Origin of the sequence: Coleofasciculus sp. F4-SAH-05, from assembly GCF_040222985.1 — a bacterium.
GTDB lineage: Bacteria > Cyanobacteriota > Cyanobacteriia > Cyanobacteriales > Coleofasciculaceae > Coleofasciculus > Coleofasciculus chthonoplastes.
On record NZ_JAVKBY010000246.1, the window covers coordinates 1 to 57,671 of the forward strand.

At 45.3% G+C, this 57,671-nt stretch carries 54 protein-coding genes, 2 pseudogenes, 1 CRISPR repeat array and 1 riboswitch (1 of these 58 running past the window's edge); of the genes and pseudogenes, 27 read left to right on the plus strand and 29 right to left on the minus strand.

All coding sequences use genetic code 11. From position 1 onward, the window contains the following. Positions 1-272: 272 nt before the first annotated feature. Positions 273-416: riboswitch (guanidine-I (ykkC/yxkD leader) on the plus strand. Positions 417-490: 74 nt separating this feature from the next. The 10 genes and pseudogenes from RIG27_RS29820 (at position 491) to RIG27_RS29865 (ending at position 11,722) form a co-directional block, all read left to right on the plus strand. Continuing rightward, the gene (locus RIG27_RS29820; protein WP_446350731.1) at positions 491-1,684 is read left to right on the plus strand and encodes an agmatinase family protein; all 1,194 of its coding nucleotides are present in this window, start codon (positions 491-493) and stop codon (positions 1,682-1,684) included. Positions 1,685-1,737: 53 nt separating this feature from the next. Next, positions 1,738-2,103 (plus strand): hydrogenase maturation nickel metallochaperone HypA, encoded by a 366-nt coding sequence (gene hypA, locus RIG27_RS29825; protein WP_446350732.1) that lies wholly within the window; start codon positions 1,738-1,740, stop codon positions 2,101-2,103. Positions 2,104-2,234: 131 nt separating this feature from the next. Next, complete coding sequence (gene hypB, locus RIG27_RS29830) at positions 2,235-2,927, plus strand: hydrogenase nickel incorporation protein HypB (protein ID WP_446350733.1); 693 nt, start codon at positions 2,235-2,237, stop codon at positions 2,925-2,927. Positions 2,928-3,052: 125 nt separating this feature from the next. Beyond that, positions 3,053-3,283: a hypothetical protein gene (locus tag RIG27_RS29835; protein ID WP_446350734.1), complete on the plus strand. Its 231-nt coding sequence runs from the start codon at positions 3,053-3,055 to the stop codon at positions 3,281-3,283. A gap of 1,272 nt (positions 3,284-4,555) precedes the next feature. Further along, positions 4,556-6,934 carry a heavy metal translocating P-type ATPase gene (locus tag RIG27_RS29840; RefSeq protein WP_446350735.1) on the plus strand — a complete coding sequence of 793 codons (2,379 nt, stop codon included), beginning with the start codon at positions 4,556-4,558 and terminating at the stop codon, positions 6,932-6,934. Positions 6,935-7,021: 87 nt separating this feature from the next. Then, positions 7,022-7,255, plus strand: coding sequence for a hypothetical protein (locus RIG27_RS29845; RefSeq protein WP_446350736.1), 234 nt, complete (start codon positions 7,022-7,024; stop codon positions 7,253-7,255). 481 nt (positions 7,256-7,736) lie between these two features. Beyond that, positions 7,737-7,982, plus strand: a pseudogene (locus RIG27_RS29850) (type II toxin-antitoxin system VapC family toxin); the annotation flags it as partial. 176 nt (positions 7,983-8,158) lie between these two features. Continuing rightward, the gene (locus RIG27_RS29855) at positions 8,159-10,156 is read left to right on the plus strand and encodes a glycoside hydrolase family 10 protein (protein ID WP_446350737.1); all 1,998 of its coding nucleotides are present in this window, start codon (positions 8,159-8,161) and stop codon (positions 10,154-10,156) included. 372 nt (positions 10,157-10,528) lie between these two features. Further along, positions 10,529-11,101: a Uma2 family endonuclease gene (locus RIG27_RS29860; protein WP_446350738.1), complete on the plus strand. Its 573-nt coding sequence runs from the start codon at positions 10,529-10,531 to the stop codon at positions 11,099-11,101. A 48-nt stretch (positions 11,102-11,149) separates the two neighbouring features. Further along, the gene (locus RIG27_RS29865) at positions 11,150-11,722 is read left to right on the plus strand and encodes a Uma2 family endonuclease (RefSeq protein WP_446350739.1); all 573 of its coding nucleotides are present in this window, start codon (positions 11,150-11,152) and stop codon (positions 11,720-11,722) included. A gap of 289 nt (positions 11,723-12,011) precedes the next feature. Here RIG27_RS29865 and RIG27_RS29870 read toward each other — a convergent pair whose 3' ends face one another. The 5 genes from RIG27_RS29870 to RIG27_RS29890 form a co-directional block, all read right to left on the minus strand. Beyond that, the gene (locus tag RIG27_RS29870; RefSeq protein ID WP_446350740.1) at positions 12,012-13,121 is read right to left on the minus strand and encodes a hypothetical protein; all 1,110 of its coding nucleotides are present in this window, start codon (positions 13,119-13,121) and stop codon (positions 12,012-12,014) included. 194 nt (positions 13,122-13,315) lie between these two features. After that, on the minus strand, positions 13,316-14,929 hold the full coding sequence (cobA, locus tag RIG27_RS29875) for a uroporphyrinogen-III C-methyltransferase (protein WP_446350741.1): 1,614 nt from the start codon (positions 14,927-14,929) through the stop codon (positions 13,316-13,318). A 395-nt stretch (positions 14,930-15,324) separates the two neighbouring features. Next, positions 15,325-16,395, minus strand: a complete 1,071-nt coding sequence (gene thiL / locus RIG27_RS29880) for a thiamine-phosphate kinase (RefSeq protein WP_446350742.1) — start codon at positions 16,393-16,395, stop codon at positions 15,325-15,327. Between the two features lie 20 nt (positions 16,396-16,415). Next, complete coding sequence (locus RIG27_RS29885; protein WP_446350743.1) at positions 16,416-16,709, minus strand: hypothetical protein; 294 nt, start codon at positions 16,707-16,709, stop codon at positions 16,416-16,418. Between the two features lie 258 nt (positions 16,710-16,967). After that, positions 16,968-18,116 carry a peptidylprolyl isomerase gene (locus RIG27_RS29890; RefSeq protein WP_446350744.1) on the minus strand — a complete coding sequence of 383 codons (1,149 nt, stop codon included), beginning with the start codon at positions 18,114-18,116 and terminating at the stop codon, positions 16,968-16,970. A 764-nt stretch (positions 18,117-18,880) separates the two neighbouring features. Here RIG27_RS29890 and RIG27_RS29895 point away from each other — a divergent pair. The 4 genes from RIG27_RS29895 (at position 18,881) to RIG27_RS29910 (ending at position 21,881) form a co-directional block, all read left to right on the plus strand. Beyond that, the gene (locus RIG27_RS29895; protein ID WP_446350745.1) at positions 18,881-20,125 is read left to right on the plus strand and encodes an RNA-guided endonuclease InsQ/TnpB family protein; all 1,245 of its coding nucleotides are present in this window, start codon (positions 18,881-18,883) and stop codon (positions 20,123-20,125) included. An 81-nt stretch (positions 20,126-20,206) separates the two neighbouring features. Beyond that, entirely contained in the window at positions 20,207-20,764 is a 558-nt protein-coding gene (gene efp / locus RIG27_RS29900) for an elongation factor P (protein WP_446342885.1), read from the plus strand. 147 nt (positions 20,765-20,911) lie between these two features. Further along, complete coding sequence (gene accB / locus RIG27_RS29905; RefSeq protein ID WP_446350746.1) at positions 20,912-21,445, plus strand: acetyl-CoA carboxylase biotin carboxyl carrier protein; 534 nt, start codon at positions 20,912-20,914, stop codon at positions 21,443-21,445. Between the two features lie 94 nt (positions 21,446-21,539). Continuing rightward, positions 21,540-21,881, plus strand: a complete 342-nt coding sequence (locus tag RIG27_RS29910; RefSeq protein WP_446350747.1) for an ArsR/SmtB family transcription factor — start codon at positions 21,540-21,542, stop codon at positions 21,879-21,881. Between the two features lie 247 nt (positions 21,882-22,128). Here RIG27_RS29910 and RIG27_RS29915 read toward each other — a convergent pair whose 3' ends face one another. After that, entirely contained in the window at positions 22,129-22,737 is a 609-nt protein-coding gene (locus RIG27_RS29915; RefSeq protein ID WP_446350748.1) for a GerMN domain-containing protein, read from the minus strand. A gap of 166 nt (positions 22,738-22,903) precedes the next feature. Beyond that, positions 22,904-23,692 (minus strand): LmeA family phospholipid-binding protein, encoded by a 789-nt coding sequence (locus RIG27_RS29920; RefSeq protein ID WP_446350749.1) that lies wholly within the window; start codon positions 23,690-23,692, stop codon positions 22,904-22,906. A gap of 154 nt (positions 23,693-23,846) precedes the next feature. On the opposite strand from RIG27_RS29920, the gene RIG27_RS29925 reads away from it, so the two are divergent. Next, the gene (locus RIG27_RS29925) at positions 23,847-24,047 is read left to right on the plus strand and encodes a hypothetical protein (RefSeq protein WP_006103978.1); all 201 of its coding nucleotides are present in this window, start codon (positions 23,847-23,849) and stop codon (positions 24,045-24,047) included. 85 nt (positions 24,048-24,132) lie between these two features. Here the strand turns inward: RIG27_RS29925 and RIG27_RS29930 are convergent, their stop codons facing one another. Continuing rightward, positions 24,133-25,122, minus strand: a complete 990-nt coding sequence (locus RIG27_RS29930) for a GDSL-type esterase/lipase family protein (RefSeq protein WP_446350750.1) — start codon at positions 25,120-25,122, stop codon at positions 24,133-24,135. Between the two features lie 361 nt (positions 25,123-25,483). Here RIG27_RS29930 and RIG27_RS29935 point away from each other — a divergent pair, with 361 nt between their 5' ends. After that, entirely contained in the window at positions 25,484-25,672 is a 189-nt protein-coding gene (locus RIG27_RS29935; protein WP_446342926.1) for a heavy-metal-associated domain-containing protein, read from the plus strand. A gap of 88 nt (positions 25,673-25,760) precedes the next feature. Here the strand turns inward: RIG27_RS29935 and mnmG are convergent, their stop codons facing one another. Further along, complete coding sequence (mnmG, locus tag RIG27_RS29940; RefSeq protein WP_446350751.1) at positions 25,761-27,707, minus strand: tRNA uridine-5-carboxymethylaminomethyl(34) synthesis enzyme MnmG; 1,947 nt, start codon at positions 27,705-27,707, stop codon at positions 25,761-25,763. Positions 27,708-28,105: 398 nt separating this feature from the next. On the opposite strand from mnmG, the gene RIG27_RS29945 reads away from it, so the two are divergent. Together RIG27_RS29945 and RIG27_RS29950 are read left to right on the plus strand one after the other, a co-directional pair. Then, entirely contained in the window at positions 28,106-29,095 is a 990-nt protein-coding gene (locus RIG27_RS29945; protein WP_446350752.1) for a transposase, read from the plus strand. A gap of 188 nt (positions 29,096-29,283) precedes the next feature. Next, positions 29,284-29,820 carry a hypothetical protein gene (locus RIG27_RS29950; protein WP_446350753.1) on the plus strand — a complete coding sequence of 179 codons (537 nt, stop codon included), beginning with the start codon at positions 29,284-29,286 and terminating at the stop codon, positions 29,818-29,820. A 262-nt stretch (positions 29,821-30,082) separates the two neighbouring features. Here the strand turns inward: RIG27_RS29950 and psb34 are convergent, their stop codons facing one another. Then, entirely contained in the window at positions 30,083-30,253 is a 171-nt protein-coding gene (gene psb34, locus RIG27_RS29955; RefSeq protein ID WP_446350754.1) for a photosystem II assembly protein Psb34, read from the minus strand. Between the two features lie 279 nt (positions 30,254-30,532). Between psb34 and RIG27_RS29960 the strand changes: the two genes are divergently transcribed. Then, positions 30,533-31,393, plus strand: a complete 861-nt coding sequence (locus RIG27_RS29960; RefSeq protein ID WP_446350755.1) for a hypothetical protein — start codon at positions 30,533-30,535, stop codon at positions 31,391-31,393. 635 nt (positions 31,394-32,028) lie between these two features. Here the strand turns inward: RIG27_RS29960 and RIG27_RS29965 are convergent. The 3 genes and pseudogenes from RIG27_RS29965 to psbU all read right to left on the minus strand — a co-directional run bounded on the left by RIG27_RS29965 (position 32,029) and on the right by psbU (position 34,978). Then, positions 32,029-32,513: pseudogene (locus RIG27_RS29965) on the minus strand (NAD(P)-binding domain-containing protein). 126 nt (positions 32,514-32,639) lie between these two features. Continuing rightward, positions 32,640-34,316, minus strand: a complete 1,677-nt coding sequence (gene nadB, locus RIG27_RS29970) for an L-aspartate oxidase (protein WP_446350756.1) — start codon at positions 34,314-34,316, stop codon at positions 32,640-32,642. Between the two features lie 206 nt (positions 34,317-34,522). Beyond that, positions 34,523-34,978, minus strand: coding sequence for a photosystem II complex extrinsic protein PsbU (gene psbU / locus RIG27_RS29975; protein ID WP_446350757.1), 456 nt, complete (start codon positions 34,976-34,978; stop codon positions 34,523-34,525). A 312-nt stretch (positions 34,979-35,290) separates the two neighbouring features. On the opposite strand from psbU, the gene RIG27_RS29980 reads away from it, so the two are divergent. Both RIG27_RS29980 and RIG27_RS29985 read left to right on the plus strand, forming a co-directional pair. Next, positions 35,291-35,929, plus strand: coding sequence for a peroxiredoxin (locus RIG27_RS29980; RefSeq protein ID WP_446342849.1), 639 nt, complete (start codon positions 35,291-35,293; stop codon positions 35,927-35,929). A 263-nt stretch (positions 35,930-36,192) separates the two neighbouring features. Further along, on the plus strand, positions 36,193-37,170 hold the full coding sequence (locus RIG27_RS29985) for a cysteine synthase A (protein WP_446350758.1): 978 nt from the start codon (positions 36,193-36,195) through the stop codon (positions 37,168-37,170). 131 nt (positions 37,171-37,301) lie between these two features. On the opposite strand, the gene RIG27_RS29990 is transcribed toward RIG27_RS29985, so the two are convergent. Both RIG27_RS29990 and RIG27_RS29995 read right to left on the minus strand, forming a co-directional pair. After that, positions 37,302-37,619 carry a DUF3082 domain-containing protein gene (locus tag RIG27_RS29990; RefSeq protein WP_006104000.1) on the minus strand — a complete coding sequence of 106 codons (318 nt, stop codon included), beginning with the start codon at positions 37,617-37,619 and terminating at the stop codon, positions 37,302-37,304. 82 nt (positions 37,620-37,701) lie between these two features. After that, positions 37,702-38,277, minus strand: a complete 576-nt coding sequence (locus RIG27_RS29995; RefSeq protein ID WP_446342845.1) for a Uma2 family endonuclease — start codon at positions 38,275-38,277, stop codon at positions 37,702-37,704. A 512-nt stretch (positions 38,278-38,789) separates the two neighbouring features. Here RIG27_RS29995 and RIG27_RS30000 point away from each other — a divergent pair. Next, entirely contained in the window at positions 38,790-39,734 is a 945-nt protein-coding gene (locus tag RIG27_RS30000) for an NAD(+) kinase (RefSeq protein WP_446350759.1), read from the plus strand. Positions 39,735-39,945: 211 nt separating this feature from the next. Here RIG27_RS30000 and RIG27_RS30005 read toward each other — a convergent pair whose 3' ends face one another. Then, the gene (locus RIG27_RS30005; protein WP_446350760.1) at positions 39,946-40,125 is read right to left on the minus strand and encodes a hypothetical protein; all 180 of its coding nucleotides are present in this window, start codon (positions 40,123-40,125) and stop codon (positions 39,946-39,948) included. A 35-nt stretch (positions 40,126-40,160) separates the two neighbouring features. Between RIG27_RS30005 and RIG27_RS30010 the strand changes: the two genes are divergently transcribed. Next, entirely contained in the window at positions 40,161-40,298 is a 138-nt protein-coding gene (locus tag RIG27_RS30010; RefSeq protein WP_446350761.1) for a hypothetical protein, read from the plus strand. Positions 40,299-40,437: 139 nt separating this feature from the next. Continuing rightward, on the plus strand, positions 40,438-41,754 hold the full coding sequence (locus RIG27_RS30015; protein WP_446350777.1) for an aminopeptidase P N-terminal domain-containing protein: 1,317 nt from the start codon (positions 40,438-40,440) through the stop codon (positions 41,752-41,754). Positions 41,755-42,041: 287 nt separating this feature from the next. On the opposite strand, the gene RIG27_RS30020 is transcribed toward RIG27_RS30015, so the two are convergent. Then, entirely contained in the window at positions 42,042-42,185 is a 144-nt protein-coding gene (locus tag RIG27_RS30020) for a hypothetical protein (RefSeq protein ID WP_446350762.1), read from the minus strand. Positions 42,186-42,223: 38 nt separating this feature from the next. Here RIG27_RS30020 and RIG27_RS30025 point away from each other — a divergent pair, with 38 nt between their 5' ends. Both RIG27_RS30025 and RIG27_RS30030 read left to right on the plus strand, forming a co-directional pair. Beyond that, positions 42,224-42,820, plus strand: coding sequence for a Panacea domain-containing protein (locus RIG27_RS30025; protein WP_446342833.1), 597 nt, complete (start codon positions 42,224-42,226; stop codon positions 42,818-42,820). Further along, positions 42,813-43,214: a hypothetical protein gene (locus tag RIG27_RS30030; RefSeq protein ID WP_446350763.1), complete on the plus strand. Its 402-nt coding sequence runs from the start codon at positions 42,813-42,815 to the stop codon at positions 43,212-43,214. The genes RIG27_RS30025 and RIG27_RS30030 overlap by 8 nt, the downstream gene beginning before the upstream one ends. A 461-nt stretch (positions 43,215-43,675) precedes the next feature. Here RIG27_RS30030 and RIG27_RS30035 read toward each other — a convergent pair whose 3' ends face one another. From RIG27_RS30035 to crn3, 12 genes are all read right to left on the minus strand, one after another. Continuing rightward, positions 43,676-44,077: a hypothetical protein gene (locus RIG27_RS30035; protein ID WP_446350764.1), complete on the minus strand. Its 402-nt coding sequence runs from the start codon at positions 44,075-44,077 to the stop codon at positions 43,676-43,678. 187 nt (positions 44,078-44,264) lie between these two features. Further along, positions 44,265-44,882: a hypothetical protein gene (locus RIG27_RS30040; RefSeq protein WP_446350765.1), complete on the minus strand. Its 618-nt coding sequence runs from the start codon at positions 44,880-44,882 to the stop codon at positions 44,265-44,267. 64 nt (positions 44,883-44,946) lie between these two features. Further along, positions 44,947-45,999, minus strand: a complete 1,053-nt coding sequence (locus RIG27_RS30045) for an RAMP superfamily CRISPR-associated protein (RefSeq protein WP_446350766.1) — start codon at positions 45,997-45,999, stop codon at positions 44,947-44,949. Then, complete coding sequence (locus RIG27_RS30050; protein WP_446350767.1) at positions 45,996-46,505, minus strand: hypothetical protein; 510 nt, start codon at positions 46,503-46,505, stop codon at positions 45,996-45,998. Before RIG27_RS30050 ends, RIG27_RS30045 begins: the two co-directional genes overlap by 4 nt. 124 nt (positions 46,506-46,629) lie before the next feature. Further along, on the minus strand, positions 46,630-47,592 hold the full coding sequence (locus tag RIG27_RS30055) for an RAMP superfamily CRISPR-associated protein (protein ID WP_446350768.1): 963 nt from the start codon (positions 47,590-47,592) through the stop codon (positions 46,630-46,632). A gap of 252 nt (positions 47,593-47,844) precedes the next feature. Further along, positions 47,845-48,720, minus strand: a complete 876-nt coding sequence (gene csx7 / locus RIG27_RS30060; RefSeq protein WP_446350769.1) for a type III CRISPR-associated RAMP protein Csx7 — start codon at positions 48,718-48,720, stop codon at positions 47,845-47,847. A 359-nt stretch (positions 48,721-49,079) separates the two neighbouring features. Further along, complete coding sequence (locus RIG27_RS30065; protein WP_446350770.1) at positions 49,080-50,201, minus strand: putative CRISPR-associated protein; 1,122 nt, start codon at positions 50,199-50,201, stop codon at positions 49,080-49,082. Positions 50,202-50,323: 122 nt separating this feature from the next. Further along, entirely contained in the window at positions 50,324-50,725 is a 402-nt protein-coding gene (locus tag RIG27_RS30070) for a hypothetical protein (RefSeq protein ID WP_446350771.1), read from the minus strand. Further along, the gene (gene csx10, locus RIG27_RS30075; protein WP_446350772.1) at positions 50,722-51,939 is read right to left on the minus strand and encodes a type III-D CRISPR-associated RAMP protein Csx10; all 1,218 of its coding nucleotides are present in this window, start codon (positions 51,937-51,939) and stop codon (positions 50,722-50,724) included. The genes RIG27_RS30070 and csx10 overlap by 4 nt, the downstream gene beginning before the upstream one ends. Then, positions 51,914-52,666 (minus strand): RAMP superfamily CRISPR-associated protein, encoded by a 753-nt coding sequence (locus RIG27_RS30080; protein WP_446350773.1) that lies wholly within the window; start codon positions 52,664-52,666, stop codon positions 51,914-51,916. Before RIG27_RS30080 ends, csx10 begins: the two co-directional genes overlap by 26 nt. After that, positions 52,663-55,026 carry a type III-B CRISPR-associated protein Cas10/Cmr2 gene (cas10, locus tag RIG27_RS30085; protein ID WP_446350774.1) on the minus strand — a complete coding sequence of 788 codons (2,364 nt, stop codon included), beginning with the start codon at positions 55,024-55,026 and terminating at the stop codon, positions 52,663-52,665. The genes RIG27_RS30080 and cas10 overlap by 4 nt, the downstream gene beginning before the upstream one ends. 315 nt (positions 55,027-55,341) lie before the next feature. Continuing rightward, a complete protein-coding gene (gene crn3, locus RIG27_RS30090) occupies positions 55,342-55,680 on the minus strand; it encodes a CRISPR-associated ring nuclease Crn3/Csx3 (protein WP_446350775.1) in 339 nt (112 codons plus the stop codon). Between the two features lie 353 nt (positions 55,681-56,033). Then, a CRISPR array of direct repeats spans positions 56,034-56,656; the repeat unit is 36 nt; unit sequence CTTGACAAACTCACTTCCCCGAAAGGGGATGGAAAC. Positions 56,657-56,732: 76 nt separating this feature from the next. On the opposite strand from crn3, the gene cas6 reads away from it, so the two are divergent. Continuing rightward, positions 56,733-57,671, plus strand: partial view of a CRISPR-associated endoribonuclease Cas6 gene (cas6, locus tag RIG27_RS30095; protein ID WP_446350776.1) — the 5' portion only. The gene runs 186 nt beyond the window's last position; the window shows 939 of its 1,125 coding nt (coding positions 1-939); its start codon is at positions 56,733-56,735; the stop codon falls past the right edge of the window.

Genomic DNA, 57,671 nt, shown 5'->3' on the forward strand with positions numbered 1-57,671 from the left:
ACATGATAAGGTCACGTCCTCCTACACCGACCCTACGGGTACGGTTGTAGGCTTCCTTTGGGGTTCCGTTTCAGAACGACGCTTCCGGCGTTTTATAGTGGGGAATACGCAAGAGCCCACTTCTTGCTTATCGCCAGAGAATTAATATTAGCTTACAACAAGCAAATTGTCAATAATAAACTGGCGATTCATCAGAAAATTTAAATATTTTTTTGTAACTTTTTATACATTTTCATCCAATCAAATAATAGTAATTATAAATAAAGCGAAATAGAATTAGCTTCTAGGGTTCCGATTTCAGATTCAACCGCTGAAATGACTGGTCCGAGAGAAGCAGGTTACCCCAAAAAGATTTTCCTCCATCCTCATGGAGCATAAAATCGGTAGCCCCACGGCGGGAGAAAAGCCCGGGAGATGTTGGCGAAGGTAAAAGTCGTCAGTCTCCTGGGTATTTTTTCTGTTTTTTGGTGACATTAATCTGGAGAAATTTATGAGTGAGTCATTTCCATTTCAACGCCAGAATCACAACCCCGATGGATACCCCAGCGAAGCTCAACGTGCTTTAGAACGAGAACAACAGCTCCCTTTAACCGGCTGGCAACAAGAAGTAAACCAAGGGTTAGACTACGGTTTAGAAGCCGCTGAAAGTATCCGCGATCGCACAATTCCTACGTTTTCGCGAGGTGAATTGCCCCACTATGCTGGGATTAATACCTTTATGAAAGCGCCCTATTTAGAAGACGTGCGTCAAGTTGGTAATTATGACGTAGCGATTATCGGAGTTCCCCATGATTCCGGTACAACCTATCGCCCAGGTACGCGGTTTGGTCCCCAAGGGATTCGTCGGATTAGCGCCTTGTATACGCCTTATAATTTTGAATTAGGTGTTGATCTACGCGAACAAATTACCCTCTGTGATGTGGGCGATATTTTTACAATCCCAGCGAATAATGAAAAATCTTTTGACCAAATCTCCAAGGGAATTGCTCACGTTTTTAGTTCCGGTTCATTCCCAATTATTTTAGGCGGCGATCATTCCATTGGATTTGCCACGGTGCGGGGAATTTGTCGGCATCTGGGGGATAAAAAAGTGGGCATTATTCACTTTGATCGCCATGTCGATACCCAAGAAACCGATCTCGATGAACGGATGCATACCTGTCCCTGGTTTCACGCCACTAATATCAAAAATGCTCCGGCTAAAAACCTAGTTCAACTGGGAATTGGTGGCTGGCAAGTTCCGCGTCAAGGGGTTAAAGTTTGTCGAGAACGAGCTACGAATATTCTCACCGTTACTGATATTACAGAAATGGGATTAGATGCGGCAGCCGATTTTGCGATAAAGCGAGCCACTGATGGGACAGATTGTGTCTGGATTAGTTTTGATATTGATTGTATTGATGCTGGATTTGTTCCCGGAACCGGGTGGCCCGAACCGGGTGGGTTGCTGCCCCGTGAAGCTCTCTATCTGCTGAAGAAAATTGTCCAAAATGTTCCGGTTTGTGGGTTAGAAGTGGTCGAAGTTTCACCACCCTATGATATTAGTGATATGACCTCGCTCATGGCAACCCGGGTGATTTGTGATACGATGGGTCATTTAGTCGTATCGGGTCAGCTTCCTCGCCAGGAAAAGCCTGATTACATTCAAATGAATTGTCAAGCTGAAATGGTGGAATGGGTTTAATTTCTTTGAGTAGAAAATGGCAGAAATTGAGAAAGTTGGGGGAGGGATAAAGCGTGCATGAAACCGATATGACCAAAGCATTAATTTTGACAGTCCGCCAATGGTGGGAGGAACAACCCTCTCGTCCGCAAATTGATACCATTAACCTGACAGTGGGGCAATTCACTTGTGTGGAACCTGCTAGTTTGCAATTTGCGTTTGCGGCACAGACTCAAACTGGTTTTTTAGAGGGGGTAAAATTAGCCATTCACGAGACGCCTTTGGTCGCATTCTGTCACGCTTGTCAAGAGGAATACAAACCCAAAATCGGATTGCACTATTCTTGTCCTAGTTGTCAATCTCCGATGGAGGATATTCGTTCGGGACGAGAACTAAAAATCGATCGCATTGAATATGCTCAATCTTGTGTTGAAATGTAAGCAGGTGGGCAAACTTAAAGTTGACGGCAGAAATGTCATTTGTCATTCGTCATTTGTCATTTGTCATTTGTCATTTGTCATTTGTCATTTGTCATTTGTCATTTGTTATTACTTATTCAGCCTAACTAACAATGCACCAAACCGTTGAAGCTGCTTTAGAAATTAACTTACTCCACGCTAACCAAGCGGGAGCCAATCACAATCGCGCCCATTTTGATCAGTGGGGAATTACCTGCCTGAATATCATGAGTAGCCCCGGTGCGGGGAAAACAGTACTGTTGGAGCGTACCCTAGCCGCCCTGAATCATGACTTAAAAATGGCAGTCATTGAAGGGGATATGACAACTGAATTAGACGCCGAACGGCTGCGTCAATACGGCGTTCCTGTGATTGCGATTAATACTGGACGTTCCTGTCATCTTGACTCAAAAATGGTATCAGGAGGACTTCACACGTTAGCAGCGGAATACAATCCAGCGGAATTTGATCTGGTTTTTGTCGAGAATGTCGGTAATCTGGTTTGTCCGGCTGAATTTGAAGTGGGAGAACATGGGAAAGTGGCACTTCTAAGTGTTACTGAGGGAGAGGATAAACCCTTGAAATATCCAATTATGTTTCAAGCAGCAGACTGCTTATTAATTAGCAAAATCGACTTAGCCCCTTACCTGGATATTGATCTCAACCGTCTGGAATCTAACGTGCGTCAAATCAATCCCCAGGTTAGGATTATTCGGCTCTCGGCTAAAACAGGTGAAGGATTAGAAACCTGGTTGACTTGGTTGCGAAATCAGGTCAACTCATCAAAATGTCTATCTAAGGGATGAATCCTGAACAGGGTTGAATGGGTTATAGTTATGGAGTTCAAGTTCTAAATTCTCAATTAAGTATGTTCAGGATAATCAATAAAATTTCAATTTCGGGCAATTCTCAACGATACTGCGCTAAAAAGATGCTGTCAGTTCTTTTGTCGATAGCATTAGTGGCATTGACTTGGACAGGCACATTATTTAATCCCATGCCTACAGCCCAGGCGGTAACTGTGAAAACGACACCGTTTATCGTTGCTGATAGTAACCCCGTTGACAAAGTATTCGGTTCGGGAACCAGCGACCAAATTCAAGGGAAAGCCAAAGAAGATATTGGCACAATGGAACGAAATATGGGCAAAGTTAGAAATTAGAGAAGTAGGGCGGTTCAAACCGCAGCTACACAAACTAAACCCGCCTGCGCGGGTTTCACAAATTCCATTCGCCAGGGTTTGTTTGAGGTTCTTAATGAGTGTACTATTTCTCTTATGCTGCTGATTATGGGAATTATTATCTGGTTTCAGACGCGATCGCATTCCCGGCGCTAATTTTAATCCCTCATAGGAATTCACGGAAATTCCAACATTTCAATAAAATAATTGTAGGGGCACGGCATTGCCGTGCCCTTTCAATTCCTGATAGGGATTCAGGGGAATTTAGACTTGCTTCACATTCTTTAATTTCTTCATCCACATGTTTCAATCCCTGATAGGGATTCAGGGCAATTTAGACCGGAGGACATCGAAGCCGAATCCTTTGTGAGTGAGGTTTCAATCCCTGATAGGGATTCAGGGGAATTTAGACAGTAGATCTTGAATTATTAAATAAAACTTTGAAAGTTTCAATCCCGGATAGGGATTCAGGGGAATTTAGACACGATAAGTCTTATCAAACGTCAGATTGGTCAGGTTTCAATCCCTGATAGGGATTCAGGGGAATTTAGACCTATTTATTATTAACGGAAGATGCTTAAATGTTGTTTCAATCCCTGATAGGGATTCAGGGGAATTTAGACCAAATTGGGAGGAACACGGCAAACGCCAAAATCATCGTTTCAATCCCTGATAGGGATTCAGGGGAATTTAGACTGCCGACCTCTGAAACGCTTACTGTATTTAGTTTTCAAGGTACAAATCCGAGAACCTCCACTTAATATATCATTTCCAGCTTCAGCCGACAAGAGGTATCCAAAAACCAACCCATTCAAACCCAGTCCCAGTAATGCTTTCAGCGTTTCCGAGAACCTCACGCTGAGGCAAAATCCCTCAAACCCAGATGAGACAAGAAATACAGCCCAAAACTCAGACTCGCGAAAAAAAACACCTACCCCCTCTCGGATTTCATCGAAAATTGGGGTTGGTAAGGGGGCGAATGGAAACCCCTGTCATTTATGTATGGGGCGGGTTTAGTCACATCTAGGTGCAACCGAAAAGATAGTTGTAAAACCCGCCCCTACACAATCTCCCTTGACTCTCCCTTCGACTGGAGACTTTATCCTATAAACATACACCATTCAGACGTGCCATTGCTCCCCTGTATCCACTTCAGCCACAACCCTCACCCATCCTAGTTTTCAGCTATGAGAACCCAGAGCCCCAGACGCCCCATGGCGCGTCTCTACAAACTGCTACTACCAGGAGTCAACCATGGAAACCAGCCATCTACGACTACAAGGAATGAGTTGCGCCTCTTGCGCCGCCACCATTGAACAAGCCATACAAGGTGTTTCTGGCGTTGTTGACTGTAATGTTAACTTTGCCATGGAACAAGGTTCTGTAACCTATAATCCCAAAGCGACAAATTTAGACAGCATCCAAAAAGCCGTCGCCGATGCTGGATATGGGGCGCAACCCTTAGATACCACCCGAATGGGTGAAGACACCGACGCCGAAAAATCCGCACGAGAAGCCCATCAACGGGATCTCAAACGTAAAGTTATCGTCGGCGGCGTTATCAGTCTCCTCCTCGTTGTCGGTTCACTTCCCGCCATGACAGGATTACACATTCCCTATTTTCCCTCCTGGCTACATAATGCTTGGGTGCAACTGGCTTTAAGTACACCTGTACTCTTTTGGTGCGGTCAATCCTTCTTTGTCGGCGCGTGGAAAGCCTTTAAACGCCATGGCGCGGATATGAATACACTGGTAGCGCTGGGGACAGGTTCCGCTTATTTCTATTCTCTGTTTGTTACATTTTTCCCTGGCTTTTTAATCGCCCAAGGCTTGTCACCGGATGTCTACTACGAACCCGCCGCCATGATTATTACCCTCATTTTATTAGGGCGACTCTTAGAAAATCGGGCAAAAGGTCAAACCTCAGAAGCGATTCGTAAGTTAATGGGATTACAAGCAAAAACCGCGCGGGTAATTCGGAAAGGTGAAGAGGTTGATATTCCCATTGAACAGGTAATCGTCGATGATATTATTGTTGTGCGCCCTGGGGAAAAGATTCCTGTGGATGGAGAAGTGGTTGATGGTGCATCCACGATTGATGAATCCATGGTAACGGGTGAACCTATCCCGGTGAAAAAACAAGCGGGGGATGAAGTGATTGGCGCTACGATTAATAAAACCGGGAGTTTTAAATTCCGCGCATCACGAGTGGGGAAAGATACCGTATTGGCGCAAATTGTCAAATTAGTGCAAGAAGCGCAAGGGTCAAAAGCCCCAATTCAGAAACTCGCGGATCAAGTCACGGGCTGGTTTGTACCCGTTGTGATTGCGGTTGCGATCGCGACCTTTTTGATCTGGTTTAATGTGATGGGTAATATTACCCTTGCCACGATTACCACGGTTGGCGTTTTAATTATTGCTTGTCCCTGTGCCTTAGGATTAGCTACTCCGACATCGATTATGGTTGGTACGGGTTTAGGCGCAGAAAATGGCATTTTAATTAAAGGGGGAGATAGTTTAGAAATTGCCCATAAACTCCAGGCAATTGTTCTGGATAAAACGGGTACGATTACCGAAGGAAAACCCAGTGTAACTGACTATGTAACCGTCAAAGGAACCGCAGATAGTTATGAAATTAAACTCCTGCGATTAGCCGCCGCTGTAGAACGGCTTTCAGAACATCCCTTAGCCGAAGCCATTGTTAACTATGCCAAATCTCAAGGCGTAGAATTCCCCTTACCCGACGTACAAAACTTTGAAGCCGTAGCCGGAATGGGCGTACAAGGTGAAGTGGAGAATCACCGGATTCAAATTGGCACTCAACGCTGGATGGATGCATTAGAAATTGATACCCAATCCCTACAATCCCAGAAACAAACCTGGGAAGCGGCGACAAAAACAACGGCTTGGATTGCTGTGGATGGTAAGATGGAGGGATTAGTCGGTATTGCTGACGCCTTAAAACCCTCCTCCGTCGAGGCGGTAAAGAAACTGCAACGCCTGGGGTTGCAAGTAGTGATGTTAACAGGGGATAATCAACAAACAGCAGACGCGATCGCACGAGAAATTGGTATCCAGCACGTCTTTGCCGAAGTGCGCCCCGATCAGAAATCGGATGTCATCCGTTCCCTACAAAGTCAAGCGATTAAGAAGACTCCACAATCAACAAATAGCCAGGGCGGGTTTAGTAAAATTAGTGGTTTTTTCCTAAACCTTATCGGTAAAACCCGCCCCTACACTATCAACAATCAACATTCAAATCGTATTGTTGCTATGGTAGGCGATGGCATTAATGACGCCCCAGCCTTAGCCCAAGCGGATGTGGGAATAGCTATTGGTACGGGTACGGATGTGGCTATGGCAGCCAGTGATATTACCCTAATTTCCGGGGATTTAAACGGGGTGGTTACGGCAATTCAACTCAGCCAAGCCACGATGCAAAATATTCGCCAAAATCTGTTTTTTGCCTTTATTTATAACACCGCAGGAATTCCGATTGCGGCGGGAATTCTTTATCCGTTTTTGGGTGTATTGTTGAATCCAATTATCGCCGGGGGAGCCATGGCACTGAGTTCAATTTCTGTGGTCACAAATGCATTACGATTACGGAATTTTAAGCCCAAAATTCTGTAGGGGCGACCCGCTGAAATCAATGAACAACTCAAATCTATTCAATTTTATCGGGTCGCCCTTTACTACCCTTGAGGAGGAATCAAACCAATGGCAACTAAACCTAAAATCTTAGCCTATCTGATTAGTTTAGGACTTGTATTCGGAGTTGCTGTTAATCCGGCTACGGCTAAACTATCAGAACATCCGTCCCAGAAAACGAGTCAATTTAGCAAAATTGAGCAACCGTTACTCCTGAAAGTGAGTGTTACTTTAGGGGGAGTTGTATTAATTGGTGCAGAACTTTGGTGGTTTTTATTGAGCAAACATCAATCCAATATGTAGAGACGCGCCATGGCGCGTCTCTACAATGGTGACTAAATGGATACAAAAGCGTCTTCAGTCAGCGTTGACGTATTAATTCCACTCAACATGGCTAAGGTTTGACCGTTGTACCGAATCTCGTTCCCTTGGAAGAACAAATCGTTAAAGGTGACACCGTTGGTTAAACCCAGTTTGTCTCCTTGACCTAAACTAAAGTCAGTGATCCATTACGGGCAAATAATAAATGGCAACTTAATTAACGGTCAACTGATGAAATATTATGTCTTGACAAGATGACACAAGTATGGATTTAATGAAATTTGCTTGAGTTTTTATGGAAGTTCGCTTTTGTTCTCCTTTTTATTGGCTTAAGGCTGGTGGGTTTCGACTTCGCTCAACCCACCCTACGATATATCAAGGGTTTTGATGCTCCCCAAATGCTTAAGTGGGAAAAGTGCGTTACGCTACGCTAACACACCCTACACATAGGGGCTTTGTGTAAGTCCTATATCAGCTAGGCAAGCTAACTCTGCCGCAGTCCCCCGAAATCTATTTACCACAACAGCGGGTTCGCCATCAAATTGCTAGCCTTAGTCTCGATGAGGATAGTGTTGCTCAACTTATCAAGCTGCCTTTATTACACCGTGATCCCTTTGATAGAATGCTTATCTGTCAGGCTTTGCACCATCGTTTAACCATTGCCACCGTCGATCAAAATATTCGTGCCTACTCAATCAGTGTTATTTAACTAGGTTAGTGGAAATAAACTCAACTAAATTAAGTTTGGTAAACCCGCCTTAAATCCTTACAAATGACAAATGACGTAGCTTGCTTCTCGCTTGCGCGAGTATGACGAATGACAATGATGATCCCTACCGTTAACTTTAATGAAAGTCCAACTACTTAGCTAGGTGACGAATCTTTATGGCAGCATCAACTCCCCGTTTCCCCGATATCCAAAACCACTGGGCGCGTTCATTTATTGAAGGGTTAGCCCAGGCGGGTATGATTAGTGGCTTTCCCGATGGGCGTTTTCGTCCTAATGATCCCATGAGTCGGGCGCAGTTTGCGGCGTTGTTACAAAATGCTTTTTCTAAACCCAGTAAACGCCCGAATGTTCCGTTTGTGGATGTTCCTGTCAAACATTGGGCAACTGGGGCGATTGCTAAGGCGTATCAAACCGGGTTTATGTCGGGGTATCCGGGAAATCGGTTTCGCCCAGAGGCGAGTATTGCCAGAGTGGAAGTGTTGGTGTCTCTGATAACGGGATTGGAGATAACCACTGCTGGATTAACGGAGGTGAAAGCCGCCCTACCGGAACTCTATCAAGATTTTGGTGACATTCCCAGCTATGCTATTGATCGGATTGCGATCGCAACCAATACCGGAATGGTGGTGAATTACCCAGAGGTTAAACGCTTCAATCCCCTCAAAGCCGCCACTCGTGCGGATGTTGCCGCGTTTATTTACCAGGCATTAGTCTATACGGGTGAACTTGACGCCATTGGCTCAGACTATATTATCGTGCGTCAGAAAACTCTGAAACTGAGCCATCAACGGGAGTTTCGCGGGGTGTGGGTGGCGACAGTTTGGAACATCGATTGGCCCCCCCAACGAGGCTTATCGGTTGCCCAACAGCAACGGGAATTGTTACAAATTATTGACCGCATGGCGGAACTTCAGTTAAATGCGTTAATCTTACAAATTCGACCGACAGGTGATGCCTTTTATGCCTCTGAGTTAGAACCCTGGAGTGAATGGTTAACTGGCATACAAGGTCAAGCTCCCGATCCTTATTATGACCCCTTAGAGTTTGCGATCGCGGCTTGTCATCAGCGCAATATTGAACTCCACGCCTGGTTTAACCCCTATCGCGCCAAAACCTCTTCCCAAAGTTCCGCCAGTGTCGCCCCTCACATTACCGTCACTCATCCGGAATACGTGTATAAATATGGCAATCAGCAGTGGATGGACCCTGGGGTGAAAGTGGTTCAAGATTTAACCTATAACGTAATCATGGATGTGGTGCGGCGCTACGACGTTGATGGCATTCATCTGGATGATTATTTTTATCCCTATCCCATCGCGGGTGAAGAGTTCCCCGATGAAAAAACATATAACGCTTATCAAGCCGCAGGCGGCACTCTTAGCCGAGGCGATTGGCGGCGGGATAATGTAAATCAAATGGTGCAGCGCCTTTATAGCGGGATTCGCGCTACTAAGAAACAGGTTAAATTTGGCATTAGTCCCTTTGGCATTTATCGTCCCGGACAACCGCCTCAAATTAAAGGGTTAGATCAATATGAATCCTTGTATGCTGACCCGAAAAAATGGTTAGAAGCAGGATGGATTGATTATATCGCCCCACAATTATACTGGCGTATTGACCCCCCAGAACAAAGTTACCCCGTTCTCCTGCAATGGTGGACTGAAAATAATCCAAAACAGCGACATATTTATCCCGGCAATCGGTTAAGTATGTTGGATGCTCAAGACTGGTCATTTTTGGAATATGAACGGCAGGTTGATATTACCCGCAACCTGGCTCCCCAACTCTCCCTAGGCAATATCTTTTATAACATGAAAGTCTTTAATGAAAATCGTTTGGGACTCGTTGAAAAGTTCCAATCCTCTGTTTATAATCAACCCGCCTTATCTCCAACCATGTCGTGGCTGAGTGATACATCGCCAGCGATTCCCGTTCGGGTGAGAGTGATTGGAAATAAGCTGATTTGGAATGCTGCAGTTAATGCCAAGATTCGCTCCTGGACAGTGTATCAGCAGCAAGGCGAGAACTGGAAACTGCACAAAATTTTGCCCGAGGAGACAACCGAGGCAGAATTAGCACCGGGAACCTATGCGGTGTGTGCTGTAGACAGACTGGCGAATGAAAGTTTAGGCGTTGTAGCATCTATTCAATAATGCCTTTTAGATGTGGAAATCATGGGTGTAGACAAAGGGAACAGGGAACAGGGAACAGGGAAAGGAAACAGAGAATACCCAATTTAAATGCACATTAGTTTATTCTTGATATACCGTAGGGTGGGCACTGCCCACCAAAATACGAGGAGCGTGCCGACTTACAGCAGTTTGCTCTGCTATGCGGTACATTGTCGATCCCCCTAAATCCCCCTTAAAAAGGGGGACTTTTATCTACTGTACTTTATTACAGCGTACTGCTGTAAGCGTTATGCCAGGAATTAGAATCCCTGGCGGGAAGAAAGCCGAAACTGCTATAACCTTGTATAAATTTCCTAGCTGCTATTACTAGACTAATCATCTTGGGCAAAGATAATGAACACTGTAACCTTAAATTTAGATACAATTCACTTAACCGACGAACAGTTTTATCAATTATGTCAAAATAACCGCGAGTTTAACTTTGAAACGACGGCGAATGGAGAATTAATTATTATGCCACCCGTTGGCGGAGAAAGTGGGAATCGAGAATCTGAACTGATTGCCGATTTGGTCATCTGGAACCGACAAACTGCCCTAGGTTATACCTTCAGTTCCTCCACAATATTTAAGTTACCCAATGGCGCGAAACGTTCCCCAGATGCGGCTTGGATTCGCCGAGAACGCTGGGAAGCGCTCCCCCCTGAACAACGGCGCAAATTTCCCCCGATTGCACCCGATTTTGTCATCGAATTAAGGTCAGCCACCGACGATTTGCAACGGCTACGTGACAAAATGCAAGAGTACATGGATGCTGGGGTGCAATTGGCATGGTTAATTAACCCCCAACAGCAGCAAGTGGAAATTTATCGCTGGGGACAGCCAGTAGAAATACGAAATCTGCCGACAGAATTATCGGGTGAAACCCTATTGCCGGGATTTAGCTTAACTTTATCTGCCTATTTGTAGATTCAATGATAGGGAAGTTTAAATTTAATTTAAGCGAGTGCAAAGACCATGAATACTGTAACCTTAAATTTAGATACAATTCTTTTAACCGACGAACAGTTTTATCAATTATGTCAAAATAACCGCGAGTTTAACTTTGAAACGACGGCGAATGGAGAATTAATTATTATGCCACCCGTTGGCGGAGAGAGTGGAAATCGAGAAGCTGAATTAATTGTCGATTTGGGACTCTGGAACCGGCAATCTGCCCTAGGTTATACCTTCAGTTCCTCCACAATATTTAAGTTGCCCAATGGCGCGAAACGTTCCCCAGATGCGGCTTGGATTCGCCGAGAACGCTGGGAAGCGCTAACGCCTGAACAACGGCGTAAATTTCCTCCAATTACACCCGATTTTGTTATCGAATTAAGGTCAGCTACAGATGATTTGCAACTTTTGCGTGACAAAATGCAAGAGTACATGGATGCTGGGGTGCAATTGGCATGGTTAATTAACCCCCAACAGCAGCAAGTGGAAATTTATCGTTGGGGACAGCCAGTAGAAATACGAAATCTGCCGACAGAATTATCGGGAGAAACCCTATTACCAGGATTTAGCTTAACTTTATCTGCCTATTTATAAAGATATGGAATTTGAAATATGATTTAAGTTTGGGCATAGCTATTAACACTGTAACCTTAAATTTAGACACCATTCCCTTAACTGACGAACAGTTCTATCAATAGCCATCAATGCTTTGAGCCGTAGAGAAAGTTGTTCATCTTCAAGGAAATGTGAGACTATCTATAACAACTATGGCGATAGAATCACCGAAAATGTACCATTGCTCCCCCAGCTAAGAGACGTAGCATGCTACGTCTCTACATTGCTTCAAGAGCTCCCCCTCACCACAACACTTATTCAGCAAACCTTATTCGGTTTTGTCCTCTGGCTTCTGCTCCTTGGCTTTTACTCTCTTCCTAACTTTACTTGGCTTCGGCTTTTTGGCTTCTGGATTCTGCTCCTCTGTAGTAGGTTCCTGTTCTTGGGCTTCTGGGTTCTGTTCTGCTGTACTAAGCGGTTGCTCTTTCGTTTCTACCTTCGGCTTTTTGACGTCTGGCTTCTGCCGTTTTATACTCGGCTTCTGCTCTTTGCCTTCTGACTGCTGTTCTTTACCTTCTGGCTTCTGCCTTACCGTACTCGGCTTCTGCAGTGACTTATTCTGCCGTTTCTCCTGCTGTACGGCTGTCTTGTCCGCTTTCGACGCCTTCAAAAACTTAGGTGCTTTATCCAAGGGTGGTGCTAACAGAGCATCAAACTCAAAAAGATTCCGAGTGGGCAAAAACTTAGCCTTGACTTGAATAAATACCGGATGTCCTTGCTCCTCTTTGGGGGTTTTGGGATTGAATCGGAATGGCTTAACCGGAGAATCTTTCCACATCAACGGGAGGTGAGACGCCTTCATAAACCTCACCTTTTGCGCTGGTTCGGCTTGCTTGATATAATCTAAGCGATCGCGATTGAAATTACGGAAAATCGAGATAACCGGTCCTCGACAAACAGGTATAAATTGCCACAAGCCACGCAGCTGAAACTCAAAATCGTCCAATTGTGCCGCAACGCCATCGGGTTCTCCTTTCGAGAATCCTACCAACTGAAAGGAAATCTGATGCGACTTAGTGCGTTGAGGAAAGTGGATTACTCTGGGGTAAACGATTAATCGTTGAGTCGCTTCGCCAGTGTTTTTGATTTCCAGTTTCAGAGCGTTGAAAGCCTTGCGTAATCGAGAGGTATAAAACAAGGGATAGTCTCGACCCGCCATAGTAAGCATAGCCCGCCCCTCGTCTGACCAGCTAACGTCACCGACGACGATTCCAATCGCTTGGAAGATAATTCCCTCATTTTCTGATTCCTTGGTTTCCTCCTCAGGAGTGTCAGATGTTTCAGGTGTTTCAGGTGTTTCAGGTGTTTCAGGCTGTTTAGGTGTTTCAGGTGTTTCAGGTGTTGCTGTCGTCTGTTCGAGTTCTGGCTCTGTCATCATGGCTGCTGCTGACTTTTTCGTTCAGGGTAGCATTAGAAGCTATATTCCGTCGCCAATTGCGGTCAGTTGGTTCAATTACAACCGACTGAAATTCCTATCCCGTCGTGTCTAGACGCCTGTAAGCGGTTTGCTGGAGGCGTTGAATCTCTGGAGAATTATAGCAATTAGTGCGGCTGCGGTTTGCAGAATGCGATTTATGTTTGATTGACCCATTGTACAATGGCTTGGGTTAACCCTTCTAAGGTATAGTGTTGAGCCTCTAAATCCACTCGCCCCAAGAGTTGTTGACAGGTTTTAGAGGTTTGTGGACCAATGGAGGCAATACAGACATTTTCCAAAAGCGAGAGTGGATGGTTACTGTTTTTTTCCAAAAGCTTCCTAAAATTTTTGACGGTTTTAGAACTGGCAAAGGTAATAATATTGACGGTATGATTTTGCAACGCTGCCGAAGCTAGGGGTGCTATTTCCCCTGGACAGGTTGACTGATAGGCTGCCACTTCCACAATAGTAGCACCTTGGGCAGTTAAGTCTTTGACTAAAACCTCTCGTCCCCCAGTTTCTACACGGGGGAAGAGGAGAGTTTGTTCCGCCAGAGGTTCAGGAAAATGTTCAACTAGAGAATCGGCGATAAAATCTGGGGGAATAAAATCTGGATGTAATCCCCGTTCCTTTAAACTAGCCGCCGTTTTCTTGCCCACAACAGCAATTTTGACTCCGGATAACGCACGGCTATCTTTTCCTAGTGTCAGCAATCGTTCAAAAAAGTACTTGACGCCGTTACTTGAGGTGAGAATTAACCAATCAAAATCGGATAAATTAGTAATGGCTTGATCTAAGGCGTCCCAACTCGACGGCGGTGTAATCACCAAGGCGGGCATTTCAATCACCGTTGCGCCTTCCTGTTCTAACAAGTCTCGAAATGTACTCGACTGTTGAGCCGAACGAGTGACTAAGATTGTTTGACCCTGAAGCATCTGCGGGAAACTACGTTTATTGATGTCATAACCTATTGTCTCTTGTTTTGGGGTAAACTCGACAGGGATTTGGGATTGCGATCGCAGATAATCTCGTAATCCTACCACTTCTCCCACGACAATCACCACCGGAGACAGGGAGACACCCGCTGTTTGCTTAACAATACTAGATAATGTTCCCACCCAAACCTGTTGTTGAGTCTGTCCACAAGCCCGAATCACTGCCACAGGGGTTTGATAGGATTTGCCATAACGCTGTAGCTGCTGAACGATTGTGGCTAAATGACGCCCACCCATTAAAATAGCCAGAGTATCGATTCGCGCCAATGCTTCCCAGTCTAAGGCTTCGGGTTGATGCGCCGTCAGGACAGTAAAACAGCGACTCAAAACCGCATCAGTCAGGGGAATATTTGCCAGTAACGGTGCAGCTAGGGCAGAGGAAATCCCCGGTACGACTTCAAAGGTACAATCGGCATCGGTTAACGCTTGAATTTCAGATGTAGCCCGACCAAAGATAAAGGGATCACCACTTTTTAAACGGACGACTTGCTTTCCTTGTTGGCATTGTTCAACCAACAATTGATTAATCTCCGCTTGCGGAGTTGAGGGGCGCCCCCCCCGCTTTCCCACATCAAACTGACGACAATTTGCGGGGACTAATTGTAAAAGTTGGGCGTCTACTAAAGCGTCATAGACTAATACCTCCGCTTGACGAAGAAGTTGTTGCCCGCGTAGGGTGAGGTATGACATACTTCCGGGTCCAGCACCGACGAGATAAACTTTACCCAAAGGGCGTCGAGAACGCAGATTTTTAGCAGGATTGGGGTCAACCATTCTCCAATTTTAAACCGTTTTGGTGAATACATCCCTCTTAAGCCAACAGCAAGAGACAGCAAGAGGAGGCGATTGAAATCGCTGCTACACAAACAAAGTCCGCCTGCGCGGACTTTTTTATAACGGGGGTAGCTAACCCGGATTTGCATTTATAGCAATAGACACATCGATTGGGACGTTCGGCACCATTGTAGAGACGCGCCATGGCGCGTCTGGAACATAAATGATGTGTCCTAACAACCATGGCGGTTGCTATAAATTGGGAATGGGTAGCGAGGAGGAATGGGAAACAGAGAACGTTTACAGATGATCAGGAATAGCTTATATATATGAGCGCACATTTTTCCACTATAAAATAATAGTATCAAAAACTAATTGAATTGTCTAGATTTTTTTCAAAAATGCTGAAATCCTCGACTTAGGGTTAATAATTCACCCGCATACTTTCCCGTACTATCCCGGAGACAAACCGACCTACCGGATGTAATGGAACCAATAATGGCTGATCCGGCTGCCAATTTTTCGACAAATACCTGAGCCAATGGTTCAGATAAACATAACACCAGTTCAAAGTCTTCACCCCCATACAAAACCCAATCCCAAACTTGTTCTGGGGACGTCAGCCGAGGCAATACGGAGGGGATAGGAATCGCATCCCATTCCACCACAGCCCCCACCCCACTCGCTCGACAGATTTGAGCGATCGCATCCGCTAGTCCATCGCTGCTATCCATTGCTGTTAGCGGGATTGGGGAAGTATTGAGTGTTGAGCCAACCCTAGGCAGATCAGAAACCGGGTTTTGATCGGGGATGGGGAATTGGGAGGCGAGAATTTCCCAGAGTTGAGGTAAAATATCCAGTCTTGGCTGAGGGCGTTGGTGGGCTTGAATCAGACGCGATCGCTCTTTTTCACTCAAGTCTTTGCCGAATTCCGGATTCAGCAATAATTCCAACCCAACTCGTGATCCACCATGGACTCCAGTCACCACGATCGCATCGCCAACTTTAGCATTAGAACGACGCATGACGCGCTCTTGTAAGACTTGACCAAATGCAGTAATCGATACCGTAATCACCGGGGATTGACAAACATCACCCCCGACGATGGGCGTATGATACGGTTGTAAACACTCAGACATACCTTGATAGAGTCGTTCAACCCAACTCACCGCCACATCACCCGGAAGACTCAAACCAACCGTAATCCCTAGAGGCGATGAACCCATTGCGGCTAAATCCGATAAATTTGCCGCCACAGCACGCCAACCCACATCTTCAGCCGACGTCGTGCGATCGCTAAAATGAATTCCATCTACTAAGACATCAGTTGTCACCACTAATAATTGCCCCGGTTCTGGATTTGGCATAATCGCCGCATCATCACCTACAATATCTGAGGGACAAAAGCGCTGTAATCGTTTTAAAACACCCTGTTCTCCAATATCTCTAATTACATCATTGCTCATTTGTCAATTTATGGGTTTCATTATTCGTTACGCCGATGCAGTTTCGGAAAGCGATAGTAGGTATCTCCATCCGCATCAACTTCTGGGATAGCATTAAACACCTGAACTTGGTGTTCCAAATACTGCTGTGCGATTTCAGGTTCAACCCTAGCGGCTGCAGCTAACTGAATCAGAGAAATACAGCTATTTTCCGTTTCTAATAACTGATAAAACGTTTCCTCTAACTGCTTTTTTTGACTTCGGGTGGCTTTTTGCAAGAACAAGATGCCTAAAACACCTAAAGTGATGACCAATAGCAAGTCAATAATTTGCATATTCAGGGAACAGGGAATAGGGAACAGGAAACAAACCGACTCAAAACCATGTCCGACTAGCAAAGCGAAGGATCAAGTCGGGGCAGGTTTAGTACCATCTGGGTAACCCAAAAACGATAGTGGTCAAACCCACCCCGATAAACCCGGTTTAAAACTTATTCATTGGCACGCTCCTCGTCTTCTGGTGGGCAATGCCCACCCTACGGTATATCAAAGATTTTGGCGATTCCAAACGGCTTATTGAGCGTACCATCGTACTTAAGCGGCAACGTCGGGTTCAACCAAATTCTCAGCGCCCTGAACAACTGTAGCTGACTCAATGATATCGCCGAGTTCTAGCTTATCCAATACGTCTTTCCCCTCAACAACATAACCAAAGACAGCATAACGCCCATCCATAAGATTAAAACCAGGAGGGGTTAACTCACTATCAAACTTAAAGAAAAAGAATTGAGAAGAACCACCATTGGGATCATCTGCGGGACGCGCCATGGCGACAGCACCGTAAGCGGAGAAAGGAAGCATGGGTTCATCTAAATAAATCCCCGCCTGTTCTAAGGTCATACCATAGATGGGTTCCTCATCTCCCCTGACTAACACTTCAAAGGGAATAGCCCGATATTCACCTGTTTTGGGATCGATAAATCCTTCCTCCGGTCCAGGTGGATCACCAGTTTGCACGTAGAAGTCTTCAGTACGGGTAATTGCCAGATCATCATAAAAACCCCGTTGCACCAAATCAACAAAGTTACCCGCCGTAACCGGGGCGCTATAGCCATCGACAACTAGGGTCATATCCCCTTTATTCGTGGCTATCTCTATCGTGGCGCGACCTTTGAGTTGAGGTAAGTTACTATACTCTGAGGGGACTTCAAAAGGAACTCCCTTGACCATCATTTGTTCCAGTTCGCCCACTTTGTCAAGGATTTTGCCTCGCTCAATCCAGACGGCTTCTTTATCCTTGGTTTCAACTGCTTCTCGGAGTGAAACGATATCATCTCTCATGCTGGTAATGATCGCTTCAGCTTGCGGTTTTTGCTCCTCTGGGATGTCAGCCAGAACTTTTTCCGGGCGATTGCTCAAAATTACATCCGCTTTGGTGATATCCCGGTTAATCGGACTCCAGCGCTTTCCCCGTAACTGAGTGGCAATATCTTCAAGACTTGCTTGCACGTTCCGCACCGCTTGGTTCTCAATAGGCAGAGCATATCGCAGTAGGGCTTTGCCATCAGTAATCGCATTCCCTTGCGCCAAGCGACTTTCTCGGGCAGGTTGTTGTTGATCATTACCAAAATTCCACCAGGCACCGCTTAAACTTACGGAGAGTGTCACCAGTAGCAGCGCCACAAAACTGGTTTTGAGCAGACGTTGGCACCAATCGAGCTTGAGAATTTTTAAAGGTCGCATAAACATATCGCCTAAGGCTGAATACCATTAGGTTGAGGCTAACTTACAGCATTGAAACAGATATTCTTCATATTGCCATACGGGGTGTCCGTGCCAAAACGTCCGAGCGCGAATACCTCCCTTGCCGAATCAACTATGGGGATCTTCCTCAACAAGGGTAGAATAAAGTGCCGATTGTTATGCCCAAAGTTATGCCGAAGCTGTCAGCCGTCGCGAATTAGGGGTTTGACAAGTTTGATGTGGGCGTTACAGAATAGCGAAGGTGAAAGCCCTCGCGCTTCAGCCGAGGGATGAAACCGAGCAAGACGTTTAGTCGAGCCACTTGAGTGGCGAGTCTATTGTATCAGGGTCAACGAGCCCTCGCTAAAAGCGAGGGCTCCTTATAGCCCAAGTTGACCAGCCTAAGTGCTACGTGCACTACGTTAACGGCAAGTGTTAAAAATCCTACCTTGGGATGCGTGCCAGTTCCAAGCTCTAGAACCGAGTGGTTAAACAGGTAAACAAGGGTTAAGAAGCGTGCTGCTTGGAAAGTACCGACCGTTAACATTGGCGAGGACCCACTTTACCCCGAAAGGGAGTTGGGGCAACCATACCCCAAGGGGGGAGCAACCATACTCCCCCACCAATTTTGTCCAAGGAAAGTAGTACATCCTGCCCGGCTTTCCTCCCGTCGCTAAAAGCGAGGGTCTCCAGCAGGTTTTTTAAGATGACACCCACTTGAAACTGATATACAATACCAACAGCATTGCCGGAGACCCTTGCAAGTGTTTAACCTAATTTACGAGTTCAAGTTAAAACCAAGTCAAGCCCAGATAGCCATTTTTGAGGAATGGTTAGAACAGTGTCGGAGGGTCTACAACTATGCCCTCTGTGAGCGGAAAGATTGGGTCAACAGTCGTAAATGTCAGGTGAACGCTTGCTCGATTAAAAGTGAGTACATCATACTAGGGGATGCACCAGCACCCACCTATTCCAGTCAATGTGAAAGTCTCACCCAAGCCAAAAAGAATATACCTGAACTTAAGCTGGTACACTCACAAGTGCTGCAACAAACTCTCAAGCGTTTGCAACTGGCATTTGAGGGGATGTGGAAGAATGGGAAAGGATTTCCACGGTATAAAAAGCTGGGTCGGATGCGTTCTTATGTATTCCCCACACTAGGGAAAGAACCCATTCAAGGGAATCGAGTTAAACTACCAAAAATCGGACAGGTTAAATTCAACCAATCTCGCCCCCTACCCGATGATGCGACCATTAAACAGGCGCGTATTGTTAAGCGTTCATCGGGATGGTATGTACAACTCACCCTGCAATGGAAAGTCGATTTACCTCAAATCAGTCCATCAGGTACATCAATAGGGATAGATGTAGGCTTAATCCACTTTGCGGCTGTGTCTAATGGGCGATTGTTCCCAAATCCACGACCGTTCAATCGACTAGAAAGCAAGCTGAAATCGCTGCAAAAGCAAGTAGCCAACAAACGGTTAGGATCAAATAATCGAGCCAAAGCACAAGCCAAAGTGAGCCGACTACATGAGCGGATAGCCAACACTCGCAAGAACTACCACTGGGAGTTAGCCCATAACCTCTGTGATTGGGCGGACATGATATTCGCCGAACAGCTCAATCTCAAAGGGCTAGCCAAAGGAATGCTAGCTAAAAGCTGTTTAGATGCAGGTTGGGGTCAGTTTTTAGAAATCCTTCAAGCGTGCTGTTTTAAGCGGGGAGTGTACTTCCAGAAAGTACCCGCCAGCCGAACGAGTCAAACCTGCCCTAAGTGCCTAAAAGAAACAGGCAAAAAGAAACTCTCCAAACGAGTTCATAAATGTCAGTTTTGTGGGTATGTTTGTGATCGCGATGTCGCAGCCGCTCGCATTATAGAAATAAGAGGACTACAAGCCGTGGGACACACGGTAGATAAGCTTTCTGAGGGTAAAGCCAACATCCCGGAAGATGTAAAACTCCGGCTCCCTGTGACGGAAGAATCACCCGCCCTTTCAGCCGGGTGAGTGTCAAGTTTAATGCTGACCTCAATGCCAGCTACAATATCTTGCGTACACTATTCCCCAACCCTTGAGGAACAAGGACTAATGATTTCAAGTAACGACTTTCGCACGGGTGTCACGATTGAATTAGAAGGATCGGTGTGGCGGGTGGTGGAGTTTCTCCACGTCAAGCCTGGAAAAGGTTCGGCATTTGTCCGCACCAAGCTGAAAAATGTTCAGACGGGGAATGTCATGGACAAAACCTTTCGGGCTGGGGAAACAGTACCCCAAGCCATCCTAGAAAAACGCACCATGCAACATACCTATAAAGAGGCTGACCAATTTGTCTTCATGGATATGGAAACCTTTGAGGAAAGTCGTCTCAATCAAGAGCAAATTGGCGATCGCGTCAAGTATATCTCTGAAGGGATGGAAGTCAATGTGGTGACGTGGAATGACCAAGTCCTGGAAGTGGAGTTACCCAACTCCGTGGTGCTGGAAATTGTGGAGACTGATCCGGGTGTCAAAGGTGATACCGCCACAGGTGGCACTAAACCCGCTACTGTGTCTACAGGAGCGCAAGTGATGGTACCCCTGTTTATTTCCGTCGGCGAGCGGATTAAAATCGATACTCGTAACGATTCCTATCTGGGTCGTGAGTAAATGGATCTGAACCAATCAATCAACAGCTAAGGTGAATATCCAAACACCGCTTTTGCCCAGCTCAAATCGTGATCAATCCTACCTGAGGTATCATGTAGAACTCGCTCCCTTGAATTTTTCCGGAATTCCTATCTCTCTAATTTAGTTGTGCCACTAGACTTCAACCAAATCCGTGAACTGCTAACCGCGATCGCTCAAACTGATATTGCGGAAGTGATATTGAAAAGTGATGACTTTGAACTGACGGTACGTAAAGGATTATCCGCCAGTCCTCCTAGCGACTCAACAGTGAGTCGAACAGATGCCGCCGTTGCTTCCCGCGTGGAAACGGCTGTGGCTGGAGTGGCTGCTCCGATGCCCCCCACTCCCACACCAGAAACAGCACCGTCTGCTCAAGCGGCAACACCTTCAATTGCACCGTCTCCAGGAGTGGAGTCAAAATGGGAAGAGGTGAAATCGCCAATGGTCGGCACATTTTATCGGGCACCATCGCCAGATGACACCCCTTATGTCGAAGTTGGCGATCAGGTTCGCGTCGGTCAAACTATCTGTATCATTGAAGCGATGAAGTTGATGAATGAACTTGAAGCTGAAATATCCGGACAAGTGATGGAAATTTTGGTCGAAAATGGCGAACCGATTGAATATGGTCAACCGTTGATGCGGATCAATCCCCGATAAATGAACGGTGTGAATGATTGATGATTACTCTATTGTTATCAATTGACCAAAAATAGGCTAAAATCTGATGATCACCTAATTTCGGGTTAGACCGATGCCAAGACTAAAAACTGTCCCCCAAGAGGTCGTCCAGCAAGTTTCTGAGTATTTTAGTATCTTAAGCGAACCCATGCGCCTACGCCTGCTCAATTTACTCCGTGAAGGTGAAAAATGTGTCCAAGAATTGGTAGAAGCTACAGAAACAAGTCAGGCAAATGTCTCTAAGCACCTGAAAGTGATGTTACAGGCGGGAATACTCAGCCGCCGCACTGAAGGCACATCTGCCTACTACAAGGTAGAAGATGAGCTGATTTTTGACCTATGTAATTTAGTGTGCGATCGCCTAGCTACCCGCATCGAACAACAAGCCCGCCATTTTCGGAATTTTACAGGATAAGCGATGGTGCAGGCTCCCTCGCGACCCTTCACTTCGTTCGAGGGCGTGTTTATCCGAGGGATGAAACCGAGCGAGGCGTTTAGCCTAGCAACTTTAGTTGCGAGTATATTTTTCTCATAACACCACCAATTAAGTGTTAGTTCGCTGTAATCAGAAATGTTAACAAGCATCAAAACCTTACGGTTCCCCGTTCCCTGTTCCCTGTTTCCTTGTCCTCATGCTCAACTTTCATGATGTTTGTTTGACTTTAAAGTTGAAAGTTTGTTTCAAAGTTTTGGCGAGTCATCGGTTGATCGACGATCAACCCTTCACCTCCTAAGACTTCGAGGGGTTTTCCTTCCACATCAATCCAGACTTGAGCATCCGGATCTAAGCTGGTGGCTGTATAGATAATTTGTCCGAGGCGGCTTTGCATCGAAGTACTGCCACCCCCTGTAGTAAAGTCTTCAGATAGATCTAGATGCACTCCGTCAGATTTGATCGAAAGATTCCGTAGCTCAGTTCCTTCGGGAATTGCCGAGGCTACCGCTTGCTGCTCAGGTCCAGACAATAATTGCTGGAATGCCATCTCTAAAACTTCAGAGGGATTATCAGCATTTTCGACGGGAATGGAACTGGCAACCAGTTCAATTTGATTATTGACAGCATCAACCCAATATACTTGAACCTTTTGTTCAGTCGCTGGCGGCGTGTCTTGGGGCGATTGGGAGAGGGTCGGAACTTCGGATTGGGGAGGTGAGGCGGTCATCGTATTCCACGCCCACCAAGCGCCTCCAGCAGCGGCGGCTAACATGGCGACGGAAACACCAGCGATAAAACTTGTGGGAATGCGACGTGTGTTTTGTGGATTTTGCATAGTTATTGTTTTGTAGGATTAAGAAAAAATGTGATATTGTTTCACTGACAATGTTCCCTCTGTTTCCTTGACAAGGGCGGGTTTAGTTCAGTTAGGGCTTATCTCCAAAACGTTAGCGGTAAAACCCGCCCCTACAGAACGTGTGGGAAACGTATGAGGTGCAGGTTTAGTCCGCTTGCGGTACATCAGCTCGAACAAATGCGGCTACCTGTAGATCCTGATTCTCTATCTCTAATTGTAAGAGTTTGACCGTAATCCCAGCATCTTCCAAGCTACGGAGATTGGCGCGATCGCTTAATCCCCTAGCTAAGCCTTCAACCAAGCGAGACGGTAGCGCTTTACCATCAACGGTTACTTTTGGTTCAATCAGTTGCAAGCGATGTCCGGCTTCAATCCCCAATCCAGATTCCACAACGATGGCTAAGGATTGACGATTCCCTTCCACCGCATCCACTTGGAAACGCAGGCGATTATTTCCCAGTAACTCTAATCGAGGATTGAGAAACTGGTAACGCTGTGCGGTATCTCTAGAGAGACGACTACCGAGTTGTTGTAATTTGGCGGCAACTCTAGGAGACTGAAGCATCTGGTTGAGATCCGATTCGGTTAAAACCAGACGCACCCCTGCTTGTAACGGTTGACGTAACGAGGCTAAGGGCGACGTTTGACCCTCCTGTCTCAGACGTTTGATATCCAGATTAATCGGATCAGTTTCGACTTCTAGAACCTCAATCCGAATGTCTGGCGTCAACCATACCCCTCGACCGGCGATGCGGACTTGTTCGAGTTTTCCTTGCAAAGCTCGGTAGTTCGGCGTATTGTCAATCCGCACATCAAGCTGTTCAACTCTCTCCAATTGAGAACTTAGGATATTTTCCACCACGCGATCGATGATTAAGCCCGGAGGGGAAACCAGGGTGAGTAACGCCGATAGGAGGATGCTCAAAATTTCCATATTTCGGTGGATTTGTTTACATTACTTAACATTTAATCCCTAAATCTTTAAACTTTATTGCAGTTTTATTACAGAGTGAGAGCCGATTGCCATAGGCATGATACCTTCAATGAGGTGTTGACGAAAAGCACAAGCCTAAGGAAAGGAGGACATTTTGGATTTGCGTTCTGCTCAAACCCCCAACGACTTTGTTCATGAAGATATTAGTGAGTACGTGGCTCAGCTCCAGCTACACATGGCGTTACAAGCCCGGAATTTAGTCCCGACTCTCACCAAGGCAGTAGATAGCCGAGAGCAGTTGTTACAGCAAACCCAAGCCACCTTGGAAAAGCTAGCGTCTCGACAGGCGGTTTAGTTGAGTGTTGAGTGTTGAGTGGTGAGTGTTGACCCTTCACTTCGCTCGGTTGTTTGACAAATGACCAATGACAAATGACCAATAATTAACGACTCGCCAAAACTAAAGCATCGGCATAGTTTAAAGCCTCTTGCCACACAGCATAGCCGCGTTTGGCGAGATGAATCCCATCAGTGGTTAACTCCCGTTGCATTTGACCCTGATTATTCACAAACAAACGGTGCAGGTTAAGATAGCCTGCACCTTCTTGTTGTGCGATCGCGGCGATGTGTTGATTTAGGTTGCGGATGCGATCGCTCTTAATCGCAGGCAACCGTGTGGGTAAAATAGACTGAACAATAATTTGGGCTTGTGGGTGGTTCTGGCGTAAGCGCTGGATGATTTGGCGGGTATTATCGAGAATCACGCGATCGCGAACGCCCTGACGCAAGTCATTCGTGCCAGCCATGATATAGATTGTATCGGGTCGGGTTTGGGAAAAAGCAGGGAGTCGCTCCAGAATTTGGCTAGAGTTTTCCCCAGAAATCCCCTGATTCAGCCAAAATTGACCGCTAGGTAGGTTGGCTGTAGGAAACCAAAGACTCAAGGAATCGCCCACTAAAATAGACAGACGATTATTCCCCTGTCCCCTCGCCATCGCTTTCGCTTCTTCTGCAAGTAGCTGTTTCCATTGAGTATGAGTGGGTTTAGCCAGTGTCGCTTTACTCCAAACCGACTGGAAACTATCAGCCGGTAGGCGGGTATAGGTTTGACCTCTATTTAATGCGGCTAATCGTTGGTAATAGAGTTGGGTTCCCGATTTAGGGGAAATGTTACTTTTAGAGTTTGTAGTCAGTGCTTGATTCGTGGTGGCACTAAAGTGCCCACTACTAACCGATGAACTAAACTCAACACCAGGGATTTCCACCCCAGAGATCATCGGTTGAGTGACGACGGAGTGCGAGTGATCAGCAATAGCCGAAGCCAACAAAGCCGACAAATTCTCGAACAGGTTGGGAACCAGTGGCGGTGGCGGGGGTGCAGATACGGGACTTACAGTAAGCAGACTGGCTGCTAGTAAATACGGATCGCTCATGGTACATTCCATTACTCTCTCTTTTTCCTTTGACAGGAATTTGCCAGAGTATCAGGAATATATGGTAGAGGGCAGAAGGCAGGAGGCAGGAGGCAGGAGGGTTATTACTGTTCCCTGTTTCCCCATCTCAACCATTAACTTTAATTTTGTCCAACTACTTACTTCTGCCGTAAATCTTGTCAAGTATTATTTTTTTCCAAAAGATATAAATTCCACAAAAAAAATGATATAAAAATAAATAAAATTTGTCCCCCTAAGCTTTTCGATAAATTCATACTTTAGAGTGAAAACCAAAAAGCAGCACTTCGCTATAATGATAGATTGAATAAAAACCTGGAGGGAAATCTACACGATGGCAACGATGAAATTCAACGTTCCGAGTATTGCTTGTGATGCTTGCGCTAAAACCATTAGTGAAGGGATTCGTACCCACGAACCTGAAGCGAAAGTCGATGTTGATGTGGCAAATAAGATGGTTAGTGTGGAAACTGAGGCGTCTCAGGAGTCAATTAAACAAGTCATTACCTCTGTTGGGCATCAGGTGGAATAATACCGATTCTGGCATTATAGAACTCTCTTTTTTATAAATTGTAGAGACGCGCCATGGCGCGTCTCTACAGGTTGGGAATCTAGTCGAATTAGCCAGAGATTCCTGATGCTGTTGGTATTTGGGAATCTGAACGGTTTGCTCCCAAGCGCGATCGCACTTCCAAATACACCAGCAAAGCGTTAATATCCGCTGGATTCACCCCACCAATGCGAGAAGCTTGCCCAATCGTCAGGGGTTTAACCTGGGATAGTTTCTCGCGAGATTCCTTAGATAAGGTATCAATGGCATCATAATCCAGATCTATTGGCAATCGTCGCTGGCTTTGACGAGACACTTGATCAATCTGATTTTGCTGACGTTGCAGATATCCGGCATATTTGATATCAATTTCCGCACCGTCTCGTTCAGCTTGATTGAGACTGGAGTTTCCTAATCCGTAGTGATCCAAATTGGTATAGTGGAATTTGGGACGACGCAGCAATTCAGCCAGGGTAATCGAACCCTTAATCCGTTGCTGAGTATCCGACGCGATCGCAACACCTAATTCCTCATGTTCCTTAATCCGTACTGTCTGGAGTCGTTCCTTCTCCGCCGCAATATTCGCTTGTTTTTCAGTATACAGTTGCCAACGGCGGTTCTCAATTAAGCCAATCTCTCGCCCCAAGGGAGTCAGACGGCGATCAGCATTATCGGAACGCAGGAGTAACCGATACTCGGAACGACTGGTTAGCATCCGGTAGGGTTCTCGCAAATCTTTCGTACATAAATCATCAATTAATGTACCGATATAGCTTTCCTCACGGGGAAACACCAACATCTCTTGATGTCGCACATAGCGTACCGCATTAATCCCCGCCACAATCCCCTGGGCGGCGGCTTCTTCATATCCCGTCGTCCCATTAATTTGTCCGGCGCAAAATAGCCCCTCTACTTTTTTCGTCATTAATGTGGGAAAACACTGAGTTGCGGGCAGATAATCATACTCCACCGCATAAGCTGGACGTAGCATGGAACAGTTTTCCAATCCAGGGAGCGATCGCAACATTTGCAACTGTAGCTTCTCTGGTAATCCTGTGGAGAATCCTTGGATATAGAGTTCGGGAATGTCTCGCCCTTCCGGTTCAATAAAGATCTGGTGGCTTGGCTTATCCGCAAACCGGACAATTTTATCTTCAATACTAGGACAGTAACGGGGTCCTTTTGCATCCACCCAACCCCCATAAACCGGAGATAAATGCAGATTGTCCCGAATCAACTGATGCGTTTGTGCCGTGGTACGGGTAATATAACAATTCATCTGTTCCCGTTCCACCCACACCTCTGGATCAAAGCTGAACCAAGATACCGCTTCATCCCCAGGTTGAGGTTCCATCTTACTGTAATCCACCGATCGCTTATCCACCCGCGCTGGAGTTCCCGTCTTCAAGCGTCCCGTTTCAAACCCCAGTCGGTTCAGGGTTTCCGTCAATCCCACCGCTGCAAATTCCCCAGCGCGTCCAGCGGACATTGACTTATTTCCCACCCAAATACATCCACCCAGGAACGTTCCTGTAGTTAATATAACCGCAGGGGCTTGGAATGCTACACCAAAATAAGTCTGAACACCGATAACCTGATCATTCGCACCCAGGACTAAATCCGTCACCATCCCTTCCCGGATAACCAAATTCTCCTGGTTCTCAACAATCCGTTTCATCACCGCCGCATATTCCCGCTTATCGGTTTGCGCCCGTAACGCCCAAACTGCAGGTCCGCGCGACTGATTTAATACCCGCTTTTGGAGATAGGTTCGGTCTGCCATCTTACCAATTTCTCCCCCCAAAGCGTCTACCTCGTGGGCGAGTTGGGATTTAGCTGGCGCACCCACAGCGGGGTTACAGGGTTGCCAAGCAATTTTATCTAAGTTCAGCGTAAGTAGCATAGTGCGACATCCCAGACGGGCGGCGGCTAGTGCAGCTTCGCAGCCAGAATGTCCAGCACCGACAACGATGACATCAAAAGCGTCTTGGAAATCTACGGGGGAATGTGTGGTCATGATTAGTGTTTGAGTGACAAGGACTCATGGTTCATTTTACCGAATTCCCTGGTAGAGATGTGCCATGGCGCATCTCTACTGTTTTACCGTTATCGTCATGCAACGTAGGGGCACCATCCTTGCGCCCTTAACTTGATTCTGCGAGAAGTCTCCCGCCATAATCTACGATTTGTCATTTTGAGCTAATGCAAAGAGCTGGAATGTCTGCTGATGATTTCCCTGAGGACGTGGATTAAGGTGGGTTGAGCGAAGTCGAAACCCACCCTACGGTATATGAAAGGTTTCGGCGATTTTTGATGCAAATTTTCAGTGCTATTCTGGTAATAAAAATCAGTAAAATTGTATTACAATAAATTCACTTAAATCAGGTCAAGGATGAGAATTGAGGAGTGACTAAAATGAGCGAATATGATTCGCCATGGAAGGAAAGCATTTCGCTATATTTTCGGGAGTTTTTGAGTTTTTTCTATCCACGCATAGAAGAGGACATCGATTGGAAACGAGGATTTGAATTTTTAGACACTGAGTTACAACAGATCAAGCGAGAGACAGAAACGGGTAGGAGAGATGCGGATAAGTTGGTGAAAGTCTGGCGTCGTAGCGGGGAGGAGCAATGGGTTCTTGTCCATGTAGAGGTGCAATCACAGCGTCAAAGCGAGTTTAGTGAGCGGATGTACCTGTATCACAGCCGGATTTTCGATAGGTATCGTCGCAGTGTGGTGAGTTTGGGAATACTCGGCGATGAGCAACCGGGTTGGCGCCCCAGTCGGTATGAGCGTGAATTGTGGGGGTGTCGGGCAATACTGGAATTTCCAGTGGTGAAACTGCTAGATTACAGTATGGATGAGCTTGCGAGTAGTCAAAACCCATTGGCGGCGATAGTACAGGCGCACCTTTCTGCCCAAGTTGCCGGGAAAAATGTTGGGGTTGGATATGAAAGCAAGCTGTCTCTGATTAAGAGTTTATATGAGCGGGGGTATGGGCGAGAGGATATCGTTCAATTATTTCGATTAATCGATTGGTTTATTGCCTTACCGAAGAGAGAAGAGGATCGATTGTGGCAAGAGATACAAACGTTAGAAGAGGAGAGAAAAATGCCTTATATTACCAGTGTTGAACGAATCGGAATCAGGAAGGGGTTACAGCAAGGACAACAAGGAGCTATTATTCGTATACTTGAAGTGCGGCTTAAAAATATTCCGCAGAAATTGAGAACATTAATTGGGAAGATAGACAATCTTGAGGTGCTAGAGACTCTTTTGGTTCAGGCGGTGACAACTCAATCCTTAGACGCATTTGAATCTGTGGTGAATCAATATGTTACAGAGGAGGAATCGGGATTGGATAACACAGAGCTGAGTTCAGGTGAAGAGGTGAATGAGACGTAAACAAAGAGTTGGGTTTTATTGAGTAATAATTTATTGGGTGGGCATTGCCCACCAGCCTTAAATCAATGACATTCTTCTTACTCTTCAGGTAAGCGAACCTGATCCAGCAGCTAATAGCACTCCCACAATAGAACCTAAAGCATTTGCCCGTTTGAACAACTCCGTGTCAGACATTTTTCTTCATCCAAATGGATGAGCTTGCGAGTAGTCAAAACCCATTGGCGGCGATAGTACAGGCGCACCTTTCTGCCCAAGTTGCCGGGAAAGATGTTGGGGTTGGATATGAAAGCAAGCTGTCTCTGATTAAGAGTTTATATGAGCGTGGGTATGGGCGAGAGGATATCGTTCAATTATTTCGATTAATCGATTGGTTTATTGCCCTACCGAAGAGAGAAGAGGATCGATTGTGGCAAGAGATACAAACGTTAGAAGAGGAGAGAAAAATGCCTTACATTACCAGTGTTGAACGAATTGGAATCAGGAAGGGACAACAAGGAGCAATTATTCGTATTCTTGAAGTTCGGTTTAAAAATATTCCGCAGAAATTGAGAGAAGCAATTGGAAAAATCGAAGCTCTTGAGGTGCTAGGTACTCTTCTGGTTCAGGCGGTGACAACTCAATCATTAGAGGCATTTGAATCTGTGGCGAATCAATTGATTACAGAGGCGGGATTGGAATTGGAGAACACAGAGCCGAGTTCGGGTGAAGAGGTGAATGAGACGTAAGTAAACAGAAGCTATTGCCTATCATTCCAACGGAAACCTATTTAACTATTCTTTAAATAAACAGTAAAAATCCACGACTGTAATAGTCGTGGATTTTGCAACTGAGGTTCTCTTCTAGTTCTGCCGAAGCAATGCTTTTTGTTATCCCAAATCCCAAGCGTTAAGAGGAATTAAAAAACTTTATTCGCTGGTGCTGTGCTACTCGTAATAATTTTGGGATAAAATCATCTTGCGTTAACGACAGGTGGATGATGGGTAAACGTTAGCTTACAGCTAGTGCTGTCAGAATTAGGACATTAACGAATAGAATCGCGATCGCCCCTTGCAAGGCATAGCGGCGCTGTTTTTCACTATTAGGATATTCAGCATAATATACAGGGGTTTCGATCGCGTAGTTGTTCAGTTGTCCATCTTGGTTGATTGTGGTGTACATCTGAATCTTTCTCCTCTGTGTTTTTTCTCTCTGTTGTTTATAACTTTAACGAAGGTCTTTACAGAAAAGCAATAGATATGCTATCGGATCTTGTTCTGCTTTTTATAAGATGAGCTTATCAAAAGTTACCCGGGTTATATGCCTAGGCAATAATACCGACTTAACTCCATCACAGACAGTTTTCCCCTAGAACTTCTCCATTGCCATTCATCAAAAGACTGGACTTTGCGTCTGCTAAGATAGATCAGCCACAGTTAGATTCACCGTTCTACTGCAAAGATGGACAACACACTGAACAGGCTTCGCCGCCTGAAACGAATTATGGGTTACCGTGTCGAGGATACAATCAGACACTTATCCAACAACGTGAGTCCGTCAGAAATAGTTAATCAAAAGGAAATTAGAGTAGTTGGCTTAAAACGGAGTGGAAATCATGCCATTATCAACTGGATCAGAAAACAACACCACGGTGAAGTATGGCATTTGAATAAGATTCCCGTAAAAAGAAATCCATACCGTTTCTTGTATGAACATTATCCCAAAGAAAAATTAAAACAGGAAGCCAAAGGTAATTTCACCAAAAAAGACTGTTTAATCTATAGCTATGAAGATCATGCGCTTGAGCAAATCACTGACAATGAGTTTGAGAGAAAAAGTGAACTGTACTTGGGTGAAAGTGCAATCAAATACGACGTAATTATCTTAAGAGATCCTTTCAATATGCTGGCAAGCCGATTTAAAAAGGGATATATGAAAGTAAAATGTCCTGATAGAACATTAGTTGAACTGTGGATATCATACGCTCAAGAATTATTGGGAGAAACGCAGTTTTTGAAAAATCATAAAATTGTGGTTAATTATAATCAGTGGTTTATCGATGTGGACTATCGCCAGCAATTAGCCAAGCAACTTAATATCAAGTTTTCTGATGCAGGTTTTAATGAGGTAAAAGGTCAAGGTGGTGGGAGTTCTTTCGACGGACTTATATTTCGGGGGAAAGCGGCTGAAATGGATGTTCTTAATCGATGGAAAGTCTTTGCTGATCAGCCACAATATCAAAAACTCATTGATAATGCAGAACTTCGAGACTATTCAGAACGAATCTTTGGTCATATTCCCGGAACGGAACGCTATTTCTAATAGATTTCCTTATTGGAGCATCTTACCGGACAGGTGTTCTAGAGTTACCTGCGCCGAAAATTCATGCCAACCATTATCCGCCAAGGGTTTAAGCGGCTTTTCATCTAGTCAGGGAGTAAAGATTAACTCAAACTTTACGAATACCTTGCCAAAGGTTAACCCTTTCACCCCGATAAAGGGAGTAAGATTAATGAAGATTTCTTAGGGGTGGATTATGAATAGATTTCCTGGCTACTCGCATCCATTACAACGGCACATTCGCAATCATACCCTTCATTGGGTTTCGCCAAAATCCGGTCAAACGCACAACAGCAAAAATCAACTCCCAGACTTAAACGTTTCCCCAGAAATCCCAAAATCGCTTGAGTAGGGGAGATAAGAGAAATAGGGTCGGCTGAATAAGTGCTGTGGTAAGGGGGAGCGGGGGAAGCTGGGGGAGCTGGGGGAGCAAGGGTACATTTTCCTGATACATTCCTAGAAACCGGGTTTCTCGTTAGGATGACAACGCCATATCAACCTTTGAGCCAAAGGAACCCGGTTTCTTGACCGATGTCCTAGATACAAAATTCCCTAAACCCGCCCCGACAAACCCGGTTTCACTCTTCAGCGCGTTGGCTCAAAAAATCTGTAACTATTCAACCCAATGTCTGGTTAATTCCTGAATATAAGGAAGAATAATCTTCATCCGCTAACCCAGCGTCTTTCGCCTTCTCAACCACCTGGCGCACACCCGCCAAACTACTCGCATCTAACCCTTCTGCTTTGGCTTCACTAAGGAATAAATTAATATCTTTAAGTAAATGTTTTAGGGGAAAATTGGGATCAGCAAAATTACTGTCTTGCATCCGATTTAACTTCTTATCAAATTTAATGCATCCTGGCAACTATCGGATAGTGCCACCTGTCGAATCGCATTCGCATCCGCCAACATTAAAATAACGCAATCGGCAGCCGCGATCGCATCCGCCGCAGAATCAGTTGTTTCGGCACCGGCATTCCTGAGAGGTTCTAGCTTAGACGAGGTGCGATTGTACGCCACGACTGGTATTTTCGCATCCAGTAACCGTTGCGCCATGGGTTGTCCCATTAATCCTGTACCGAGAAATCCTACCTTAACCATAGATTTGTCTTTAGGTTGACGACATCAAAACACTCCCTTGCAATCTTGCAGCCACTGCTTGACTCTGACACCTATCTGTTGAGGGATTTCTTTATTTCTGAACAAATGACATAAGACTAATGACAATTACCCTTTCCACCAACGCTCCTCTTGCACGAGTGTATGCATTTGCCAATTCGGATCAGGTTGAGGATAATCTAAGCGGTAATGTCCGCCGCGACTTTCTGTCCGAAACAGGGCGCTTTTCAAAATTAAGTAAGCTATATCTAATAAGTTAGATGTTTCTCCCCAAGTTCGCACTAGGTAATCGGCATTCGGGACATCAAGTTGAACTGTCTTATGTGGCGTTAAATCCCGTAACTGTTGGCTTAAAGGCAATGTAGCAAATTCAGACTGCCAGACTTCCACCTGCGCGATCGCACGTTCTAACTTTTGTGCCGATCGACAAATCCCAGCACTCTGCCAGACTAAACGTTTTAACTGATCTTGCATCACCAGCATTTTATCGGTTTTAGTGGCTTCATCAGATAAGGTTAATGGAGAAATAGAACCCAATTCCTGAGTCAATATCGATCGATCTGGTGTTAATTCCCTCAACTGAGCGCCAAATACAATACATTCCAATAGCGAATTACTGGCTAGACGATTCGCACCATGAACACCTGTATTTGCCGTTTCACCCACGGCATATAAATTAGGAATAGAGGTACATGTGATTAAATCCGTAGCAATTCCCCCCATCCAATAATGGGCGGCGGGGGCGACAGGAATCATATCCCGAAATACATCAACTCCCCATTGCTGGCAAACTTGGATAATATTCGGAAATCGGTGGCGAATCCGATCATCAGGAATGGGGCGCAAATCTAAATAAACATGACTGGTGGCTGGATCAGGTTTAGTTTTCTGTAAATGACTAAAAATCGCTCGACTCACCACATCTCTAGGCGCAAGTTCGCCATCAGGATGATACTCAAAAGCAAAACGGTGTCCCTGATCATCCACTAGATGCGCCCCTTCTCCCCGCACCGCTTCGCTGATCAGAAAATGAGGCGCTCCCGGTTTGGTTAACGCTGTGGGATGAAATTGGACAAATTCCAAGTCTTTGAGAATCGCACCCGCCCGCCACGCGATCGCAACTCCATCTCCGGTACTGACATCGGGATTCGTTGTCTGGGCAAAAACTTGACCGCCGCCTCCTGTGGCGAGGACAACCGCACCCGCCCGTATCCAACTGATTTTACCTTGATACATGAGTTGGACACCCTGACAATGACCTGTTTCAGGATTCAGCCAGACAGATAAAGCAAATGCCTGCTGAATCACTGTAATATTAGATTGGCGCAAGACTAAGGCAGTAAGCGTACTCACTACCGCCCGCCCTGTGGTATCTGCCGCATGGAGAACCCGGGGACGAGAATGAGCCGCTTCTAAGGTTAACGCTAACTGCTCCCCCCGTCGATCAAACGTCACCCCCATCTCCACTAACGAGCGAATGCGATCGGGCGCTTGTTGAGCCAGAAACGTCACAGCATCAGCATCACAAAGACCCGCCCCTGCCCGAAGTGTATCCTCAACATGCAACACTGGGGAATCTCCGGGGGCAATAGCCGCCGCAATACCGCCCTGCGCCCAGTCACTAGCACCGATGGATAGAGTATCTTTGGTTATCAGTGCAACATTTAAGCGATCGGGTAGACAGAGGGCGGCATAAAGTCCAGCCGCGCCAGCACCTACAACGACGACATCAAACTGGGTTGGCTGATGGAGTGGCGATTGAGAATTGTCAGGAACAGAAATCATAGTTAGTCCAAATATAGTCAAATATTTGAGGAGACATGGGAATCTTCACCTCCCCAAGGGCAATGTAGAGACGCGCCATGGCGCGTCTCTACACCGGACAGGTTTTCATCCCTCTACCCTCTGTCATCTGCCTTGATCCTTGTGTAAAAAATAACCCACCCCCAACAGGAGTGGGTTGAACTAGGAATTTCCTGGATTATCCGAGTTTAGTAGACGCCGGGATTGTAGCGGTCGTCACCTTCGTTGTAAACGTCCGCTGTATCGGTCACAGTGAATGCATCCAGATTGTCTTTTAGCACCTGCTTTTGCCGATCAGTCAATCCGGGAATCTCCAGCACTTCCTCTACATCGTCGTAGGGAGCATTCTGAATGATCAATGATGCTAACGTCGGGAACATCCCCCGATACTTACGAAACGCTCGGATATGAGTATTGTTCAAATCCAGCTTTTGACCATACTCTGTTTCCAGCTTGGCATCGGCTGGATTGCGTAGAGTCGTCTCAGCCAGTAACATCGGGGACCCATTCTGGATCGCGTTACTCAAAGACACGCCCGGAGTCCAGGACATTGGTGCTGCGATCGCGCTTTGGCAGAATCCCAACCATCCTAAGCAGCTCACTAACAGTCCCCATACCACTAACACACGAACCAATCGTTTCATTAACTCTCCTCCTTACTCAGACACATTGAAGACCAAGACAGAACTGCCGTTCTACAACACTTGGACAAAGCTAGACAATATTGGATCTTCTTCGACATCATCCGGATTGCTTCCTGTTTCACTCTGGCGGTGTCGGCACTCAACCAGTCCACAGGCTTAACATCGGACGGAACTCGCCCTACTTAAAATCTGTATTTGTTTTCTATCCTCTCATGAAAAATGCTAAATAGTTCTAAAAGTCTACCGGAAAACCGGGGTTTTGTGGGAAGATTAAAAATTGTCTCTGTTGACGAAAGAATCAGGAAATTAGCTATGGCTCTGCGATTAGGCGACACTGTTCCCAACTTCACGCAATCCTCTAGTGAAGGCGAAATCAACTTCTATGACTGGGCAGGGGATAGCTGGGTCGTGTTATTCTCCCACCCAGCTGACTATACACCCGTTTGCACCACAGAGTTAGGCGAGGTTGCCAAGCTCAAACCCGAATTCGACAAGCGCAATGCTAAAGTCATCGCCTTGAGTGTTGACGATGCGGAGTCTCATCAGGGTTGGATTCAAGACATCAACGAAACCCAGAATACGACCGTCAACTACCCGGTTTTGGCAGATGCGGATAAAAAGGTGTCTGATCTGTACGACATGATTCATCCCAACGCCAATGCTAGTGTTACGGTACGCACCGTCTTTGTCATTGACCCCCAGAAAAAACTGCGCCTGACCATCACCTATCCTCCCAGCACCGGTCGCAACTTTGACGAAATCTTGCGGGTGATTGACTCCCTACAGCTTACGGATCACCATCAGGTTGCCACTCCTGTGAATTGGAAAGATGGGGATGAGTGCGTAATTGTCCCCTCTCTGAAAGACCCAGAGGTTTTAAAAGAAAAATTCCCCAAAGGTTACACCGAAGTCAAGCCTTACCTGCGGATGACCCCTCAACCCAACAAGTAACGGTTAAGGTAGTGGCGTGGCGCAGCCCTCACTCCATAGTTAAAAAGTAGGGGAAGCAGGGGGAGCAGGGGAAGCAGGGGGAGCAGGGGAAGCGGTGTAGAGACGTAGCAGGCTACGTCTGGAAGCAGGGGGAGTTCCTCCTGTAGGGGCGGGTTTTACCGATAAGGTTTTGGCACAAACTAATAACTTGACTAAACCCGCCCTTCTCTGGGAACAGGGGAGGTACAGAAAAAGGACAATAAAGCAGCAACCTTGTAAAGCAAATGGATATTAAAGACGGCTTTGTCGGCACAGTAGGGAATACACCTCTGATTCGATTAAATAGCTTCAGCGCAGAAACAGGCTGTGAAATCCTGGGAAAAGCTGAGTTTCTTAATCCTGGCGGTTCTGTCAAAGACCGCGCCGCCCTCTATATTATTCAAGATGCTGAAGATAAAGGGTTACTCAAGCCTGGTGGTACAGTTGTTGAGGGAACGGCTGGTAATACGGGTATTGGTTTAGCGCATATTTGCAACGCGAAGGGATATAAGTGCCTAATTATCATTCCCGAAACTCAATCCCAAGAGAAAATGGATGCATTAAGGACGCTAGGTGCCGAAGTGCGTCCGGTTCCGGCTGTGCCGTATAAAAACCCCAATAATTACGTTAAGCTATCGGGACGAACTGCCGAAGAGATGGAGAATGCAATTTGGGCAAATCAGTTTGATAATTTAGCCAATCGACAGGCACATTACGAAACCACGGGACCCGAAATTTGGCAACAAACTGATGGTAAAGTGGATGCTTGGGTGGCGGCGACAGGGACAGGGGGAACATTCGCTGGGGTGTCTATGTTTCTGAAAGAAAAGAATCCCCAGATTAAATCGATTGTGGCTGACCCGATGGGGAGTGGGTTGTACAGTTACGTGAAGACGGGCGAAATTAACACAGAAGGGAATTCTATTACTGAAGGGATTGGGAACAGCCGAATTACTGCCAATATGCAAGGCGTTCCCATTGATGATGCGATTCAAATTGATGACAAAGAAGCGGTGCGGGTGATTTACCAACTGCTGGAAAAAGATGGTTTATTCATGGGTGGTTCTGTGGGAATTAATGTCGGTGCAGCCGTAGCTTTAGCCAAAGAAATGGGACCCGGACATACAATTGTTACGGTGCTTTGTGATAGCGGTTCGCGTTATCAATCGCGGCTTTACAATCGGGAGTGGTTGGCGCAAAAGGGGCTGTTACCTGAACGTTAGTGGTACATCATCACATCTGTAGAGACGTTGCATGCAACGTCTCTACAATTGCTGGATTAGCGGGAATGGTGCGTTACGCTGCGCTAACACACCCTACAGATAGAGACTGTGCGTAAGTCTTAAGTAAGCAATCATTTTGTCCCTTGGGTGAAGCGTTGCACTGTCAATTGGATGGCTAAAGCCACCAAGCCAACAGCCACAAGACTAAAGACAGCCGTGGCGAGAGTACTGATTCCCACAACTAAAGTACGAACCGCGATCGCAATATTAATCGCCGTCACATTCCCAGAGGGTAGAGGCTTATTCGCTAAGGATTGGGCAATAGCGGTTGTCAGCCAGTATCCCGCGATCGCCAGAGAACCGGATATCAAGGCTGAAATTAAGCAGCGCAAGGGAGTCGGCGGTGTTTGTTCGGTAGTTGTGGGTTGGTTATCGGGATTAGTGGTCATGAATCTGATATCTAGGGTTTCATCCTTTATTTATTATGAGTGATTTGCCGGACATCACATTACCCTGTAGAGACGTAGCATGCTACGTCTCTACTTTGTCATAAATATCTGCCAGGGTTATTTGGAATGAGAAAGAGTTGAGAGAAACGATTTCATCGGCATCATCATACTCATAAAATATCCAGCGTTTTCGCTCAGTTTTTAAATAGTACTCAATGTGCATCGTGTATTGGTCAATTAAGAGATATTCCTGAAAGCTGGGAATCGTTCGATAGGCGGCAAATTTTGCATCTTTGTCATAGCTTCGGGTGGATTCTGACAACACTTCAGCAATAATCAAAGGATTAGTAATCGTGTCTCGCCGTCCTTCTTGAAATTGCAATTCACCCTGAACGACCATGATATCAGGATAGGTGTAGAGGCGTTTTCGAGGAATCCAGAGGCGTTGATCGGTGACAAATACTCGATAAGGTTGACGCTTGAGTGCAAAATTCAGTGCCGCGTAAAAGTTGCCAGCAATTTGATTATGATTAGGGGTTCCGCCAGTCATCAGGACAATTTCGCCATTAATGAATTCATGTCGGTTTTCTGAGTTAACTTCAAACTCCAAGTAGTCTTCAAGAGTATAAATCTTTTTGTCTTCAGCTTGCATAATCATTTTATTTAATCTCCCAAGTGTTTGACGTTTAATTATGTCTACTTGCTTACATCGACGTTTTCTTAATCCTATCCCACAATAAAACCCATTTCGACAGACTATTCTGGAGATTCTGGCGAACTGGCGTATCACTGTCAACGAAAGCGAAAATTTAAGTGAACTGGATCAGGAATTGTCGAGTGCGATCGCGCCGATGTTACAGTTACCTCCTCAAGAGTTAACTTCCCTGCTGATTACCCTTTCTCGTGAGCAATTGTTAGAACGGTTGGGATAGTTGTTTAGAAGTCATAAGTTATCGAGCAAAAATTTTAGTATTCTGTGTTACATTGTTCAGGGAGTTTACAATTGGATCGATTACTGAATTGGGTTTCTCGTGTTGCTGCGCTACGCTAATTAAAGTTATTTCGATTCCCCGGTTCTGATCAGCAGACGACAAGGTATCGATAATTGAGACCGATAGCCGATCGCTTTCCCATCGAGGACATCTCTCAAACGTCAGTAACGAGGTTACCGTGCAGCTAAAACAAGTGATTATCGCCCACAAAGCCAGAGACTCCCAAGGTCAAGCTTGGGCGGAAAAATGCGCTCGGCAATTGGAACAACGCGGTTGTCATGTCCTGATTGGACCAAGTAGTGCTAAGGATAATCCCTATCCTGTGTTTTTGGCATCCGTGATGCACAACATTGATCTGGCGGTGGTGCTGGGAGGAGATGGCGCCGCCTTAGCCGCCGCACGACACCTCGCCCCTGACGGTATCCCGATTTTGGCGATTAATATTGGCGGACATCTGGGATTTCTGACCGAACCCTTTGAAGCGTTCAAAGATACCGAACGGATATGGGATCGGATTAGCGAAGATCGCTATGCTGTGCAGCGACGCATGATGATCGAAGCCTATTTGTTTGAAGGGGATTCCCGCCAGGATAACTTGGCGACAGATACCAATCTCGAACCGATCAGCGATCGCTATTTGGCGCTGAATGAAATGTGCGTCAAACCCGCCTCAGCCGATCGCATGATTACCTCGATTCTGGAAATGGAAATTGACGGAGAAGTCGTCGATCAGTATCAAGGGGATGGATTGATTGTCTCCACACCAACCGGTTCCACCTGCTATACCTTATCTGCCAATGGTCCAATTCTCCATGATGGTATGGAAGCGATCGCGGTGACGCCGATTTGCCCCTTAAGTCTATCTAGTCGCCCCTTAGTCTTACCTGCGGGTTCCATCGTCAGCATTTGGCCCCTCGGCGATTATGAACTCAACACCAAGCTGTGGATGGATGGGGTAATGGCAACCCCGATTTGGCCCGGACAACGGGTGGATGTGCGTAAGGCAGATTGCTATGCTAAGTTTATTGTTCTCCGCGAAAATAATTCCTACTATAAAACTTTACGGGAAAAACTCCAGTGGGCGGGGGCAAGATTTCATTACAGTAATAATCACCGACATTAATTGATGTAGAGACGTAGCATGCTACGTCTGAATTTTGAATGTGTAGGGGCGGGTTTTACTACTATCGTTTCTAACCTAACCCAGATGTAACTAAACCCGCCCCGATCTAATTTTGAGTCACTATCGTCGTTTTTGAGACAGACACTGCAATGCTGAAAATCCAATAACCACTTCGCTTGTTTACTGAGAATTTGTAGTATTTCTTCTAGATTTAAGGAGCGGTTAATGGAATTAGAAATTTCATTGACTGCGGCAATTCGGGACGAATCGCCATGGATTTGAATAAATTGGGTATCATACCAAATCCCAATTCGGCACTAATTTCGGCGTAGGTATCTTGGACGAGGGGATGGGTGATCTGATGTGCGTCTTGCAGGGGAAATTGTGCCATAATTACCTCAAAAATGGTTGCGTTTAGGTAATACCATGTATTACGCTGGATTGAGTTCTCCTTTCACCTGTTCTGGGTTGGCAAGAGAGGACGTACTCCTGGGTAAAAACCAAGTGACGGGGTTCATGGTAATGACCAATCAACCCGGAACGATGAACGGTAAATTTCAGTAAATGCCCCTAAAACGCTCGTCAAATTCCTGCGGTTCTCTGGTGCATTGCCGGAATTGACTAGAGTAAGGATAATAAAACTCTAACCATAAATATCAGTTCTGGGGTTAATTGTCTACCCAAAAGCTAGCGAAACATAATGATGATTTCACAAACCGAGTATCGCCAACGCCGCGAACAGTTGATGAGTCAGATTGGTAAGGGGACGGCTGTCTTCCGCAGCGCCCCGGTTGCGGTGATGCATAATGATGTGGAATATAATTTTCGTCAGGATAGTGATTTCTTTTATCTGACGGGGTTTAATGAAGCTGAAGCCGTGGCGGTGTTAGCGCCGCACCATCCTGAACACCGCTTTGTCCTGTTTGTCCAACCTAAAGATCCAGAGAAGGAGGTTTGGACAGGGTATCGGACGGGGGTTGATGGGGCGAAAGAACGCTACGGTGCAGATGAGGCGTATCCGATTACGGAACTGGATGAGAAGTTACCTCAGTATTTAGAGAAGGCAGATCGGATTTATTATCAGTTAGGGCGCGATCGCGAGTTTAATCAAACCGTTCTCACCCATTGGCAAAGGTTGATGCGGACCTATCCTAAGCGGGGAACGGGTCCGATGGCGATTGAGTCCACGAATCCACTGCTTCAGAAGATGCGCTTGGTGAAGAGTCCCACTGAGTTGCAGATGATGCGCCAAGCCGTAGCGATTTCCGTAGATGCTCATAATCATGCCCGCAAATTTGCCCAAGCGGGATGTTATGAGTACCAAATTCAGGCGGAAATCGAATATATGTTTCGCCAACGGGGGGCGTTAGGTCCAGCCTATCCGTCGATTGTGGCGTCGGGGGTGAATAGTTGTATTCTGCATTATGTGGAAAATACGCGCCAGATGGAAGCTGGGGATTTGCTGTTAATTGATGCCGGCTGTGCCTATCAGTATTACAATGCCGATATTACCCGCACCTTTCCCATTGGGGGCAAATTTAGCGAGAACCAACGGATTATTTATGAGTTGGTGTTGAAGGCGCAGCAAGACGCGATCGCACAAGTGCAACCGGGAAAGCCCTATAATCTATTTCACGATACCGCCGTGCGCGTATTGGTGGAAGGATTAATGGATTTGGGTTTACTGGCGGGAGATATTGAGGAAATTATTAAGGAGGAGAAATATAAACCTTTTTATATGCATCGGACTGGACATTGGTTAGGGTTAGATGTTCATGATTCTGGGGTATATAAGAATGGGGAAGAATCCTGGCAAACCTTTGAACCGGGTCAAGTGGTGACAGTGGAACCGGGATTGTATATTGGCTTAGATATTAAACCAGTAGAAGGTCAACCTGAGATTCCTGAACGTTGGCGCGGGATTGGTGTCAGGATTGAGGATGATGTTTTGGTTACTGAGTCGGGGAATGAGGTGTTAACGGCTGGAGTTCCCAAATTGGTAGATGAGATGGAAAGCTAGAAGGGTAATTATTTCACCCAAATCCGGGGTGTAGGGGGGGGTTTAGGGACTTTGATCGCGGTGTTACCGATAACTTTTGTGGCAAAACCCGCCCAGTAGTATTATTTCCTATAGTTTCAGTCCCCTTGCGGGGATTTAGTTGGTGGAAACTCCACCATCTGAAACATCGGCTGCACGAGGATTTTAGCGAGGATTTTCGTAAGTCGAGGTTCTGCTGCTGATATTCAATCATACAGGAAACTTGCCCTTAAGCCAAACAACTTAGCTCCCTTGGCGGGATACGGTTGTCAGTGCGCTCCCCCTAGTGAGTGGGAAGACAGGCGTTCCGTCAGGTGATGAAGGGGTTTTAGTTGAGGATTTCGGGTAGCGCGATCGCATCTGGGTAATTTTCCAGGATTGACGGTGGAGCCGCGTTTAGGGTAGCTTGTCATAACTTATAATAAAAATGTACTCTACTAGAGTAATTTCGATGTCTGGGGATATTGTTTTTAGCTTTAATGACATAAAAACCACTCAGGCGGCGGCTTTCCTGATCAAGCTTCATGGTCAGCCTTCGATGAGTTATTTGGGGCTGCTCAAAATGCTCTACATCAGTGATCGCCGATCTCTACAATATAGTGGCTATCCTATTACAGGTGATAGTTTTGTTTCGATGAAGTATGGACCCGTGTTGACCCGTATTTATGACTATGTGAAGCCAAATGGCGGTTTTACCAGTTCTGAATATTGGTCAGAATACATCGCCACAGTTCCCGCCCCCCATGAGCCTAATAAAAAAGTATTTGTGACTTTAATTGCTGACCCCGGTGATGATGAGCTTTCTCTGGCTGAAGAAGAAATTATGGAGGCAGTTTATCAAGAATTTGGTCATCTCAATGCTTTTGATGTGGCTGAGTGGACTCACTCACTTCCAGAATGGATAAATCCACAGGAAAAAGGTCAAAAAGTTGTTGATATTAAAGTTGTGGATCTACTTCAGTATCTAAAAAAAACTGATGACGAAATTCAGCGTATAAAAGAAATTGCTGATCGAGAACGCTATTTAGATGGGGTTCTAAATGGCTGATTTATCAATTAATTTGGGTGATATTTTCCTTTTGGACACGGGGGGTCAAAAAAATCATTGGTATATTGCGATCGCTCCCCTTTCTTCCGATGAATTTTTGTTTATAAATATATCAACTTGGTATGAAGGCAGTAGTGATAATGATGGAACTTGTATCTTAAAACCAGCGGCAAGAATGCCTGGATTTATTAATCGAAAATCATTTCTTGCCTATAAATTTGCGAGGTCTTACACCGCCGAGCAACTGGAAAAACTCATCGTGCCAAATTCTGACATTCCCTATGATACGCTTGAGCCTCAGATTTTAAGACGTGTTCAAAGAGAGAGTCTAAATGCTAGAAACTTAAAGAAAAAGTATCTTAATGCTCTAAGGGCTTATCTGGGAGTTTCTTAAGTTACTTTACTTCACCGACGTGCGCCCAATTTCAACAGCAGGCGCCCATTTTAACAGTAAAATCTATTCCACAATTTTAGCTGTGTCAGTCCAGTAGGGTGGGTTAGGTAGATATTTCATGAGGAAAATCACCCTTTAATGTAATATTTCCGCCGTAACCCACCAACAATTAGACGGGTAGAACTGTAAGACGTCCCCTTGCGGGGAAGAGGTGAAAGACGACTCAACAGTTGAGTCAACTTCTAGAGGCGTGTTTCCATCCCCTTGCGGGGTAAGTTTATCAAGCGATTACCGCTTGCGGAAACTTAACTCCTCTAGCCAAATCAAACATAACCGTACTGGGTCGAAAAGTCAAGTTGGTATCAACTCAAAACAGCAGTATGAATTCGGGGAGAGTGGTAGCATGTCAGCGACTCTCCCCAGTGAGGTAGGATGCTTACCCTGATATCATCCAGATATGTCTAGTCGTTTTTGTCAGACTCCGGCTTAACTTGCTCCACATCGAAATTGTTGACCAACAAGCCAAGGCGGTTACTCATATCCAAGTTCTGCCAAAGTTGGACAACGTTATTAGCGCCAACGATGAGCGCTGAGAAAATTGCCGCCAGTATCTGAAGTTTCCGCAAATGCTTCCAAGAACAAAAGGATTTTTTAGGTTGGAAATTTGCGTGGTTTTGCGTCTGCTTCGAGTGTTTCAGGTTTTCTTTGAACTTATCCGTCAAAACCAACGGGTGTAGATTATTGTCCGGTACGTCATCTTGGAGCGTAAAGTCATGACCATCCGGTGATGGGTGTGCAGATAAATCTAATTCGGCTAAACCTGCTACAGGGTCAGCCACCAATGACTTCGAGTCTTTTTGCATTGTTCGTTACCTATTGTTAAATACGCCAGCTAGAAGTTGCTTGCAACAGTTGAGTCGGTTTTGAGTGCTTATTCAGACATCTTTCCTCCCGAATATGTATCAATTTTTACCACCTCATGGTTTTGACCATGAGCTTACCCTCTATCATAATCTCAGACCAATCTCAATGACCACCAACAAAGTTATTTCAACCAACGCATTTAACCTTTTTGAGACTTCCATCCTCCTTGAGAGCGACAACCTCAACCTTAACCGTTTGCCCTTCAGAAAGCAATTTCGCTTTTTTTGGCTCTTTTTCCGTTAATTTAATCGTTCCCAGAATCGTATATGTTACCTTATTTCCTTTAACACCTGTAACCGTCGCGTCCAAGATTTGACCCACTTTAAAGTTATGAGTGCTAACCACCTCAGCAATTTCAGCTTGACGCGCTGACTCGACAACGGGGGCGCTAATTTCGCCTACGGGTTCAGCGTTTTGGTAATAACGCATTAGCCGATAAGACCAGCCTAAAATATGTAGCATCACTGGGGGATTATCTTGATAGGCTTTTAAGTATTGATTACAAGCATTGTCAATGGCTTGGTAATAGTCAGACGTTCGCTTACTATGTCCAATTTGTCTGCCATTCCTGACCAAGGTTTTGAGATAATCAAACAATTTAGTTCCGTCTTGGTTGGCGTAATTGCGAAGATAGGCGATCGCTTTTCCTAGTTCATTGGCGTCTGTATCTGCTTTGACTAGAGTTTGTGCGATCGCGTGGACAATTTGCCATTGAAGTTCGGTTAATTCTTCTGTTATTACCATAGAGATTTTATCCTTGGTTCTTCCAGGTTGTAGAGACGTTGCATGCAACGTCTCTACAATTGTGCTAATACATTCCTTCCGGCGGTTCTCTCTCAGTAGGATATCCCAACACCTTGACTAATTCCTGCAATGGCTGGGATTGCACCAATTCTCGATGCGCCGCCTGAATCGCCTGTTGTATCAACTGTTGCAATGGTTTTCCGGTGAGAGGTTGGGATTGGGTTTGGTAGGATAAATAGCGATCGCGTATATTATCGACAGATTCTACACTCGTTACCTCAACCGTCATTGTCCCCATTCCAATCGGTTTACCGCCACCCACTTTAAGTGCAATCGCGTGTTGTGTATCTTGTCCGAGTACAATCAGTAGGGTTCCCAGTTCCCCTTTGGTTAAGTTTCGATAGGGTAATGATGTGCTAAATACAACGGTTTTCGCCGCTTGTTGTACTGATATTCCCTGGTGTTGCCCTTTATCTACAGCCCGAATTGTGTGATAATAAAACTTGCGCCCAGCGACCTTTCCCTGGTTAAAATAACCTGGGTATTCATGAGGATGAGGACGATAGAGAGATGGCATAAATCCACGACGAAATTCAGTTGATTCACACTCAGCATCCCTAAACTGAATTAACCCTTGCCAATTCAGCGCCCCAAATACCCGACAAGCGGGACAAAGTTGGGTTTTATCACGACATTCCTGATAGCCTGGGGGGATTTGATTCGGTTTTGCCTTCGTTTTACACAAGCAGCTACGGGTAATCGCTTCATAGGTGGAACGTACCACACCTTTAAGCGAACTACCGGGAATCATTAACTGTCCCTGATTTCCCTGAATCATGGTTTTAATCAAGGGAATCGCCTTTTCTCCCACATCCGTTCCCAGGGCGACAACTCCCGTAGAAACGTGTAATCCGGTTTGAACGGTTAATCTTAAATGTAACCTTCCATGGACGCGATACGTTCCTTCGGAACACGCTTCGCGATCGCGATAATATTGATCGTGTCCTTTAGGATGTTGTAATTGCGGCTTTTCTTTCGGTAAAGGGATGAGATGATAGGGTTTTGGGGCAGTAATTTGGGATGGTTGAGGGCGGGGAAGGGGTTTATCATAACTCATTTTGGCATATCCACAGTTAAGGCAACAAAATGCACCATTGCAGTAGGTTTAGCGATAAAATAACGCTGGGCTAGTTTCGGCTGATTGGGGGAAGTATTTCTCACATCCAGACTTTGAGAATAAATTCGCGATCGCGGAAATCGGGGTTCATTGGTAGGATACCCATAAGCTGGGCGTTGTTCAGTTTTCCAATAGGATTTATTCTCAGATTCTCTGGGATATTCTGTATCATCAATAATCGATTTAAAGCCCAGAACCTCACCCGTATTCGATAACACAAGTACGCTATAACGGTTATTTTGGCGTTTCCAGCGCAATTCGCGATCGCAATTAAACATCTGTCCTTCAGGAGAGGGAAAATTATCCGGTAATTTTTCCACAATTCCACTCACTTGATGACTCCAGCGCAGAAAATAATAACTCGGCGCTGTAGCTTGCTGTTGCACTAATTCTCTTAACTCTGTTTCCGTGAGTAACTCTTGATAAACACCAACAAAAGGACTCATGCTGCACCTGCTTCTACTGTGACTTTTTCCCGGAAGTCTAAAAACCTGAATCGGGGCGGGTTTAATTCCTTATAGTTGCAACCCAAAAGATAGTAGTGAAACCCGCCCCTACACAATCCTCACGTTACGCCACATACCCTGAAAAATCTGCTTCTACTCTCTGACGCCAAGCCCGAACCGCCCGCATAAATAAATCCTCAACTTGTTCCTTTCCTTGCCATTTTAACTCTACCCCAAACCCCAGCGCCATTGATTCCGCCCGCACAGGAGTATCTTGCATATCATTAGCTGGAAAACCATACCGTTCTCGTTCCGCTTCCGCCAAAAACATACCAGCCCCCAAAAGTTGATTATCTTGCCATTCATCGCCACCTCCCAGACTACAAATCCGTTGATTTTCAATAACACAACCCGGATATTGAACAACCGCCTGGTTTAATTTTACTTCCACAATTCCCAAGCCGCGAGACTTCGCAAACCCCAAGCCAAACCATCCCTCATCCAAATCGCGCAACACTAAACCAATTAATCCCAATTGGGCTAACGAGAAGTTTTTAAGATGGAGTTTAGTACGAAACTCTCCAGCCGTACAAACTTGATAATTAAATGGTCCCACCGCCACCGAACCAAACACGCGGTCAATCGCCACACCATTCCGTTCTTCCAATTTCACCGATTGAGAGTCAACCGGATAAGCATCCTCAATTCTAATCCGACTCGCAATTGACGTATTACCAAACATCTGATCCGTAAACGAGGATAACTTATAGATATCAGAAGCTGACTTATCTTTTAGATAGTCGTATTTATCATTTAACGTATCATTTGCCCAGAGACTATTCAGATTATTAGGATTACGATGATCCCGTCCCACCGTTCTGACAATTCGTTCAGCATGAGCGCGAATTGCCCCTTTTAGAGAACTTCCCGGTAAATAAACTGAACGCCCTCCCCCATGATACGTTTCCACAAATTCCATATCCGGCTTCGTCGGATCAGCACCTTCCCGCCCTGACTTAATCAGAATCGGTCCACAGGGAATTAAACTAAAATCAATCGTACATTGATTAACCAATCGTTTGTGCATAATCTAACATTGTCTGAGAACACCACATCACCCACCCCAATTGTAATTCTTACGTAGGGTGCGTTACGCTCCGCTAACGCACCGTTGAACAAAAGCGGGTTTTGTTGTTCAATTATCGATAACCAGCCAAATTCAATCCCTAAACCCGCCCCTAGGATAGGGTATCTGCTTTCCTGTGAATAAGGGCGGGTTTTGTTGTTCAGGTGTTGGTGACAAACAAGATTAAGTCCCTAAACCCGCCCCTACAATACATCACCTCGTATTCACCTCAGCATTCTGATTTTCCCGATTTTCCAAATAACCAATCAAATATTGTACCCACTGGTCTTTATACACTTTACCATCCTCATAAGCTGAACCCTCATTATTAACCATTTTCTTAAGATAATTCAGCAACTTATCCGCATCAACCTCATCCCGATTACTTTCATCCCTAGCATCAAACCAATCCATCCGCTCAACCTCCAATTTAACCACACCCAAACCCCGCGAACGCCCTCCCCCCAGTGGAATTTGTTCCGTCTCAAACTGATGTAACCCAATCATTAATAATCCCAACTCCCAATCCTCAGCATTTTCCACCACCGCCTTAAACGCAAAAGGAGTTCCCGCTGGAACCACTTGGAAATCATACAATTTCCCATCAGCCGCCGTTTCCGTATCCCTATCAATCGCCACCCCATCCCGTTCTTGATATTGACCAAACCAATACTCTGAGATAACCATCAAATCTCGAACTTGAAACTTACTCGCCAGCCAAGGTGAACCAAATAGATGAGAAATTAAATCAGTCTGATTTAAAATAGCCTCAGTTAGCGCCGTATCCGTAGGATATTGCTCTTTAAATTGCTTCATTTCCTGAGCCGTAATTGACCACTCCTCCTCTACCGCCGGATTAGCGACCAAAGTCCGCTCCCCGCCCAGGATACCACGGAGGAAGCTTTCCAAGCGCGATCGCAACGCCCCCTTAAAACTAGCGCCCGGTATCAACGGTTTACCCAACGCATCTTTAATCACCGGTAAATCCGAACCAATTGGTTCCGTGGAACGCCCTGCACTAATTCGTAGTGCTGTTACCGTCGTCAATATCCCCCTAATTTCCAAACGATTCTTAAAACAATCAAACATAAGATTATCTCCAAGTTCGTATTTACGCTGTCTTCGCCCTAAACCTTCGCCTCCCCACCACCAACCCTAACTTTAACTTTTCACAGGAAATCTAAAAACCTGCGTCGGGGCGGGTTTAGTCACATCCGGATGCAACCGAAAAGATAGTAGTGAAACCCGCCCCTACACAATCGTTGCGCCACATTCCGTGAAAACTAAAACCCTGACTAACTCAAACTCAACCAGCTAAACACATCTTGAACCGATAACCGCAAATCTCCCAAAGAACTAAGCACAGACAAACTATCTTGATTTTGCTTAATTTTTGGCTTACACTTAATAAGCTTGGTGGGCAATGCCCACCCTACTTAATCCACTACTTAATCTACGAAATCCATACGCATGAAAGGAGAATAGGAACGTCGTTCAGTCTCAGGATTGACTGTGATTTTACTAGCATATTTTGCACCTTCTTGATCCTCACGGATTGCTCTCCACACCAACAGACGCCAACCTTCCACAGAGACCAAATAGCGGTCAGTAGTTCGCCCAGGTTTGAGCCATAATAATCCATTTCCAGCATCAAGATGTATTTTTTTCTTAAAAGTCTCCTCAGAAGCCGCTACTCGTGACAGAAAGCGAAATGGATCACAGTCATCCAGTTGTCTAATATTCTCAAAACAATCTTTAATCGCTTTTTGAGAAAGAAAGGGAACCCGGACGGAAGGTTTACGTATCTCACTAAGGAATAATGAACCGATAGCCGACAGAATAACTTGTCCATCACTAAACTCAAAGAACGACTTTAACCTTTCTCTTTCATCATCATAATAGATGTTTCTTTCCCATTCGGCTTGAGTAATTATATCGTTTTCAACTTTTTCAAATAAACCTTTATGAGTTTCAAATGATGAACGGATGAATTCTACCGGAAGTGGCGGCAATTCTAAAAATTTTGTGGACTGCTCAAAAATGTAGTCACACTTAACTCCTTTTAACATTCCGACTAAAACGGTGTAAGGAACCAATGCTTTATATCCTCCAGTTGGATTCAGTATAATATTACTTGCCCCATATTTATCAATTTCCTTGAGAATATGTCCGACAAATTCAATAACCCCCCTTGTCCGGAATAGTTCAGCATCTAAAACTTGCAAGCCTTGAACTTGTTTTATTTGCACCTCTAGATTAGTCCAGTAATGATGCAAATATTTTTCAACCGCAATAGCACAACAATACCCATCCTCTGTACTTGAAGCTAGCAGAATTACTCTATCCCCATCCGTGATACCAATCCGCACCAGAGAATGAATTTCAGCAGATAATTCACTTTTTAAACTTTCTCCCTCTGGACGGATATCACGGAAAGTCAAAAATATTTTTTCAGCGGCATCTTTCACACTAGGTTGCTGTTTAACCCAATTGCTTAAATCTCGTGGTCTAACTTCTGGAATTTTTCTAGCAGCGCTAATACCTACAGAACATATCACTGTTTTAACCATTTCTCTCAAACTCTCCGATTCTATTGATGCACACAGAATAGTTATTATTCCTATATAAGGATAGCCGTATACCTGCTTATTATTTGTTCAGTAAAGCCTTCCTTAACCTAAAAATATCAATCTTAACCATCTTTTAAATACTTTAGATGACGAGAGCCATAGCCCAAATAACGGCGAATCAACTCTAACCAAACTTGCTTCAACTCACCTTGAGAGGATTCAGCAATACTCTGGGCATTTTTTTTAATATTACCATCAATATCTTGAATAATTCTCTCAGCTAGAGAACCTTTACCCCTCCCCCATTTTTTATCTCGACCGACTTGATAGCGGATAAAATTCTTAATCACTTCGGCACTATCCGTTGTATCAGCAACACGCACTAAATTGCGAAATTGAGACTCTTCTAAATTGCCATACTTAGTCGTATCTAACGCCTCTTGAATCCAGAGGACTAAATCATCCTCGGCTTGTCGTATACCTTTTTGTACTTTAAGTTCAACTTTTTGCTCTTGTAAATTCATACAGCCTCCTCCCAAACTATAGTATGAAAATCATTACACACTTGCACTTGACCAAACCCTTCACAAGTGCGATCGCCTACTCCTTTCAACTCTAACATTTCTAACGCCTCAATCCAATCTTTCTCCTTCTCTTTGATTGTACTAAATAAATAAACGCTACCTTTATTCGTGATTAACTCCACATCTTTCATCAATCCCCAAGCCGAATTCCAGCCAGAAACATAGTCATAGCTGCTATAAGCAACGTGCAGTTCAACCGGGTAATCCGTTAACTGAGCAAACCCTTTTAGCATATCTCCAGAAATTACCATAGTCCGTTGCCAGTTTTCGGTTAAAATCGCATCAGATTGCAAATCTAATGTAAAGTAAGTCCGATTCTCTAAGGGACGATTGCCAAAGAGATTTCCCCACTCACGCCAACGGTTCTGGATAGAATGATTAAACCGATGAATACGGGAGTCTATGGTTTGCTTAACTGAACTCACCGTTCCCTGAATTTCCACTTTACCCAAACCTCGCGACATGGCACCACCTAGGCGGAAATTTCTTGAGTTGAGATTAATAAATTGAGTCAGTTGATCCGCTAGGTTATCATCTTCAACTAGAATCGAACTGCGGTAAACAACGGGTTGCTGATTCTGAGTTTCATTCAGAACCTCAATGCTATATAAAACTTGTTCTTCTGCTGTTGCCCGACGCCGATTAATGCCCACACGAGTTAGCAGACGCTTAGATACTGAATGAGTTTGATAGTTTTGCTCATTCTTTTTGCTGTAAAACCCACTATAGGGTTCAACTCGTCCACCATCTTGGGGACATATCGGATCATAAGGATAACCATAGCTTTCAGCACAGAAGCGATTAATTAGAGTATCAAAAACGCCGTAACCTTTCGGCTTAAATCCAGGATTAGTCTTAGAACTTAAGGCAGTAGCAGGTAACACCTTAATCTCTTCATTACTATCTGTGGGGGCGGGATATCCATTCCGGAAAATTGCCGCATTGTCCCGGATAAATAAGTCCTTAAAATCATTATTAGTTGCTGTTAAATCAGGATGTTCCAGATTAGACTGTTGAATCATCTGGGAAGCAATCGCCCCCCGAATTACCGAACCAGGAATATAGTCTCCCGCTTCACTCACTGAACCCCCTGGTTTTTTCCGCCCAATGGCTAAAGGAGATAACGCTTTAATTTCCAGTTGAATGCGCTTCATTTGCTCCTCCTTTGGCTAAATAATTCCACACTGACTCATCTACCTGAATTGGGGGAAGTTCCCACTTCAACCATCCTAATCCTACTGATTTAGAACCCCCCAAAGCATTAATATGGTGTAACCCAGCTAAAATTAAGGCTTTGGTAGAAGCAGGAGAATTAGGCTGAAGATGAATATCTCCAGTAAACTTAAGCTGAATATTAGCGGGTGAAGTTTCTAGGAAATAGAGTTTTTTCTCTTCAGCCGTATGACGACGACGATTAATCGTCACACCTGGGCGGAGAACTTCTGAGGGAAGATTATCGGGTTCTTCTTGGCAAATTAAGTCATCAAAAATGACTCGTGACGGTAAGGCGGGATTGCCAAAAATCTGACAAATTAAACAATGATATCGGTTATCTCCTGCTACTCGATAATCCTCGTCTCGTTGAAAACGCCTCGCCTCATTGTCGGGAAAATCTGCACGCTGGGGACACATAGTTTGAGGATTAGGGGCTTGACAAATTGCCCACCCTAACCCCCGTGCTAATTTCTCACATTCATGACGCAAACGCCCTTTAAGTTGAGATGCAGGAATTAGGAGTTTGTTGTCCGCAGTACGCACAATTGGCTTATCGGCGAGAGAACCGGAAGAACCTCCTGCACCCACGCATAAAGCAGTATCAATAACAGCCGTTATGGAGATTGTTTCGACTGGATTTGATAATAAGTCTTGCAGATAAATCATAGTAATCGCGCCTCCGTCTGGCTAGGTTGTTCAGTGGTTTCAACAATAAAAGGATAAAGTTCGACTAATTCCCGCCAGATGGTTTCATAAGTAGTCGTACCATCCTTTTCTAGTAATGACATCCAGGGTGCTAAGTTACCATTATTAGTCTTGGCATCACACCAGGCTTTTTCAAAATAATCCGCCAATAATTTTTGGTTTTCCGGTTTCAAGCGAACGCGGAAATAGCGATAATTGAGCATAGCTGTTTGCTTACCTCGCTCTAATAAACTGCGGATTTGATAAAGTTGCGATCGCGGAAATTCTGACTGCTTTAATTTCTCCCCAGTTTCAATCAAGCCGCCGAGTTCGTGTAAGGTGTAGGGTGCGCCATAAAGTTTCAACTTTGGTTTGCCTTTTTCCTGCTTAGTTAAAGCCTCTTGGCGAAATGATTCAATATTTGAGGAAATCATGGTTACCGATTTCAGCGTGATAAAGTCAACAGTTCCGCCGTGATAGTCATAGTCTTTTTTTAACTGCTTTGCCTTCTTCTTTGCCGATTTAAGTAATTGACTTGTTAGATTTTCTGCATAATAAATGGGCGTTTGATCAGCCGTAATGAGAACCCCCGTTGACATACTCAGTTTACATCGTGAAGGGGTGACAGGTATCTTCCCTTGGTATCTGTGACAGTCTTGAGAACGTGAGATTATTTCTGAATCAGTAATTCGATAGTCTTCTCTCGGTTGTATCTTTTCGCCTTCCAGAAGAATTCGCTCAAACTCCTCGCCAATAGTTTGAGCCATTGCCAGGGCTTTATCGGCTGGTACAATTAACATGACATCATCCCCACCAATTGTGAGGATTTCAAATGGATAAATAATCGCGCCATTCCGATGTTGATTGTCTCCGGTTAAACCGTTTAATTGATGAGGTTTAAGATGTCGTCCGAGGGCGTGGTAAACCGATTCCTCTGTAGCCGTAAAGATATCTCGGCTAAATCGGCGACAATCTTGGGGGGTTTTGAGTTCTTTCTGAATATAACCTCCTATGTTATTGCCATCAGCATAAATATAGCCAACAAAACCATTTCCAGCATTGCCAATTTCGGTGAGCGATCGCGCTTCTCCAATTTTCTGTTTTGAGATGTCTTGATAATAGCGATCTCGATAGTGACTTTTTTCGATAAAACGCCTAAATTTAACCACCCAGCTTTCCAGATACCCTGAATTCCATAATGTTTTAACTTGACCAAGTTGCCATTTCCAATCCGAATTTTCTGTCCACCATTTCTGACTGCGACTCCCTTCTCCTTTCGTTCGTTGTCCAACAATACGCTTACGGGCTAAAGCATCAGAAAACCAAGGTTCATCCGGAATACGACTCCCAGGGGCAATAGCTAGGCGATGTTCGACGTCATCCCGCAATAAATAAGGATGGGTTTCAAACATAGGCGGATAGCGACGGCTGGGGCGTTGGCTATCGGGTAAGTTATTACCGTTGCGTCGCTGCTGAAATAAAGCCGCCAGTTTCCCCGTTATTTCGTTAAAATTCTTGCGATTTTCAAATAAGTATTTCCAGGGTTGACCGTTTTTAAGTTGACCAAAGTAGGCGCTTGTAATCGGATTTGTTTGCCGTTTATTATCCTGTAAATACCAGTCTAACCATTTGGTTTGTTCAATCGGATGGTCAAGTAATCCAAATCGCAGTTCCAGCAATCTGAAACTTTCTCCTACAGCACAAGAATTAGCGGTAAAGGTTTCTTCTGTATAGCGTTTTTCAATTAAATTAACTAAATCCGGGACAAACGCTGTTGGGCAAAAGGCTAAAATGTTACCCCCGGTTGAGTAAATCACTAACTCAGGAACAAGTGCTTCCCATAACTGTTGCAGTTTTTGATCTTGGTGTTGTAATTCTCGCCTAACCCTTTGGCAATATTGTCTCGCTCGGTAACATTCGGGAAAGTCTTCTGGCAATTCTTCACACTTGAAAAACGCAGGTAAATCAATTAAATTAATTCGATCCAGTAATGCTGATGCACCCCGAATTTCAGGGAGTTTGGCTGATTCAAACACATATTGCTTAATCTTTGTTGCACCGCCGTAGACTAAACCGATGCGGGTGGTTTGCTCCCACAAATTGGCATAGTTATCCTGAAGATCAGTAATTTTATCAGGAAAATAGTCTTTGGGAATCCCTTGTAGTTGCCGCACCGTTTGTAGTAAGCACTTTAGTGCTTCTGTATCCGGAACATCTTTCCCTTGACGCAGCGCTTCTCGCATTTGCTGCAAGATACTTAAATCAAACTGCGGTTCACGCCCCTCGCCCCAAGCGAGACACCAAGCGATTCCAATGGTTAGAGGGTGTAGAGAATGGGTCATAATTCAGCCTGCGTTTAAGTTATTCTATCCAAATGCTACAGGGAATAGATAGTAACCTTTGTCGGTTGGGTTGAGGAACGAAACCCAACGCCAGCCGATTAACATTCTTCGTAGTCTAGCAGGACATCAGTTCGCCCATTCCCATCTCTGTGACTCCCAACCCACTAGCATCTAGGTGTAGGGTTCCTAAGTTGGGTGATTTAGTAACTATTGTTACTGACAAAAAGGGGGACAAAGATAAGAATTGTCTTTGCTAATCATTGCCGAAAGCTATATCAACTCGAACTGAATTATCCCCCTAGCGAGATGGCTGGATTACCGAGACAGTGCGGCGGGTAATTCCACGGGAAATACTTCACCCACCGAGACATCGTGGGTGTGAGTCGCCACGACGACAACGCCTAAACGGGGGTCATAACATCCCACCCAGGCGGCGGGATGACATTCGTGAACTAGGTAACTGTACAGCCAAATGGGACCTTTTCCTTCAATGACGATACCTTGGTTGAAGGGTATTCCTTCTGGTAGTTTTAGTCCTTTAATGTCTGGGGGGGAAATAATACCGTCTTCTGTGGCAATCTGGAAATGCAGGTGTTGATAGGGTAAACCGGTTTGGGTTTGATGGGGAAGCAGTTGAAGTTGTATCGCGTTCATGGTTTTTGCTGTTCTGTGAGTACGAGGCTAATGTAGCAGCTTCCAGGAAAGACCCTTTTCCGACGACCGGAAGGGTTTGGCATTTAAGGGGGTTTGCTTGTATTATTATCGAATAACGACAGAACCTGGAAAATTGCATAGCGAAATACGGTAAATTAGCTTATCTACACAGGTCACGCGATCGCTGAAAGCCTCATTTTTCCGTTGAGGTGTGTCGATGGCGGTCTAGGTAAGGGTTTTGGACGATGAAAACCGGAGATTTTTGTCAATAAGCGTTGAGTAATTGACACTGAAAAAAGGTGTGTAGATTTGGCGTCTGAAACCCGCTCTCTGTAAGGTTTCCTGAGCGAACTCTTGACAAACTCACTTCCCCGAAAGGGGATGGAAACCATAGGACCAGCCAAAGCGGGACCAGCCAAAGCTACGCTTGACAAACTCACTTCCCCGAAAGGGGATGGAAACGCTTTGACGAGAAAGCCGAAAAAGCAACCGAGGAATTTACTTGACAAACTCACTTCCCCGAAAGGGGATGGAAACCCGTATTACTGCCTGACCACCATCAACAACTTCTAACTCCTTGACAAACTCACTTCCCCGAAAGGGGATGGAAACATTACTTGACCTTTGGCTAACGACGGAATAAAAATGTCTTGACAAACTCACTTCCCCGAAAGGGGATGGAAACTATAGACACCTCCGAAGTGGTCTGGCAATACACGAGACTTGACAAACTCACTTCCCCGAAAGGGGATGGAAACTCGTTTATGTTGGTATCAGACATGTTATTTTCCGCCTTGACAAACTCACTTCCCCGAAAGGGGATGGAAACTTCAAGAGGGACATCTTCAGTTGCCAGGTTGGTAAAGTTCTTGACAAACTCACTTCCCCGAAAGGGGATGGAAACATTTGTAACCCCTCATTCCAGAATCGTCCGTATAATCTTGACAAACTCACTTCCCCGAAAGGGGATGGAAACTTGTAACGTTTGAGACAACTAGGTCTACCCTATATATATAGGATCAACCCCTTAAAAATCCGGCATTCATCCCATCATGGCACCCCGCAAACGCCGCCAAACCCAACCCCCTCCATCCCGCCATCCCTGGGCGCCGGATACAGAATTAGTCGGACTCGTCTTAGAATTAACCGCCAACGCCCCAGACTCCCTCTATACTCAATACACTGTCGGACTCCACGCCTGGTTCTTAGATCAAGTCCGCCAAACTAACCCCCAACTCTCCGCCTATCTCCATGATGGTCAATCCGAGAAACCCTTCACCCTCTCCCACTTAGACGGAGACTTCCTCACCTCTGGAAAAACCCTCAAACTCAAACCCGATACAACCTACCGTTGGTACATCACCGCCCTTTACCAACCCCTAACCCAATGGCTAGCCGAATGGGTTCATCACCTGCCAGATATGATTAAGTTACGCGGTGCTGTCCTCAAGATTAGCCGTTGGCACATTGCTTTAGCACCAACCACTTATCCGAACTTATCTACCCCAATCCCCACGCCATCCCCATCCCTAACCCTCAGCTTCCTCACCCCCACCAGCTTTCGCCGCAAGGGACACCATTTCCCCTTACCGGTTCCCAGGAATCTATTCCACAGCTATTTGCGGCGCTGGAATGATTTTTCTCTTCAACCCTTTGATCAAACCGCCTTTTTAGACTGGGTAGACGAAAATGTGGTGATTCAGCGTCACCGTTTAGAATCGATGAAAGTCGCAGCCGGAAAGAAAGGAGTCGTCACCGGATTCACAGGTGCGATCGCGTTAGGACTGGACTCAGGTGCCAGCCAACACCCAGAATTTAGCCAATTATTCCATACCTTAACCCAATTTGCCCCCTACTGCGGCACCGGACACAAAACCCCCTTTGGTTTAGGACAAACTCGCCTAGGCTGGTTATCCCCAGAAACCCCCGCCCTCCCCTCAATGGAAACCCTATTAGCCGAACGCATCAGCGAATTAACCCAACAGTTTCTC

Excerpts from the sequence above, each read along its gene's own strand:
- RIG27_RS30015 (WP_446350777.1), top strand. The coding sequence starts at position 40,438 with ATGATTTCACAAACCGAGTATCGCCAACGCCGCGAACAGTTGATGAGT.
- RIG27_RS29835 (WP_446350734.1), top strand. The coding sequence starts at position 3,053 with ATGCTGTCAGTTCTTTTGTCGATAGCATTAGTGGCATTGACTTGGACA.
- RIG27_RS29980 (WP_446342849.1), top strand. The coding sequence starts at position 35,291 with ATGGCTCTGCGATTAGGCGACACTGTTCCCAACTTCACGCAATCCTCT.
- RIG27_RS29870 (WP_446350740.1), bottom strand. The coding sequence starts at position 13,121 with ATGATGACAGAGCCAGAACTCGAACAGACGACAGCAACACCTGAAACA.
- RIG27_RS30050 (WP_446350767.1), bottom strand. The coding sequence starts at position 46,505 with ATGAGTCCTTTTGTTGGTGTTTATCAAGAGTTACTCACGGAAACAGAG.
- RIG27_RS29885 (WP_446350743.1), bottom strand. The coding sequence starts at position 16,709 with ATGCAAATTATTGACTTGCTATTGGTCATCACTTTAGGTGTTTTAGGC.
- RIG27_RS30005 (WP_446350760.1), bottom strand. The coding sequence starts at position 40,125 with ATGGCACAATTTCCCCTGCAAGACGCACATCAGATCACCCATCCCCTC.
- csx10 (WP_446350772.1), bottom strand. The coding sequence starts at position 51,939 with ATGAAGCGCATTCAACTGGAAATTAAAGCGTTATCTCCTTTAGCCATT.
- RIG27_RS30070 (WP_446350771.1), bottom strand. The coding sequence starts at position 50,725 with ATGAATTTACAAGAGCAAAAAGTTGAACTTAAAGTACAAAAAGGTATA.
- RIG27_RS29845 (WP_446350736.1), top strand. The coding sequence starts at position 7,022 with ATGGCAACTAAACCTAAAATCTTAGCCTATCTGATTAGTTTAGGACTT.
- RIG27_RS29950 (WP_446350753.1), top strand. The coding sequence starts at position 29,284 with ATGGATGAGCTTGCGAGTAGTCAAAACCCATTGGCGGCGATAGTACAG.
- RIG27_RS29985 (WP_446350758.1), top strand. The coding sequence starts at position 36,193 with ATGGATATTAAAGACGGCTTTGTCGGCACAGTAGGGAATACACCTCTG.
- RIG27_RS30030 (WP_446350763.1), top strand. The coding sequence starts at position 42,813 with ATGGCTGATTTATCAATTAATTTGGGTGATATTTTCCTTTTGGACACG.
- hypB (WP_446350733.1), top strand. The coding sequence starts at position 2,235 with ATGCACCAAACCGTTGAAGCTGCTTTAGAAATTAACTTACTCCACGCT.
- RIG27_RS30035 (WP_446350764.1), bottom strand. The coding sequence starts at position 44,077 with ATGCAAAAAGACTCGAAGTCATTGGTGGCTGACCCTGTAGCAGGTTTA.
- efp (WP_446342885.1), top strand. The coding sequence starts at position 20,207 with ATGATTTCAAGTAACGACTTTCGCACGGGTGTCACGATTGAATTAGAA.
- mnmG (WP_446350751.1), bottom strand. The coding sequence starts at position 27,707 with ATGACCACACATTCCCCCGTAGATTTCCAAGACGCTTTTGATGTCATC.
- nadB (WP_446350756.1), bottom strand. The coding sequence starts at position 34,316 with ATGATTTCTGTTCCTGACAATTCTCAATCGCCACTCCATCAGCCAACC.
- cas10 (WP_446350774.1), bottom strand. The coding sequence starts at position 55,026 with ATGACCCATTCTCTACACCCTCTAACCATTGGAATCGCTTGGTGTCTC.
- RIG27_RS29915 (WP_446350748.1), bottom strand. The coding sequence starts at position 22,737 with ATGCAAAATCCACAAAACACACGTCGCATTCCCACAAGTTTTATCGCT.
- psbU (WP_446350757.1), bottom strand. The coding sequence starts at position 34,978 with ATGAAACGATTGGTTCGTGTGTTAGTGGTATGGGGACTGTTAGTGAGC.
- RIG27_RS29920 (WP_446350749.1), bottom strand. The coding sequence starts at position 23,692 with ATGGAAATTTTGAGCATCCTCCTATCGGCGTTACTCACCCTGGTTTCC.
- RIG27_RS30045 (WP_446350766.1), bottom strand. The coding sequence starts at position 45,999 with ATGAGTTATGATAAACCCCTTCCCCGCCCTCAACCATCCCAAATTACT.
- RIG27_RS29820 (WP_446350731.1), top strand. The coding sequence starts at position 491 with ATGAGTGAGTCATTTCCATTTCAACGCCAGAATCACAACCCCGATGGA.
- RIG27_RS30020 (WP_446350762.1), bottom strand. The coding sequence starts at position 42,185 with ATGACAAGCTACCCTAAACGCGGCTCCACCGTCAATCCTGGAAAATTA.
- RIG27_RS29930 (WP_446350750.1), bottom strand. The coding sequence starts at position 25,122 with ATGAGCGATCCGTATTTACTAGCAGCCAGTCTGCTTACTGTAAGTCCC.
- RIG27_RS29860 (WP_446350738.1), top strand. The coding sequence starts at position 10,529 with ATGAACACTGTAACCTTAAATTTAGATACAATTCACTTAACCGACGAA.
- RIG27_RS29960 (WP_446350755.1), top strand. The coding sequence starts at position 30,533 with ATGGACAACACACTGAACAGGCTTCGCCGCCTGAAACGAATTATGGGT.
- RIG27_RS30080 (WP_446350773.1), bottom strand. The coding sequence starts at position 52,666 with ATGATTTATCTGCAAGACTTATTATCAAATCCAGTCGAAACAATCTCC.
- RIG27_RS30010 (WP_446350761.1), top strand. The coding sequence starts at position 40,161 with ATGTATTACGCTGGATTGAGTTCTCCTTTCACCTGTTCTGGGTTGGCA.
- RIG27_RS29865 (WP_446350739.1), top strand. The coding sequence starts at position 11,150 with ATGAATACTGTAACCTTAAATTTAGATACAATTCTTTTAACCGACGAA.
- RIG27_RS29935 (WP_446342926.1), top strand. The coding sequence starts at position 25,484 with ATGAAATTCAACGTTCCGAGTATTGCTTGTGATGCTTGCGCTAAAACC.
- RIG27_RS30065 (WP_446350770.1), bottom strand. The coding sequence starts at position 50,201 with ATGGTTAAAACAGTGATATGTTCTGTAGGTATTAGCGCTGCTAGAAAA.
- RIG27_RS30055 (WP_446350768.1), bottom strand. The coding sequence starts at position 47,592 with ATGCACAAACGATTGGTTAATCAATGTACGATTGATTTTAGTTTAATT.
- RIG27_RS29990 (WP_006104000.1), bottom strand. The coding sequence starts at position 37,619 with ATGACCACTAATCCCGATAACCAACCCACAACTACCGAACAAACACCG.
- thiL (WP_446350742.1), bottom strand. The coding sequence starts at position 16,395 with ATGAGCAATGATGTAATTAGAGATATTGGAGAACAGGGTGTTTTAAAA.
- RIG27_RS29945 (WP_446350752.1), top strand. The coding sequence starts at position 28,106 with ATGAGCGAATATGATTCGCCATGGAAGGAAAGCATTTCGCTATATTTT.
- psb34 (WP_446350754.1), bottom strand. The coding sequence starts at position 30,253 with ATGTACACCACAATCAACCAAGATGGACAACTGAACAACTACGCGATC.
- RIG27_RS29890 (WP_446350744.1), bottom strand. The coding sequence starts at position 18,116 with ATGCGACCTTTAAAAATTCTCAAGCTCGATTGGTGCCAACGTCTGCTC.
- RIG27_RS29840 (WP_446350735.1), top strand. The coding sequence starts at position 4,556 with ATGGAAACCAGCCATCTACGACTACAAGGAATGAGTTGCGCCTCTTGC.
- cobA (WP_446350741.1), bottom strand. The coding sequence starts at position 14,929 with ATGGTTGACCCCAATCCTGCTAAAAATCTGCGTTCTCGACGCCCTTTG.
- RIG27_RS29910 (WP_446350747.1), top strand. The coding sequence starts at position 21,540 with ATGCCAAGACTAAAAACTGTCCCCCAAGAGGTCGTCCAGCAAGTTTCT.
- RIG27_RS30040 (WP_446350765.1), bottom strand. The coding sequence starts at position 44,882 with ATGGTAATAACAGAAGAATTAACCGAACTTCAATGGCAAATTGTCCAC.
- crn3 (WP_446350775.1), bottom strand. The coding sequence starts at position 55,680 with ATGAACGCGATACAACTTCAACTGCTTCCCCATCAAACCCAAACCGGT.
- csx7 (WP_446350769.1), bottom strand. The coding sequence starts at position 48,720 with ATGTTTGATTGTTTTAAGAATCGTTTGGAAATTAGGGGGATATTGACG.
- RIG27_RS29855 (WP_446350737.1), top strand. The coding sequence starts at position 8,159 with ATGGCAGCATCAACTCCCCGTTTCCCCGATATCCAAAACCACTGGGCG.
- RIG27_RS29995 (WP_446342845.1), bottom strand. The coding sequence starts at position 38,277 with ATGATTATGCAAGCTGAAGACAAAAAGATTTATACTCTTGAAGACTAC.
- RIG27_RS30025 (WP_446342833.1), top strand. The coding sequence starts at position 42,224 with ATGTCTGGGGATATTGTTTTTAGCTTTAATGACATAAAAACCACTCAG.